Consider the following 57,671-nt stretch of genomic DNA (forward strand, 5'->3'; position numbering starts at 1 on the left):
TGCTCCGGTCTCCGTCGGCGACGTCGCACCCGTCGGACGAGCCGGTGCGCGTCCGGGTGGCGAATCGGTGCCCCCTCCACGCCCACGACCCGCCACATCCCTGAGGCGGCACAGGGACGGGTCCGGGTCCGACTCAGGGTGGTCACCGATGCGGCCCGGCCGGGTCGCGGGAGATCGTTGAGCCATGACGACGACACTGAACAGGCCGACACTGACCAGGCCCCGCGGCCGACGCGTGATCGCCGGGGTGTGCGGGGGGATCGCCGAGCGTTTCGGGATGCGACCCACCACGGTACGACTGCTGTTCCTGCTGTCCTGCCTGCTGCCCGGCCCCCAGGTGCTGATCTACCTCGCCCTGTGGATCATGATGCCCGACCGGGGGTACTAGCCGGCTCCCGTGCCGGCCGCGGCCCCGCCCGGCGCGGCCGGCACCCCGCTACCCCTCCCGCCGCAGGAGCACCGAGACCACCGCAGCCACGGCGCTGATCCCCGCCCCGGCCAGCAGCGCGGCCTGGAACCCGTGCAGCTGCGCGACCAGCGCCGAACCTCCGCCGTCGCCCCGCGCCACGGTGTCGGCCACCGCCGCCAGCGCCGCGACCCCGACCGCCCCGCCCACCTGGCGCGCCATGTTCAGCAGCCCGGCGGCCAGCCCGGCGTCGGCGGCCGGGATCCCGCTGGTGGCGGCACTGGTCGCCGACATGATCATGAAGCCGAGTCCGATGCCGATCAGCAGGCTCGGCCCGAGGACGTCCACGGTGAACTCCGCCCCGGCCGGGATCCGGCTCAGCCACGCCAGGCCCACCGCGCCGGTCAGCCCGCCGTACAGCGGCAGCCGGCGCACCCCGGCCGCGATCAGCCGGCGGGAACCGATGGCGGCGACCGCGATCGCGACGCCCATCGGGGCCATCGCCAGCCCGGTGCGCAGCGCGTCGTAGCCGACGACCTGCTGCAGGACGAGGGAGACGAAGTACAGCGAGGTGGTCAGGGCCGCGCCGAGGCATGCCACCACGACGTTGCCGATCGCGACATTGGGCAGCCGGAACACGCCCAGCCGCACCAGCGGGTGCGAGCCGCAGGCCTCGATGGCGAGGAACACGGCGATCAGTCCGACGCCCAGGGCGAGCGGCCAGCCGGGGTGCGCGATGCCGTACAGCAGGGCGCTGACGCCGAGGGTGACCGTGACTGCGCCGGGCACGTCGAGCCGCGCGCGGCCGGCCCGGGCGGTCGGCAGCAGGCAGACGCTGACGGCCACGATCAGTGCGATCCCCACGGGTGCGTTGACGAACATCACCCAGCGCCAGCCGGCCTGCTGGGTGAGTGCCCCGCCGATCAGGACGCCGAGCGCCGCCGCCGAGGAACTGGCCGCCGCCCACAGCGACAGGGCACGCTGCCGGGCCGGGGTGTTGCCGTGCGTGGCGGCCATGATGACCGAGAGGGTGGACGTGGCCAGGGCCGCGGCGCCGACGCCCTGCACGGCGCGGGCCGCGAGCAGCGCGGGCGCGCCGGTGGCGAGTCCGCCGGCGAGGCTGGACAGGGTGAACAGCACGAGTCCGGTCTGGAGGGTGAGCCGGCGGCCGTACAGGTCACCGGCGCGGGCCGCGAGCAGGATGAACCCGCCGAGGGTCAGCAGGTACGCGTCGACGACCCACTGCTGCTGCCCGGCGGACAGCCGCAGGTCGGCGCGCATCGCCGGCAGCGCGACGTTCACGATCGAACTGTCCATCACGACCATGAACGAGGAGACGCACGCGATCGCGACGACGACCCAGCGGGGCAGGTGCTGGCGGATCAGTGGTGGTGGGTTCATGGGAAAGCCTCTCTTGAACACTGTTCAGGTTGAACGGCGTTCAAGTTAGGCTAGGATGGGCCGGACGTCAAGCGAAGGGAGCGCCGGTGCAGCTCAACCGGTCCGACGTGCTGAACGGGGCGATCGCGCTCCTCGACCGCGACGGCCTCGACGGCCTGACGATGCGCAAACTGGCCGGCGAGCTCAAGGTCCAGCCCGGCGCGCTCTACTGGCACGTCCGGCACAAGCAGGCCCTGCTCGACGCGATCGCGGAGCGGCTGCTCGACGGCGTGGCCGACATCGACGAGTCCGCTCCCGGGGTCGACCGGCTCGCCGAGCTGGCCGGCCGCTTGCGTCGGGCGCTGTTGTCGCACCGCAACGGGGCCCGGGTGGTGGCCGGCACCTACGTCCGCCAGCCCAACACGCTGCGGTTCGGCGACGTCGCCGTCCGGGCCGCCGTCGCCGCCGGCATCCCGGTGGAGCACGCGGGCCTCGTGCACTTCGCGCTGCAGGACTACGTCCTCGGGCACACCATCGAGGAACAGTCCCGCGACGAGCTGACGGCGGCGGGGGAGTGGACCGAACGCCAGTCCCCGATCGACCCGGCCGAGTTCCCGGACATCAGCGCCGCCGTCGAGGCGGTTGGAAGGACCGACCCCGAGGACCTGTTCCGCTACGGCCTCGACCTGTTCCTCGACGGCGTCCGGGCCCGGGCGGCCGCCCGCCACGGCGGCTAGGCCTCAGGGGCCGGCGCTCCGGCACGCGTCCAGGCTCTGCCCGGCGGTCGTGAGCGCCGTGCCGTCGGGCAGCGTGGCCTCCACGGACCAGCGGGTCGGCAGGTAGCCCCACCCGGACACCGACCACCGCCCGTCGGCCCCGACCGCCATCGTGTCCGCGTACACGCCGGTCTCGTCGATGAACAGGAGCCTGACCCGGGTCGGGGTCGCGCCGGTCACCGAGGCCACCACCGTGAACCGTTGCCAGTCGCCCATGCACCGCGCCGCGCCCACGGCCGCGTCCAGCGCCGGCGGGACCGGACCCGACGGCGTCGGCGTCGGGCTCGGCCGCCGCGGACCGGGCGTCGTGGGGCGCGCGCTCGGCTTGGGCGAGGCGAGGCGGTTGACCTCGCGGTCCTCCCGGGGCAGCGGCCGGGGCGCGTCGACCGTCGGCCGGCTCTGCGGGACCGGGGCCGCCGGGCGCGACGTCGCCGCCGTACCGGCCAGGGCGAGGGCGAGAACGGCCCCGGCCGCCAGGGCCCAGCCGACCCGCCGGACGCCGCGCCGGTCGCGCTGGCGGGGGAAGCCGTCCCGGTCGAGCCGCCCGACCTGCCCCGCCACCTCGGTGAGCAGCCCCGGGGTCGTGGAGCCGAGGGTGCCCTGCAGCCGGGGCCACAGGTCGGGGCCGACGGTGGCCGGGGCGAGTCGGGCGTACCGGTCGAGGAGGTCCCGCGGGCCCGACCGGGACACCCGGGCCAGCGCCCGGGCGAGCCGGGCGGCGACCAGCCGGGGGGGCGCGCCGGTGACCGCGGCGATGTCGGCGACGGTCAGCGCGTGCCGGACGGACAGTTCGACCCGTTCGCGGTCGGTTCCGCTCAGTCGGCGGGCGGCGGCGGAGAAGTCCGCCAGGGTGCGCAGCTCGTCCCCGGTCGCGGGCAGCTCGAGGGTGTCGCCCGCCGGGCCGCCCGGTGCCGGGGACCGGCGGAGCGCCACCCACCGGACCAGCGCGAACAGCCACGCCGTGCTGCGGCCCGGGTCGGCCAGCCGGGGGTGCAGCTCGGCGGCGAGGACCAGCGCGTCGTGCACGACGTCCCCGGCGGCCGTCGCGTCCAGGCCGAGGGCCAGGCAGTACCCGACGAGGCTCGCGGCGTGGTCCCGCGCGACCCGCTCCGGCCATCCGGGGTCGGACCCGGTCATGCCCCGACGGTGGGGAACGGTACCCGGATGAGCGTGTTCCGCACGACGGCTCCTTGAGGGAAGGGGTTCGACGGGCCGGGGCCCTGGGGGGACCTCCCCAGGGCCCCGGAGTTCCGGAAGGCCGAGTTCCGTCGAAGGGTACGCATGGGACGCAACCCGGTCAATGCATGTTTATCTATTAATAACCTTGCCTGCGCGCCGCTCCGGTCAGGAGTGCTGCCAGGTGATCGGGAAGCCCCCACCGCTCAGCGACCCGGTCGTCGCGAGGACGGTCGTGCCCCGGGTGACCGACGAGCGGTGCGTGCTGTAGTCGCCGATCGGGTGACCGTCCACCGTGACGTCGCTGAACCGCAGCGCATCGAACCGCGCCAGCTTCGGCACGTTGCCGCCGCCGATCGGCTCCATGATGGCCTCGGCGTTCACGGACCCGGCGTTCGCCAGGTACTTGCGGAACGTCTTCGTCCACCCCTGGGTCGAGTCGGCGAGGGTCAGCGTGTACCAGTGCCCGCCGTCGTCGTGCACCGAACCGGTCATCGAGTCGCCGGCCCGCACCGTGTTGGTGAAGTAGATCGAGTCCTGCGGATACATCTCCACCCACGGCTTGTACTGCGCCCGCCCGCTGGTGCAGTCGAAGTCGATCCCGATCTGCTCGACCGTGCTGCTGTCCCAGCCGTCGAGGCCGACCCACGGCGAGGCGATGCCCCGATTGGCGGAGCAGTCCAGCGCCGGGATGTTCCAGGTGGCCGAGATCGAGGTGAAGGTCTGGCCGTAGGCGGTGTAGCCGCCCCAGATCTCGTCGGAGTGCAGGTGGTGGGTCTGGTGGGTGTGGTGCCGGGCGGGCGCCTGGCTCGCGGCGGCCGGGTGCGCGGCGGCGGTGGCCGCGGCGAGGCCGACCGCGAGCGCCGCGAACAGCGCCATGCGGCGGGTGGATGTGGTCATGAGGGGTCCTTCCCGGAGATGAGGGGTGCCGGGCCGGCGCGGGCGCCGGGCGTTACCGCAGTCTCGGGGGTCGCCGAGGTCCGGCATAGATGACAAGTGGTGATGCCCGGCGACACCGTCGGAGCAGATCGGGCAATCGGGGCATCGGGTCGGGGTGGACCTGGGCATCCCGGCGGCCGGGCGATAGGTTGACGCGATGGCCGTCGTACAGCTGGTGGAGGACGACCCGGTGATCCGCGGGGCGCTCGTCCGCGCCCTCACCGACGTCGGACACGAGGTCCGGCCCTTCGGCACGGCCATGGCCGGCCTGCGCGCGGTGACCGCCGACCCGCCGGACCTCGTCATCCTCGACCTGGGCCTGCCGGACCTCGACGGCGCGGACGCGCTGCGGATGCTGCGCGGCGTGTCCGACGTCCCGGTCATCGTGGCCACCGCCCGCACCGGTGAGCCCGACATGATCCGGCTCCTGGAGGCCGGGGCCGACGACTACATCACCAAGCCGTTCACCAGCAAGGCCCTGTCCGCCCGGATCAACGCCGTGCTGCGCCGGGCCCGCACCGCGCGGTTCCCCGACCGGATCGACGTGGGCCCGCTGAGCATCGACCCGTCCCGCCGCACCGCCACCCTCGACGGGACAGAACTGGAACTGACCCGCCGCGAGTACGACCTGCTCACCTATCTCGCGGCCCGGGTCGGCCGGGTGGTGACCCGCCAGGAGATCGTCACGGAGGTGTGGCGCCAGCCGTACTCCGGGACCGAACAGACCCTCGACGTGCACATCTCCTGGCTGCGCCGCAAACTCGGCGAGACGGCGGCCAAGCCCCGCCTGCTGCGCACCGTGCGCGGGGTCGGCCTGATGCTCGTGGACCCGTCGTGACGCCGGTGGACCGCCGGTGAGGCTCACCCTGGCCCGGCTGGCCCTCGCCACGACCTCGCTCGTCGCGCTCGCCTTCTGCCTGCCCCTGGCCGTACTGGCCCAGCAGATCGCCTACGACCGCGCCGTCAACGACGCCAAGCACGACGCGACGGCGCTCGTCGCCACCCTCGCCGCCACCGGCGACCGGGCCGCCATCGACCGCGCCGTCGCGTCCACCGGCGCGGGCGGCGCGGGCCGGATCACCGTGCACTTCCCCGGCGAGGAGCCGCTCGGCACCCCGCACGCGACCCCGGCGGAGGTGACCGCCGCGACGACCCGCCGCGAGTCGCGCACCGTGGAGGTGCACGGCGGCCTGGCGTACCTGCAGGCGGTGGCCCTGGACCCCGAGCGGACCGTCGTCGTCGAGGTGTACGTGCCCGACGCCGACCTGACCCGCGGCGTGCACCAGGACTGGCTCGTCCTGGTCGGTGTCGCCGCGGCCCTAGTCGCCGGGTCCGTGTTCGTCGCCGACCGGCTGGGTGCCCGCCTCGTCCGCGACGTCCGCGAACTCGCGCGGGCCGCCCGGGGCCTCGGCGACGGGGACCTCACCGCCCGGGCCAACCCGTCCGGGCCTCCTGAGCTGCGCGCGGTCGGCCGGACGTTCAACGTCGTCGCGGACCGGGTCACCGCGCTCGTGGAGTCCGAGCGGCGGCTGGCGGCGGACCTGTCCCACAGGCTGCGCACCCCGCTGACGGCGCTGCGGTTGGACGCCGAGGTGTTGCCGATGGATCCGGGCGGGGACCGGATCCGGCAGGCGGTGGACATCCTGGACGCGGAGATCGACGCGATCATCCGGGGCGTGACCGTGACGGACGGCCCGGTGGACCTGGTGGACGTCCTGGCCGACCGGCTGGCGTTCTGGTCGGTGCTGGCCGAGGACCACGGTCGGGCGTGGAGCGTGTTGGGCGGTGAGTCCCCGGTGCTGGTTGCGGCGCCCCGGGCGGAGCTGGTCGCGGCCGTGGACGCCCTGCTGGGCAACGTGTTCGCGCACACCCCGCAGGGCACCCCTTTCCGGGTACTCGTCGGGCCCGCCGGCCTCGTGGTGGAGGACGCCGGCCCGGGCATCGAGCGCCCCGAGGTGGCGTTGCGCCGGGGCAGCAGCGGGGCCGGTTCGACCGGTCTGGGACTGGACATCGTGCGCCGGGTCGCGGCGACGATGGGTGGCGCGGTGACGGTGGACCGGGGGGAGTGGGGCGGGGCCCGGGTCACGATGACGGTGGCGGACGTGCCGGCCTTCGCGTCGGGGCCGAGGGCGTGGCGCCGGTCAGAGGTGACGTCCCGCAGGAAGGACCGCCGCGTCACCTGAACGGGTCGGCGGCACCGGGTCCCGATGGTCAGACCGGGACCCGGCGCCCGTCCGGTCTAGCGGGGCGAGCTGTTCGTGCAGGTCACGTAGCGGGTCGCGCTGCCGCTCGCGGCGGGATCGGTGGACACCACGGTGATCTTGTACGTGGCGTGGATGTCGCACCGGAACTGGAAGTCGCTGACGCCGTTGTACCAGTTGCTGCCGTTGACGTACCACGAGTTGGTGGCAGCGTCACCGCCGCCCGAGCATTCCAGCTGGGAGAGCCAGGACTCGCAGTACAGCGACGGGCTGGCGCTGGCCGGGCTCGCGACGGCGAGCGCCGAGCCGACGGCGGCGAGGACGAGGCCGGCCTTCAGGATTCTCGACAACATGGTTCCTCCACAGTGGCGTGCTGGGAAAGTAGAGTTCGACGAATACCGTTCCCGCGCCCACGGCTGTCTATAGTGGATCTGGAAACCGGTACGCGCAGTCTAGGGTCCCGGAGCCTCCGATGGAACAATATTGAACGTTGAAAATTTTCTCCGCTGCGGACCCCGGGTCAGGCCATCCGCTGGCTGTCGATCAGCCACTGGCCGCCGGCCTTCACCAGCCCGTACACGTGGCGTTCCTGGGAGGTCTGGCCCGTGGCGGACGTGTACGTGATCAGCGCGGACACCGAACTGTCGCCGACGGCGGTCACCTCGGTGGCGGTCACGGTGCGCATCTGGCTCCAGAAGCCCTGATACTCGCCGAACGAGGGCGCCCGGTCCTGCTTGAACCGGTCCGACAACCGGGCGTAGCCGGCCTGGGAGTTGCCGGGCATCAGGGCGTAGTAGTCGGCGATCGCGCGGGCCGGGGTGACCGGCACCGACTCCGGTGACGCCGACGGGGTGGGGACCGTGGTCGGGGACGTCGTCGCCGACCGGCTGGGCGTGTCGGCCGAGCTGAAGAACGTCGGCTGGGAGTTGGGCGAACCGGGGGTGTCGTCGCGGTTGGCCAGGAAGGCGACCAGGCCCACGGCGGCGACCAGCGCGAGGCCGGCGGCGACGAGGATCCGGGTGCGACGGGGCGGCCGGGGCGTGCGCGGCACGGCGTTGCGGGCACCGACGTCCGCTGCCTTCGTCCTGGTGCCCGGCGGCGCGGCGACTAGTCGGCCGGCGGACGCGGACCCGGGAGGCGGCACCAGACGCTCCGCGTCGTCAGTGGGCGTCGACGTCATCGCGGGGGTCGAGCCTGACGGGCTGACGTCAGCGGGCGCGAGTGCGATCGACGGGTGGGGCGAGTCCAGGTCCGTCGGCGTCGGCACCGGGGCGTCCTCGGGACCGGAGGACTCCACCAGGTCACCGCTCGCGGGCGCGGTTACGGGGTCAAGGTCGCGGTTCGAGGCCGGGGCCGAGGTCGGGGCTAGGGTCGGGACGGAAAGAGGCGCCGCGGCTGGTGGCTGGGCGGCGAAATCGGGCGCCGACTCTGGGCCGGCCTGCACGGCTGGAGCTGGAGCGGTAGCGGCGGGCGGGGGCGGGGGCACCGGGGTCGCGAGCCTGGCCGTGGGCGCGAGCGGAGCCACCGGCACCGGTCGAGCCTTGGTGGTCAGCGGACGGTGGGTCGCCATCAGCACCGCGAGCCGGTCCCCGGTCCGGACCATCGTCGGCCGGGCGGCCGGATTCCGGTGCAGCATGTCAAGCAGCAGCGGGGTGAGGATCCCCGCCTGGGTCGGCGGCCGCATGACCCCACCGGCGACCCGGTGCAGGAGGGCGATCAGGTTGCCGTCGGTACCGAACGGCGGGATGCCCTCCACCGCGCTGTAGAGCGTCGCGCCGAGGGAGAACACGTCCGACGGGTGGTCGGCGTCGGCGCCCCGGGCGACCTCGGGCGCCAGGTACGCCGGGGTGCCGGAGATGATGCTCGCCGCGGTGATGGTCGCGTCGCCGACGGCCCGGGAGATGCCGAAGTCCGTGATCTTCACCGTGCCCTGCTCGGTGACCAGGACGTTGCCCGGCTTGATGTCGCGGTGCACGATCCCGGCGTCGTGCGCGGCCGCGAGCGCCGAGGCCAGTTGGCGGCCGATCGAGGCGACCTCGACAGGCGGCAGTGGACCGCGCTCGGCCAGGACGGCGGTGAGGTTCTGCGAGGGCACGTACTCCATGACTAGCCAGGGTTGGCCGGAGTCCTCCACCACGTCGAAGATGGTGACGGCGTTGGGGTGGTGCAGCCGGGCCGCGATCCGCGCCTCCCGGATCGCCCGGCGCTTGGCCTCCGACGTCGCGGCGTCGTCCAGGCCGCCGCGCAGCAGGAGCTCCTTGACGGCCACCACCCGGCCCAGCCGCAGGTCCTCGGCGCGCCACACCACGCCCATCCCGCCGGCGGCGATGTGCTCGCCCAGGCTGTAGCGCCCACCGACGATCCGGGCTCCCTCGACCACGACACGCTCCCAGAACTCGGTTGTCCCGGCTGGTCGGCGTCCTGACGGGTGGGTCGGGGCACGCGGCGGTCCCGGCGGGCCGGGCCGGCGGGCGCGGGGCCGAGCCTACCCGGACGCCCGTTGAACCCGTTCAGGTCGGTGGCGGGGGACCTCAGTGGAGGCCTACAGCGCCCGCAGCTCCATGTCCGTCCAGTAGGCGTGGACGGAATGCTGCTGCACGTTGCGCGTCACCTGCTCGACGGTCGGCTCGCCGGCCCGGTCGCGGATCCACTCCACTTCCCAGATGTCGCCGTCCGCGCGCCACAGCGCCCGGACCTCGACCCGGTAGTAGTCCTCGAGGTCGGCGCAGAACGCGTGGATCACCGCGGCCCGCTCGGCCGGGATCCGGGTCCACTCGGCCAGGGGCGAGACCGTGCCCGGCGGGGTGGTGCGGACCTGGGCCCAGTCGACGCCGTACACGTCGAGGAGCGCGTCCACGTCGGCCGTCCGGAACATCGGCACCGTGACGGTGGCGGCGCGGTGCCGGCCGGCGGCGGTCCGCCGGAGTTCGTGCGGGCTGAGCCAGCCGGCGGCCAGGCAGTAGTCGAGGTCCAGTCGGCGCACCCCGAGGTGGGTCGCGGCCTGGTCGAGCGTCAGCAGCCGGTCGGCGGCGAGTTGGGCGACGAGCAGCGGGTCCGCGGCGAGGGCCTCGATGTCCGACAGCGCGTACCGGCCGCCCGGGCCGGCGGTGATGCCCCGCTCGGCCGTGATCCGCTGGAAATCCTCCTTGTTCCAGCCGAGGGTCTCCAGCGCCCCGCTCGCCGACTTGCTGGCGGCCCGCCAGGACTGCCGCCTCTCGACGACGGCGGCGATCTCCTCCTTCGACACCCCGTCGAGGTCGTTGAGCCGGAAGATCGGGTTCCCCTTGAACTCCCCGGTCGGGACCAGGACGCCGGCCGCGGCGAGGTCGTCGATGTCGCTGGGCTTGACCCGCAGGCCGGTGCGCTCGGAGAGGCGTTCGGCGGAGCGGTGACTGCCGAGAGGGGCGGTCGAGGTGCGGGGCTGTTCCGGTTCGGGCATCACCTAAGGTATCGCGGCCCGCACGGACGGCCCGCGCCGACGCCCGGTCCCGGATCGTGGGTCACAGGATCCCGACCGCGCGCCGCACGTCGGTGACCGCCGCGCTCTCCCGGTCCGACACGCCGCCGACCGCTGCGGCCGCCGCGCCGCACGCGTGCGCGATGACCTCGCGGAACGCGTCGAGGTCCTCGGCCGAGCGGGCGGCGAGGATCTGGGCCGACTGTTCCAGCGACGCCAGGACCGCGGCCCGGTCGGTGCTGGTCGCGATGGGGATCCGGTCGACCATGAGCAGGCTGCGCAGGGAGGTCGGCACCACGGCCAGCACCCTGCTGGCCGCGAGGTGTTCGGAGTGGACGTCGAAGTGCCCGGGCTCGGCCGCCGACACGAGGCTGACCGCCCCGAACGCCGCGGCCCGGATGGTGTCCCGCTCCTGGTCCGTGTAGTACGCCATGCCCGAAAGTGTACCTATCTAGCTTTTATGGTCAAAACCATCACAAACACATTATGGGACTCATAGGGTACGGGGACAGGTCGACGATCTACGGAGGCAACATGCAGCAGCACCCGGCCCGTGCCCGCGCGACCGTGCTCCTCGGCGCGTCGCTGGCCTGCGCCGCCACGGCCCTCGTCGGCGCCCCGGCCGCCGCGTCCGCCGAACCGACCCCGACCCGCACCATCGTCGCGACGGTCACGCAGGGCACCCGGCCGACCGGCGCCCCGCACGCCGGGGACCACTGGGTCAACGGCTACGACCTCACGACGGACCAGGCCGCGGTCGGCACCGGATACTCGACCTGCGACGTGATCACCGTCCAGCCGAGGGTCGCCATCTCCTGCTCCTACACGCTGCGGTTCGCCGCCGGCGATCCCAACGCCGGTGACCTGCTGGTCGCCGAGACCCACACCACGGCGGCCAACGACTGGACGACCATGGGCGCCATGATCGGCGGCACCGGCAACGTGACCGGGCTGATCGGCCAGATCGAGGTGCACCGCGCCGGCGCCGCGATCAGCTTCGTCGGCATCCCGCACTGATCCGCGGGCCCCGCCCTGCCCAGGTCCGGAGCCGGAGCGGATCGCCCTGAGCCGGCTCGCGCCGGGCCGCTCCTCCCGGTCCACGGTCCGTGGATTGGCACTGGGAGGTGTGCCCGGTTCTTGGCAGTATCGATGCATGACCCAGATCAGACAGGCGTACCTCCAGGCCGCCGACATCGTCGCCCATCTGCTGACCGAGCCGGCCGTCGCGGCGGCCTGGGACAAGCCGAGCGCCCTGGCCGAGTTCACGGTCGGCTCGCTGTCCGGCCACCTGGCGGCGCAGATCTTCTTCGTCCCGGTCCTGCTGGCCGCGCCGCAGCCGACCGAGGAGGTCGTCGACCTGCGGGAGTTCTACGCCAGGGCCCCGTGGATCGACGCCCCGCCGGAGGACCCGTTCAACGCCGCGATCCTGCGCGGCGGTGCGGCCGACGCCGCCGCCGGCCCGGTGGCCCTCGCCGCGCGGGCCGCAGACGCGGTGCGGGTGCTGCGGACCACCCTCCCGGGCGAGCAGGACCGCCCCGTGCGCCGGGACGCGTGGGTGGGCTACGCGCTGTCCCTGGACGACTTCCTCCTCACCCGGCTGATGGAGCTCGTCGTGCACTCCGACGACCTGACCGCGAGCGTCGGGCTGCCGTTGCCGGAGTTCCCGCCGGCGGTCGCCGAGCCGGTGCTGCGCCTGCTCACCGGGATGGCGGTGCTCCGGCACGGGCTGTCGCCGGTGATCCGGGCGCTCAGCCGCGCCGAGCGCGCGCCGGAGACCATCACGGCGTTCTAGCCAGGACCCGGCGTCCCGGCCTCCCAGCCGGGGCCTGGCGTCACGGCCTTCCGGCCGGGGCCCGGCCGGAAGGCCGTGATGCTGAAAGCTTCGCGGCGAGTAGCTTGGTGCGGAGTTACTTGGCGTCAACCTAGACTGGGCGGATGACCGAGGACGCTGTGGACCGGATCGTGGCCCAGTGGCGGGCTGAGCGGCCGGACCTGGAGACGGGGGCGATGGCCGTCTTCGGCCGGATCTACCGGATCGCCCGCCTGATGGGCGACCGGATGGAGGCCGTCTACCAGGGGTACGGGATCGGCCGGGGCGACTTCGACGTGCTGAGCACGCTGCGCCGGTCCGGTGAGCCGTACACGCTGTCGCCGAAGGAGTTGACGGCGACGCTGATGCTAACGTCCGGCGGGATGACGGGCCGGCTCGACCGGCTGGAGCGGGCCGGGCTGGTCGGCAGGGCCCCGGATCCCGACGACCGGCGCGGGCTGCGGATCAGCCTGACCGCCGCGGGGCTCGGGGTGATCGAGGCGGCGGTCGGCGCGGGTCTCGACGCGCAGCGCGAGGTCCTCGCCGTGCTCGACACGAAGGACCAGGAGTACCTCGCGGACGTGCTCCGGACCCTGATGGAGCCGCTCGGCTGAGCCCGCGCCGGGATCCGGCGGGACGCGGGCCGCGCCGGGACCCGCCCGGAAGGCGCGCCCCGGCCGGGACCGCCCGGCACGTGTCACGTGCCGCGCGTCAGGCGTCGTTCACCGTCGCGTGGTCGAAGATCGCCGAGCGCGGCACGACCCCGGTGCCGATGGACACGCCCTGCGCGTGGGTGGTGCGCAGCAGCGCGTTGTTGGCCTCGCCGTGCGCGCCCCCGCTGCGGCCCGGCCCGCCCTGCACCGGCAGCCCGGGGACGAATCCGATGTGCGAGTCGTTCACCTTGAGCAGCCCGCCGCGCACCTCCGCGCAGAACCGCTCGACGACGTCGGGATCCTCGGCCCACAGTGAGTTGCGCAGTCCGTAGCCGCTGGTGTCGAGGAAGGCGAGCATCCGGTCGAGCAGGTCGTCGCCCGGCTCCGGCACCACGACGGTGAGCAGCGGGAAGAAGGTCTCGTCGCGGACGGCGGCCAGCCGGGCGGCGGTCGCCAGGCCGTCGACCCGCAGCACGGCCGGCTCGGCGAACGGGCCCTGCGCGGCCGGGGCGCCGTGCACGTCGAGGAGCCGGCCACCGGTGACCAGTACCGCCCCGGCGTCGGTCGCCTCCGCGATCACCCGGGTGAACTCCGCGCGCCGGATCACCGGCGTCAGCACGGTGTCCGGATCCTCGGGCAGCCCGGGTCGCAGGTCCCGGGCCCGGTCGGCGACGGCGGCGATCAGCGGCTCGGCGACATCGGGGTGCGCGAGCGCGTACCGGGGGAGCATGCAGATCTGGCCGGAGCCGGTGAAGCACTCGGCGAGGGCCGTCGCGGCGAGTGCGAGGTCGGCGTCCTTCCAGACCAGTACGCCGTCGTTGCCGGACAGTTCCAGGATCGGTTTCTTTCCGGCGGCCACGCACTGCTGCTCGAACCGCAGTCCGTGGTCGGACGGCCCGAACAGGCAGATGTCGTCCACGTCCGGACTGTCGAGCCAGGACCGCAGCGTCGGGCGTGCGTGCCCGCACAGGACGGCGAGGGTGCCGGGCGGGCCGCCGAACTCGGTGAGCAAGGGAGCCACGATCTCCTGGTAGGCGTACGCGACGCCCAGGGGGGAGGTGGGCGGGGCGTTGACCACCAGCGCGTTGCCGGCGGCGAGGGCGACGACGCCGTACATCGCGTTGCTGGCGGCGGCGTTGCGGGGCGGGCTGAGGCAGACCACCCCGTCGGGCCGGCGGCGGAGCCGGATCCGCCGGTCGCCGTACTCACCGGACCAGTCCAGCTGGGCGGAGATCCGCGCGATCATCGTCGGGTGGGTGGCGGCGAGCACACCGGACAGTTCCCACCGGGCGAGCTGGACCGGGTGGCCCTCGGCGACCAGTACCCCGATGAACTCGTCCTCGTTCTTGCGCAGATCGTGGTGGAACGCCGCGAGGAATGCCAGTCGGTCGGCGAGCGGCACCCGGGCCCAGGCCGGTTGGGCCGCGCGGGCCAGGCGCAGGGCCTCTGCGCCCTGTCCGGCCGTCGACAGGGCCACCCGGCCGGCGATCCTGGTCTCGCCGGGTGCCGCGTCGGCGCCCTCCTCCAGCCGGGCCTTGAGGGCGAGGGTGTCGAAGGTGTCCGTCATGAGCGCACTCATCCGCGGCGAGTAGATCCACCGTTCGCCGGCGTGTTGCGACCCACCAAGGAATGCTCCATATGTCCTCATTGGTGTAGTTTATCCACATGACTCAACTCATCGACCGCAAGCTCGACCGGGCGTTCCGGCAGATCGACTTCGACGGCAACGGCGTGATCGAGCGCGACGACCTCGTCGGCATGGGCTCCCGGCTGCTGTCCGCCTTCGGCGAGCCGGCGACCTCCCCGAAGGGCACCGCCGTGATGGCGGGTGTGGTGACGTTCTGGACGGAGCTGTCGGCCGCCGTCGACATCGACGGCGACGACCGGATCACCCCGGAGGAGTACCAGCGGGGGATGGTCTCCACCTTCGTGGACAATCCGACGGCCGTCGACCGGGCGTTCCGGCCGATGGTCGAGGCGATGGCCGGACTGCTGGACACCGACGCCGACGGCACCATCAGCATCTCGGAGTACGTGGCGGCGCTCGACGTGCTCGGCACTGCCGGCCCGGAGGCCAGGGAAGCGTTCTCGCGCCTCGACGTCGACGGTGACGGTGCGCTGACGGTGGATGAACTCGTCGCGGGCTCCGTGCAGTTCTACACCGGCACCGACCCGGACGCGCCCGGCAACCTGATGTTCGGCCAGGTCTGACCCTCGTCGGGGGCGGCCCGCGCCGCCCCCGACGGGTCGTGGGCGCCGAGCTGTGGCCTCGCTACTGGGACGGCCCTCCCCATCCTCGGCCGACGCGAGGGCAAGGGTCGGACAAGGGTGTCGACCCCGGGCATAACTATTAAGAAACCTTTGAGTTCTGTGCTACAAGAGACTTCGATATCTGTCGATAGAGGAGTCTTCCGTGAAACGTTCCCTCGCGTTAGCGCTCGCCCTGGGGGTGGTCCCGGTCGCGGCCTGGGCCACAGCCAGCTCGGCCGCCCCGACCCCCGCACCGGCCGCCCAGCCCAGTTCCCAGGTCCGGGCGGTGCAGGCCGCCGACCGGGCCGTCGCCAGCGGCCTGGACTCCCTCGCCAGCGGCGGCAAAGAGCACTACGACCGCCGGATCGTCACGCCCTGGGTCGACGACCTGTACTCCGTGGCCTACGAGCGCACCTACCGCGGCCTCCCGGTCGTCGGCGGCGACGCTGTCGTGCTCGCCGACGGCCAGGGCCGGGTCCGGGTCACCACCGCCGCGTCGCACACCCCGATCGGGGTGTCCACGATCCCGGCCGTGTCGGCGGGTGCCGCGGAGTCCACGTCCCGGGCGAAGCTCGCCGCGGTGGACAAGGTCGACTCGCACCGTCTGATCGTGCACACCGTCGGCGACACCGCGCCCCGGCTCGCGTGGGAGACCGTCCTGTCCGGACGGACCGCCACCGCGCCCAGCCACCTGCACGTCTATGTCGACGCCGCGGACGGCACGGTGCTCGGCCAGCGCGACGACGTGGTCGCCGGCACCGCCGTCAGTCAGTGGAACGGCCCGGCCCCGCTGACCATCGACACGACGCACTCCGGGTCGAGCTACACCACCGTCGACCCCGTCCGGCCGGGCGTGCAGTGCCAGGACTACGCCACCAAGCAGCCGTTCTCCAAGAGCACGGACTCCTTCGGCACCGGGCAGGCCTCCTCCAAGGAGACCGGCTGCGCCGACGTGCTGTGGTCCACCCAGCACGAGTGGGACATGCTGAAGAACTGGCTGGGCCGCAGCGGCATCGACGGCAACGGCCGGGGCGTGCCGGTGCAGGTCGGCCTCTCGGACGTCAACGCGTTCTGGACCGGCGACCACATCGAGATCGGCCACAACAACGCCAACCAGTGGATCGCGTCGATGGACGTCGTGGGCCACGAGCACGGCCACGCGATCGACCAGTACACGCCCGGCGGGGCGGGCCAGGAAGCCGGGCTCGGCGAGGCCACCGGGGACATCTTCGGGGCGCTGACCGAGGCGTACACCAATGAGCCCTCGAACTTCGACGGCCCGGACTACACCGTCGGCGAGACGATCAACCTGGTCGGCACCGGGCCGATCCGCAACATGTACAACCCCTCGCTGGTCAGCAACGACCCGAACTGCTACTCCTCGTCCATCCCGAACACCGAGGTGCACAAGGCGGCCGGCCCGCTGAACCACTGGTTCTACCTGCTGGCCGAAGGGTCCAACCCGGGCGGCGGCAAGCCGAGCAGCCCGATCTGCTCCGGCGGCCCCGCCTCGGTCACCGGCGCCGGCATCCAGACCGCCGGCAAGGTGTTCTACGGCGCCATGCTGCTCAAGACCTCGGGCATGACCTACAAGAAGTACCGGGTCGCCACGCTCCAGGCCGCCAAGGCGCTCGACGCCACCTGCGTGCTCTTCAACAAGACCAAGGCCGCCTGGGACGCGATCACCGTGCCGACCCAGTCCGGTGAGGCCACCTGCACCGCCCAGCCGAGCAACGACTTCTCGATGGCGCTCAGCCCGGCCAGCGGCAGCGTCGCCCCCGGCGGCACACTGACCAGCACCCTGAGCACCGTGACCACGGCCGGCAGCCCGCACACCGTGAACCTGACGGTGTCCGGCGCGCCGGCGAACACCACCGTGACGGTCAACCCGACGTCGGTCACGTCCGGCGGTTCGGCCACCCTGAGCGTCGTGACCACGGCCCGGACCACGCCGGGCACGTACCCGATCACGGTCACCGGGGTGGGCAGCGTGACGCACACCGTGCAGTACCAGCTGACCGTGCTCACCGCGCCCAACGACGACTTCCTGGTGTCGGTCAGCCCGAACTCGGGCACCGTGCAGGCCGGCGGCACCCTCACCTCGACCGTGCGCACCACCACCACGACCGGTAGCCCGCAGACCGTGACCCTGTCGGCCAAGGGCCTGCCGGACGGCGTGTCGGTGGCCTTCGACCCGCCGACCGTCACCTCCGGCGGCACGTCGACGATGACGGTCAGCACCGCCGCGAACGCCGCGGCCGGGTCCAGCACGTTCGCCGTGGTCGGGGTGGCCAACTCCGGCACCCGCACCGACGGGTACACGCTGACCGTCACCACCGGCCCGACGACCGACGACTTCCTGGTGTCGGTCAACCCGAACTCCGGCACCACCCAGGCCGGCGGGAAGCTCACCACCACGGTCACCACGACCACCACCTCCGGTAGCCCGCAGACCGTGACCCTGTCGGCCAAGGGCCTGCCGGACGGGGTGGTCGCCGTGTTCGACCCGCCGACCGTCACATCCGGCGGGACGTCGACGCTGACCCTGATCACCACCACCGACACCCCGCCGGGCTCGGCGACGTTCGCCGTCGCCGGGGTGGCCAACTCGGGGACCCGCACCGACGGGTACACGATCACGGTCACCGGCACCACCCCGACAAACGACTTCTCCGTCGCGCTCAACCCGAACAGCGGTTCGGTGCAGGCCGGCCAGTCGACGACGTCCACGGTGGTCACGGCGACCACCTCGGGCAACCCGCAGATGCTGACCCTGAGCGTGGCCGGGGCGCCGACCGGCGTGTCGGCGACGGTCGCCCCGTCGTCGGTGACGTCGGGCGGCTCGGCGACGCTGACCGTCACGACGACCTCGGCCGCCCTGGCCGGGACCTACACCCTGACCGTGACGGGTACCGGCCCGAGTGGCGCGCACTCGGCCGACTACACCCTGACCGTGACCCGCCCCGACCCGGGCGGCTGCTCCGGCGTGCAGGAATGGAGCGCCGGTTCGTCCTATGTGCCCGGTGACCGGGTGGCGCACAACGGCCACCTGTGGAACTCCGTCTGGTGGTCGACGGGCGCCGAGCCCGGCGCGCCGCAGTCCTGGGCGGTGTGGAACGACGGGGGTCCCTGCTGACCGTCGCGTCCCCTGAAGGGAAGGTGCCCGTGCGCTCCCGCGCGGGCACCTTCCGCTGTGGTCATCCGGTGCGCGGTCGACCGGCCAACGAGCACCGTCTGCGTGATGCGTGCTCGATCCCTGAGCGTTTCCCGGCCGTCCCGGCGGCCCGTGGCCCCGGAGTCGGGCCCGTCGCGTCCGTTCTGCCGTGAATCGACGCGGAAACCAGCCCGCAACAAACCCTTCATATGCTACCAAGCCGGGCAGCTTTCGTCGGACTGAGCGAAACTTCTGCTCAAACGAGCAGATCGATGGACACCGTTGCCGGAAGTCACTACTGTCGCTCCGCACAGGACCTGACAGGAGTCGAGATGAGTCCACTGCGTTACCGGTTGCTCCAGCGGCTCCGCGACGACGGGCCAGTATCCCGCGCGGAGCTGGCCGCCCGCCTCGACGTGCCCCGGTCCCGGCTGGCCGCCGAGCTGGACACGCTCACCGACGACGGACTGGTCCGCGAGGCCGGGCTGGCCGCCTCCCGCGGCGGACGCCGGTCCCCGCTGATCGAGCTCGACCCGGGGCTGCGGCTCGCCGCCGTGGACCTCGGGGCCACGTCCCTCGACGTGGAGATCACCAACGGGAGCCTGGAGACCGTCGCCGCCTACAGCGAACAGGTCGACATCGGCGAGGGCCCCAGGGTCCTGCTCCGCCGGGTCAACGACCTCCTCGCCAAGGCGAGAGCCGACGGGGCGTACGACCGCCTGCTGTCCATCGGCATCGGCATCCCCGGCCCGGTGAGCTTCCGTGACGGGGTGCCCATCTCGCCGCCGATCATGCCCGGCTGGGACCACTTCCCGCTCCGCGAACTCCTCGGCCGCGACCACAGCTGCCCGGTGGCCGTCGACAACGACGTCAACATCATGGCCATCGGCGAACGGCACGGCGGCGTCGCCCGGTCGGTCGACACCGTCCTGTTCGTCAAGATAGGCACCGGGATCGGCTGCGGCATCCACATCGACGGCGCCATGTTCCGGGGCCCCGACGGCTGCGCCGGCGACATCGGCCACATCCAGGTCGACCCCGACGGCTGGCCCTGCTCGTGCGGCAACACCGGCTGCCTGGAGGCCCACTTCGGCGGCGCGGCCCTGACCCGCGACGCCCTCGCCGCCGCCCGCGACCACTCCTCGCCGGCCCTGGCAGCCCGCCTCGCCGAACACGGCACGGTCACCCCCCTCGACGTGGCCGAGGGCGCCGCGGCCGGCGACCTGGCCTGCATCGCGCTGATCCGCGACGGCGGCAACCGGCTCGGCGTCGTCCTCGCCGGCCTGGTCAGCTTCATCAACCCGTCGATGATCGTGATCGGCGGCGGGCTCGCCGGGCTGGGCCACGTCCTGCTCGCCGAGATCCGCAGCGTCGTGTACCGGCGCTCCCTGCCGATGGCCACCGGCAACCTCCCGGTGGTGCTGTCCGAGCTGGGCCCGCGCGCCGGGGTGATCGGCGCGGCCGTCCTGGCCAGCGACCTCGCCTACGGACAACCGCTGTGAGCGCGGCGCAGCACGGACCCGGTGACCGGAGTGCGCTCCCGCTCCCGCCCGACGGGCCGGGCGACCCGGACGGGCTCCTGCTCCGGCTCGACGGGATCGTCAAGACGTTCCCTGGCGTGCGGGCCCTCGACGGCGTGTCCCTGGACGTCCGGCCCGGGGAGGTGCACTGCCTGCTTGGGCAGAATGGCGCCGGCAAGTCCACCCTGATCAAGGTCCTGTCCGGAGCGCACCGCCCCGACGCCGGCCGGATCGAGTGGCACGGCCGACCGGTGACCCTGCCCGACCCGAAGGCCGCCACCCGGCTCGGCATCGCCACCATCTACCAGGAGCTCGACCTCGTCGCGGACCTGTCCGTCGCCGAGAACGTGTTCCTCGGCCACGAGCCGGCCCGGTTCGGACTGGTCGGCAGGGGAGCGATGGCGCGGCGTACCCGGGAGATCCTCGACCGGCTCGGCCACGGCGACATCCCGGCCCGCCGCCCGGTGCGCCGGCTCCCGGCGGCCGGCCAGCAGATCGTCAGCATGGCCCGCGCGCTGTCGCACGACGCCCGGCTGCTCGTGATGGACGAACCCAGCGCCGTCCTCGCCCACGACGAGGTGGCCAACCTGTTCCGGGTCATCCGCGACCTCACCGGCCAGGGCATCGCCGTCGTCTACATCTCCCACCGCCTCGACGAGATCCGCGAGATCGGCGACCGGGTGACCGTCCTCAAGGACGGCCGGACCACGGCGGCGAACCTGCCGGCCCGGACCGTGCCGGTCGGCGACCTCGTCAACCGGATGACGGGCCGCACCATCGAGTACGTGTTCCCGCCGCGCCCGGCCGGCCCGCCGGACGCCGGGGCCGAACTGCTCGAGGTGCGCGGACTCGGTCGCGCCGGCGAGTTCGCCGACGTGTCGCTGACCGTGCGGGCCGGTGAGATCGTCGGCATCACCGGCCTCGTCGGCTCCGGACGCTCGGAGGTACTGGAGACCATCTTCGGGGCACGTCGGGCCGACGCCGGGCAGATCACGATGGCCGGCCGCGCGCTGCGCCCCGGCAGCGTGCCGGCGGCCGTGCGCGCCGGCCTCGGCCTCGCCCCGGAGGAACGCAAGAGCCAGGCGCTGCTGCTGTCCGAGCCCGTCGACCGGAACATGACCCTCGCGACGTTCGCCCGGTTCGCCAGCTACGGGGTCACCCGGTCAGGGCGGGAACGGGCCGCGGCCGAAGCCGTCGCCGGCCGCCTCGGCCTGCGTCCGCCGGGCGTGCGCCGCATGGTGCGCACCCTGTCCGGCGGCAACCAGCAGAAGGTCGTCGTCGGCCGGTGGCTGCTCGGCGGCACCCGGGTGCTGCTCCTCGACGAGCCGACCCGGGGGGTGGACGTGGGCGCGCGGGCCGAGCTGTACCGGGCGATCCGCCGGCTCGCCGACGACGGCGTCGGCATTCTGCTGGTGTCCAGCGAGGTGCCGGAGGTGCTGGGGCTCGCCGACCGGGTGCTGCTGATGCGGGAGGGCCGGGTCGTACACGAGGGCCCGGCCGATCAGCTCGACGAGTCGGCTGTCCTCAGCCTCGTGATGTCCGGCTCCCTGCACACCGTCCACCCCACCACCGAAAGGAGGCCGGCATGAACTCCCCGGCTCTCGGCGCGACCCCCCTCGACCAGACCGCCGTGCGCAGGGTGACCGGTCTCACGGACTGGTGGCGCGACGACCGGGGCGAGCCGGTGCGCCGCAACCTCGGACTCGTCGTCGTCCTGATCGCCCTGCTGGGCATCGGGGCCTGGACCCGGCCGGACATCTTCCTCGACGGCGACCGGCTCGGCCCCAACCTGTTCAGCATCCTCAAGCAGGCGTCCGCCATCGGCGTCGTCACCGTCGGCATGACCTTCGTGATCATCGGCGGCGGGATCGACCTGTCCGTCGGCGGCCTGATCGCGCTCGCCGGCGTGTGGTCGACCACCCTGGCCACCCAGGGCTTCGGCGCCGGCGGGATCGTGTTCACCGCGCTCGTCGTCGGCCTCGGCGCCGGCCTCGTCAACGGGGTACTCGTCGCCTACGGCCGGCTCGTCCCCTTCATCGCCACCCTCGCGACGTTCGTCGCCGCCCGGGGACTGGCCGCCCGGATCTCCGGGAAGCAGACCCAGACCGTGGACGTGGCGGCGATCAACGACCTGGCCACCGCCCGGTACCTCGGAATCCCGCTGTTGATCTGGATCCTCGCGGCCGTGGTGCTCCTCGGCTGGGGCCTGCTCAACCGCACCACCTTCGGCCGGCGCACCGTCGCGCTCGGCGGCAACGCGGAGGCGGCCCGGCTCGCCGGCATCCGGATCCGCCCGCACACCGTGCTCCTGTACGGCGTGTCCGGCCTGTGCTGCGGCATCGCCGCCCTGATGCTCACCGCCCAGGCCACCTCCGCCCAGGCTGCCATGGCCGACATGTACGAACTCGACGCCATCGCCGCGGCCATCATCGGCGGCACCCTGCTCACCGGTGGCCGGGGCACCATCGTCGGCTCGCTGCTCGGCGTGCTGGTGTTCTCGACCATCACCAACCTGTTCGCCGTCAACAACCTGCCCACCGAGGTGCAGAACATGGTCAAGGGCGGCATCATCGTGGCCGCCGTCCTGGTCCAGCAGTTCCCCTTCGGCCGCCTCCGCCGCCGAAAGCCCACCAGCTAGGCCCGTCCGCCCCCGGAATCCCACCAGCTACGCCCCCTCCGCCCCGCCCCGGGCGACCGTCGCCGCGACGGTCGCCGGGACCCCCGTACCCCGAAGAGGTTGTCATGTCCCCCTCACGCCGCACGTTCCTCGTCTCCGCCACCGCGCTCGGCGCCGGCACCGCCCTCGCCGCGTGCACGTCCAACACCCCGGCCGGCAACACCAGCGTCAAGGCCAACGCCGCCGACAACGCCGCCGCCGGCAAGCCGGTCACGATCGGCTTCTCCGCCCCGGCCGCCGACCACGGCTGGATCGCCGCGATCACCGCCAACGCCGAGGCGCAGGCGAAGCTGTACCCGGAGGTCACCCTGAGGAAGGTCGAGGCGGGCAAGGACGCCGCGGCCCAGGCTGCGGCCCTCGACACGTTGATCGCCGCGAAGCCCGACGTGATCGTGATGCTGCCGCACGACGGCAAGGAGCTCAACTCCGTCGGCAGGAAGGCGATGGCCGCCGGCATCCCGGTGGTGAACCTCGACCGGGCGTTCCCGGAGGACCTGGCCTACCGGTTGCAGATCAAGGGCGACAACTACGGCATGGGGGTCGCGGCCGGGCAGTACGTCGGGGCCCAGCTCAAGGCAACCGGGAAGACCGCCCCGGTGATCGGCGAGATCGCCGGCATGGACGAGTTGGAGCTGACCCAGCAGCGCAGCAAGGGGTTCGCCGACGCGCTGGCCACGTTCGGGTTCAAGGTGGCCAACCGGCGGGCGGCCCGGTTCACGGCCGACTCCGGCCAGAAGGAGGCCGACAACCTGTTGCAGGCCCTGCCGAAGCTCGACGCGGTGTGGAACCACGACGACGACCAGGGCATCGGGGTACTCGCCGCGATCGCCCAGTCCGGGCGCAAGGACTTCCTCCTGGTCGGCGGGGCGGGTTCCCGCAAGGCCATGGAGACCATCAAGGCCGACAACTCGGTCCTGAAGGCCACGGTCACCTACAGCCCGTCGATGGCGTCCTCGGCGATCTCCCTGGCCCGGCTCCTCGCCCAGGGCCGGGGCATGGGCGACCTCGTCGAACTCCAGGTCCCCAAGGAGATCATCCTCGCGGCCGAGACGGTCACGAAGGCGAACGTGGACCGCTACCTGACCCTCGGTTTCTGACCATGGGGTCCACCCTCCGCGTCGGCATGGTCGGGTACGCCTTCATGGGCACCGCCCACTCCCAGGCCTGGCGCACGGTCAACCGGGTCTTCGACCTGCCGCTGCGGGCCGAGATGACGGCCGTCTGCGGCACGGACCGGGCCGGGGTCGCGGCGGCGGCGCACCGCCTCGGCTGGGCCGGGCACTGCACCGACTGGCGTGAACTCGTCGCCCGCGACGACATCGACGTGATCGACATCTGCACGCCGGGAGACAGCCACGCCGAGATCGCCATCGCCGCCCTGGAGGCCGGCAAGCACGTGCTGTGCGAGAAGCCGCTGGCCAACACGCTCGCGGAGGCGGAGGCCATGGTCGAGGCCGCGGCCCGCGCCCACCCGGGAGGCGTCCGGGCGATGTGCGGGTTCAACTACCGCAGGGTGCCCGCGATCGCGCTGATGCGGGACCTGGCGGCGGCCGGGCGGCTGGGGACGGTCCGGCACGTGCGGGCCGCGTACCTGCAGGACTGGATCACCGATCCCGGGTACCCGCTGGTATGGCGGCTGCGCCGGGACCGGGCCGGATCCGGGGCGCTCGGTGACCTCGGCGCGCACGTCGTGGACCTGGCCCAGCACGTCACGGGGCAGCGGATCACCGGGGTGAGCGCCGTGACGGAGACTTTCGTCAAGGAACGTCCGCTGACCTGGGGGAGCACCCGGCGCGGTCGGGTCACGGTCGACGACGCCGCGCTCGTGGTCGGCAGGCTCGACGGCGGAGCGTTGGCCAGTTTCGAGGCCAGCCGGTTCGCGACCGGGCGGAAGAACTCCCTGCGGATCGAGATCAACGGCGATCGCGGTTCCCTGTCCTTCGACCTGGAACGGCTCAACGAGCTGGCCTACTACGACGCCGACCGGCCGGCGGCCGAGCAGGGCTTCACCACGATCCTCGTGACGGAGCCGCACCACCCGTACCTGTCGGCCTGGTGGCCGCCCGGGCACGCCCTCGGCTACGAGCACACCTTCACCCACCAGCTCCGCGACCTGATCGACGCGATCGGGACCGGGGCCGACCCGCAGCCCTCGTTCGCCGAGGCCCTCACCGTGCAACTCGTCCTGGACGCCGCCGAACGCAGCGTGGCCAACGGCGCCGGCTGGACGCAGGTGCAACCTCCCCTCCCCTCACTCCTCTAAGGACCGCCATGACACCGTCCCTCCGGTGGCGCGCCCGGCTGCTCGTCGCCGCGCTGCTGTCCGCACCGCTCCTCGCGGTGACCCTGCCAGCCCAGGCCCACGACGTGATCAACCCGGCAGACTTCCAGCAGGTGACCCTCGCCAAGGGGGTCGCCGAGATGGGCGAGCCGATCACGATGGCCGTGCTGCCCGACCGCTCGGTCCTGCACACCTCCCGCGACGGCACGCTGCGCCTCACCGACGCGGCCGGCGGCACGAAGGTCGCCGGCAAGCTGACCGTCTACTCCCACGACGAGGAGGGGTTGCAGGGCGTCGGCGTGGACCCCAACTTCACCACCAACCGCTTCATCTTCCTGTACTACGCGCCGCCGCTGTCCACCCCCGCCGGTGACGCCCCGGCCACCGGCACCGACTTCTCGGCGTGGAAGGGCGTCAACCGGCTGTCGCGCTTCGTCCTGAAGACCGACGGCACCCTCGACCTGGCCAGCGAGAAGAAGGTCCTCGACGTCGACGCCGACCGGGGGATGTGCTGCCACGTCGGCGGGGACATCGACTTCGACGCCGCCGGCGACCTGTACCTGAGCACCGGGGACGACACCAACCCGTTCAACTCCAACGGGTACAGCCCGCTGGACGAGCGCACCGACCGCAACCCGGCCATGGACGCGCAGCGCTCGGCGGCCAACACCAACGACCTGCGGGGCAAGGTCCTGCGGATCAAGGTGAACGCCGACGCGTCCTACTCGATCCCGGCCGGCAACCTGTTCGCCCCGGGCACGGCGAAGACCCGGCCGGAGATCTATGCGATGGGCTTCCGCAACCCGTACCGGATGAGCGTCGACAAGGCCACCGGCGTCGTCTACCTCGGCGACTACGGGCCCGACGCCGGGGCCGCAGACGCCAACCGGGGGCCGGGCGGGCAGGTAGAGTTCGACCGGATCACCGGGCCGGGCAACTACGGCTGGCCCTACTGCACCGGCACGAACACCGCCGCCGAGACGTACAACGAGTGGAACTTCGCCACGGACAGCACGGGGCCGAAGTACGACTGCTCGGGGCCGACGAACAACTCGTTCCGCAACACCGGCCTGGCCACGCTGCCGGCCGCCCGGTCCGCGTGGATCCGCTACGGCGGCGACGCCGGCTCCCCGCCGGAGTTCGGCTCGGGGAGCGAGTCCCCGATGGGCGGCGCCGTCTACCACTACGACGCGGCCTCGACCTCCCCGGTGAAGTTCCCGGCCAGCCTGGACGGGCACTACCTCGCCGCCGAGTTCGGCCGCCAGTGGCTCAAGGCGATCGACGTCAACGCCGACGGCACCCCGGGGGCGATCGCGGCCTTCCCGTGGGCCGGCACCCAGATCATCGACACGGCGTTCGGCCCGGACGGCGCGCTGTACGTCCTGGACTACGGCACCGGCTACTTCAGCGGCGACGCCAACTCGGCCCTGTACCGGATCGACTACATCGGCGGGGCCAACCGCGCCCCGTCGGCGGTGGCGAAGGCCGACCGGACGTCGGGCACCGCGCCACTGGCCGTCGCGTTCTCCTCGGCCGGCAGCTCCGACCCCGAGGGCGGCGCGCTGACCTACTCCTGGGCGTTCGGCGACGGCGGGACGTCGACGGCAGCCAACCCGGGGCACACGTACGCGGCGAACGGGCAGTACACGGCCACGCTGACGGTGCGCGACCCGGACGGGAACACGGCCACGGCCAACGTGACCGTCACGGTCGGCAACACCGCGCCGACGGTCACCCTGTCGCTGCCCGGGGACGGGCAGCTGTTCTCCTTCGGGGACACCGTGCCGTTCCAGGTCACGGTGACCGACCCCGAGGACGGGCCGATCGACTGCTCGAAGGTGACCGTGACCTACATCCTCGGCCACGACAGCCACGGGCACGCCATCACCTCGGCGACCGGGTGCTCCGGGTCGATCAATGTGCCCGTGGACGGGGAACACGACGCGTCGGCGAACATCTACGGGGTCTTCGACGCCCAGTACACCGACAAGGGCGCCAACGGGCAGCCGGCGCTGACCACCCACGACCAGCACGTCACCCAGCCCCGGCACCGGCAGGCCGAGCACTTCGGCACCTCGTCGGGGATCAACAAGTTCACCAAGGCGACCGCCGAGGGCGGGGCGACCGTCGGGGACATCAACAACGGGGACTGGATCGGCTTCGCCCGGTACCAGGTCGGCAACGCCGTGTCCTTCGACGCCCGGGTGTCCTCCGCCGGGGTCGGCGGCACCCTGACCCTGCGGACCGGCTCGCCCACCGGCCCGGCCATCGGTTCGGCGACCGTGCCGGTCACCGGCGGCTGGGAGACCTTCGCGACCGTCACCGGGGCGATCACGGCGGCCCCGACGGGGACCACGAGCCTGTACCTGGTGTTCACCGGCGGCGCGGGCGCGCTGTTCGACGTGGACGCGTTCACCCTCAACACCGGCACGTCCCGGGTCGGCCCGGTCAAGGGCGTCGGCGGCAAGTGCGTCGACGTGGCCAACGCCGGCACGGCCGACGGCACGAAGATCCAGCTCTACACGTGCAACGGGACCGGCGCGCAGTCCTGGACCGTGAACGGGTCGACGCTGCGGGCGCTCAACAAGTGCCTGGACGTGGCCGGCGGCGCGACGGCGGCCGGCACGAAGGTGCAGCTGTGGACCTGCAACGGCACGGGAGCCCAGAACTGGGCCGCCCAGGCTGACGGGACGCTGCGCAACCCCGTCTCCGGCCGGTGCCTGGACGCCTCCGGCGGCAGCTCCGCCGACGGCACCCAACTGATCATCTGGGACTGCCACGCCGGCCCGAACCAGAAGTGGACCCTGCCCTAGCCGGCACCGGGCGGGCGGCCCCGCGCCGCCCGCCCGGCCCGGCTCCGGTCCGGTCCCGCGAGGCCGGCCGTCCCCACGATCCGAGAGGCACCGCCATGAGAGCCCTGCTCCCCAGACTGCTGGCCGTGACCGCCCTGGCACTGGCCATGGTCACCGGCCCGACCGCGCACGCCGCCGACAGCCCCTACCAGGTCCTCGTGTTCTCCAAGACCACGGTGTTCCGGCACGACTCGATCCCCGCCGGCATCCAGGCCATCCGAGACCTGGGCGCCGCCAACAACTTCACCGTCACGGCCACCGAGGACGCGACGACCTTCAACCCCACCACCCTCTCCCAGTACCAGGCCGTCGTGTTCCTCAGCACCACCGGCGACGTGCTCGACGCCACCCAGCAGTCCGCCTTCGAGTCCTACATCCGGGCCGGCGGCGGGTACGTCGGCATCCACGCCGCCGCCGACACCGAGTACGACTGGCCGTTCTACGGCGAACTCGTCGGTGCGTACTTCGCCTCGCACCCCGCCCAGGCCCAGGCGACGGCCACCGTCGAGGACCGCGCGCACGCCGCCACCGCGCACCTCGGCACCACCTGGTCCCGCTACGACGAGTGGTACAACTACCGGCTCAACCCGCGCGGCGACGCCCACGTGCTGGCCACCCTGAACGAGTCCAGCTACGCCGGCGGGGCGATGGGCGCCGACCACCCGCACGTGTGGTGCAAGTCGTTCCAGGGCGGCCGGTCCTTCTACACCGGGCAGGGCCACACGATCGCCTCGTACGCCGAACCGGCGTTCCGCGCCGAACTGCTCGGCGGCATCCGGTACGCGGCGGGCAGGACGAAGGCCGACTGCCGGCCCGAGGTCAACTACACGAGCCTGTTCAACGGTTCGACCACCGGCTGGTCGCAGGCCGGGCCGGGCGGGTTCACCAACACCGACGCGACCCTTACCTCCCACGACGGCCTGGGCCTGCTGTGGTACTCGGCGAAGGAGCTGCACTCCTACTCCCTCAAACTCGACTGGAAGCTCGCCGGCGACGACAACTCCGGCGTGTTCGTCGGCTTCCCGGCCAGCACCGACCCGTGGTCGGCCGTCAACAACGGCTACGAGATCCAGATCGACGCCACCGACACCCCCGACCACACCACGGGGGCGGTCTACGGCTTCCAGTCCGCCGACCTGGCCGCCCGCGACGCCGCGCTCAATCCGCCGGGGGAGTGGAACACCTACGAGATCCTCGTCGAGGGCGAAAGGCTCCGGGTGTTCCTCAACGGCGCGCTGATCAACGACTTCACCAACACCGACCCGGTCCGGTCGCTGCAACAGGGCTACATCGGGATCCAGAACCACGGCACCGGCGACGACGCCTCCTTCCGCAACATCCGGATCCGGGAGACCGGGACGTACGCGGTGCAGGCCGAGTACGCCTCCGCCGTCAACGCCGACGGGCCCCGGCTCTACCCGCACGCCGCGCACGGGGGCGCCGTCCTCGGCGACGTGCAGCCGGGGGACTGGGCCGCCTACAACGACACCGACCTGACCGGGGCGACGGCGTTCACCGCCCGGGTCGCCGGGGTCGGCTCCACCGGCGGGCTCCAGATCCGGGCCGACTCCCCGACCGGGGCGCTCCTCGGCTCGGTGGCCGTGCCCGCCACCGGCGGCTGGGAGACCTACGCCAATGTCAGCACCACCCTGACGGGTGTCCCCGCCGGACGGCACCGGCTGTATCTGGTGTCCACCGGCTCCTCCTTCGACGTGGACGACTTCACCCTCGCGGCGACCACCCCGCCGGGCGGGGTCGGTCCGATCAGGGGAGTGGCCGGCAAGTGCGTGGACGTGGCCGGCGGCGGGTCGGCGGACGGGACGAAGGTCCAGCTGTACACCTGCAACGGGTCGGCGGCGCAGACCTGGACCGTGACCGGTACGACGCTGCGGTCGCTCGGTAAGTGCCTCGACGTGGCCGGTGGCGCGACCGCCGCCGGGACGAAGGCGCAGCTGTGGACCTGCAACGGCACGGGGGCGCAGAACTGGGCGGCGCAGGCCGACGGTTCGCTGCGCAACCCGCAGTCGGGGCGGTGCCTGGACGCGTCGGGCGGCGGCACGGCCGACGGCACCCAGTTGATCATCTGGGACTGCCACGGTGGGGCCAACCAGAAGTGGACTCTGCCCTAGCGCGCACGGTGGGGACCGACGCTGTCGGGTCGGTCCCCACCGTAACCCTGAAAAGATCTTGATCTGGAGTGTGACGCATGACCCGACCGATCACCCTGTTCACCGGCCAGTGGGCCGACCTGCCGTTCGAGGAGGTCTGCCGGCTCGCCGCCGGCTGGGGCTACGACGGGCTGGAGATCGCCTGCTGGGGCGACCACTTCGACGTCGCCCGGGCCCTCGCCGACGACGACTACGTCGCCGACCGGCGGCGGATCCTCAAAGCCCACGGCCTGCGGGTGTGGACCCTGTCCAACCACCTCGTCGGCCAGGCCGTCTGCGACCACCCCATCGACGACCGGCACCGGTCCATCCTGCCGGCCGCCGTCTGGGGCGACGGCAACCCCGAGGGCGTGCGCCGCCGGGCCGCCGACCGGATGAAGGACACCGCCCGCGCGGCGGCCCGGCTCGGCGTCGACACCGTCGTCGGCTTCACCGGCTCGTCGATCTGGCACACCCTGGCCATGTTCCCCCCGGTCCCCGAGAAGACCATCGAAGACGGGTACGCCGACTTCGCCGCCCGCTGGCACCCGATCCTCGACGTCTTCGACGAGGTCGGCGTCCGCTTCGCCCACGAGGTACACCCGGCCGAGATCGCCTACGACTACTGGACCACCCGGCGCGCCCTCGACGCGATCGGCCACCGACCCGCGTTCGGCCTCAACTGGGACCCGTCCCACATGGTCTGGCAGGACCTGGACCCGGTCGCCTTCCTCCTCGACTTCGCCGACCGGATCTACCACGTGGACTGCAAGGACACCCGGATCCGGGTCGGCGACGGCCGCCGGGGCCGGCTGTCGTCCCACCTCGGCTGGGCCGACCCCCGACGCGGCTGGGACTTCGTGTCCACCGGCCGCGGCGACGTGCCCTGGGAGGACTGCTTCCGGGCCCTCAACCACATCGGATACGCCGGCCCGATCTCGATCGAGTGGGAGGACGCGGGGATGGACCGGCTCGTCGGTGCCCCCGAGGCGCTCGCGTTCGTCCGCACGATGACCTTCGACCCGCCCACGGCCGCGTTCGACGCGGCGTTCACATAGGCATCTCGACGCGTCGATCCCTGGACACGGCCGCGCCCGCGTGATCACCTGAACGGTGCGAGGAGGACTGCCATGACCCCGGACCGCCTGCGCGCGGCGCTCGTCGCGGTGCCCGACCGCGACTGGCTGGTGCGCGCGCTCATCCGCGTCGCGGCGGAACCCGGAACCGTCGTCGGCTACTACTCCGTGGCCCGGCGGCGCTGCGGCCACGTGGACCTACCCGACGCCCCCGGCTGGACGGCCGACACGGCCGCCCGGGTGCTGCTGCTGACCGTCCTGCCGGCCCGGGGCCGCAAACTCGCCGAGGTCGTCGAGCAGCTCTACCAGTTCGGCGACGCCACGGAGAAGCACGCCGTGCTGCGCGCGCTGCCCATGCTGGACCTCGGGCCGGCGGCCGTCCCGGTGCTGCACGAGGCGGTCGGCAGCCACGACCCACGCCTGCTGGCCGCCGCGATGGGCCCCTACTCCGAGCACCTCGACGACACGGCCTGGCGGGAGGCGGTGCTGACCTGCGTGCTGGAGGGGGTGCCGCTGGCCGCGATCCACCACCTGGACCGGCGGGCCGACGACGCGCTCGCCGACGCGCTCGCCGGGTACGCGGCGAAGTGCCGGGCGGCGGGGCATCCGGTGTCCCCGGACGTGACGGCGCTCCTGCACCGGCGGGGCCGCTGAGCACCGGTGTGGCCTGGGTCCCGGTCGCGCCCGCCTGGAGCGACCGGGACCCAGGTGGTCAGCGGCTGAACAACGACCGGGCGAAGAAGGCCAGGTTGGCCGGGCGCTCGGCGAGCCGGCGCATGAAGTAGCCGTACCAGTCCTCGCCGTAGGGCAGGTACACCCGGACCAGGTGGTCGCGGGCGGCGAGGTCGCGCTGCTCGGCGGCCCGGATGCCGTAGAGCATCTGGAACTCGTAGCTGCCCGGCTCACGGCCGAGCTCGGTGCCGAGGCTCTCGGCGATCTCGACCATCCGCAGGTCGTGCGTGGCGATCATCGGGTACGCCTTCGACGCCATCAACGTCCGCATGCACCGCACGTACGCGAGGTCCACGTCCCGCTTGGCGGGGTGGGCGACCGACGCCGGCTCGGCGTACGCGCCCTTGACCAGGCGGACCCGGGAACCGGCGGTGGACAGGTCGGCACAGTCGGCCTCGGTGCGCCGCAGGCACGACTGCAGCACCGCCCCGACCCACGGGTACTCCCCGCGCAGGTCGCGCACCGTGCCCAGCGTCGCGTCGACCGTGGTGTGGTCCTCCATGTCCACGGTGACCGTGGTGCCGGCGACCCGCGCCGCCTCGCAGATCGCGACGGCGTTGGCCAGGGTCACCTGCTCGGCGTCCGTGGCGAGCTTCTGCCCGAGGGCCGACAACTTGACGGACACCTCGACCTGACCCGACAGCCCGAGGTCGGTGAGCTGGCCGAGCAGCGCCAGGTACGCGTCCCGGGTGGCAGCGGCGTCCGCGGCGTCGAGGGTGTCCTCGCCCAGGTGGTCGATTGTGACGTGCAGGCCCCGGTCGACGAGCCCGGTGGTGGAGGCGACGGCCTGGTCCAGGGTCTCGCCGGCCACGAACCGGTCCGCCAGCCGGCGCAGCGCCGGGGTGCCGGTGACGGCGCGGCGCATCCGCGCACTGCGGGACGCGATCAACAAGGGTTGCGAGAACAACGGACAGACCTCCTGAGGGGGCCGCGACGCGGCGGTGACCGAGAACGTATGCCTGACGGGCCACCCCGTTCAACAGACAGACGTCACAGTCGGGTGACCTATTTCTCAGACATATGCTCAACGAACCTGTGCGAGAATCGCGGCATGCGACCCGAGCTGCAGGACATCGTCGACCGGGTGTCGCGGCTGCTGGCCACCCCGGTGACGCTGGAGGACCGCGACTTCAACCTGGTGGCGTTCGGCTCCCAGTCCGGCGGGATCGACCACGTCCGCCAGCGGTCGATCCTCGACCGGGGCTCCTCGCCCGAGGTCCGGGAGTGGTTCGAACGGTTCGGGATCGCCACCAGCGACCGGCCGGTGCGCACCCCGGCCGACCCGGACCGCGACGTGCTGGCCCGGGTATGCCTGCCCGCCCGGTTCAACGGCGTCACCTACGGCTACCTGTGGCTCCTCGACGAGCGGCACGACCTCGACGACGCCCTGCTCGGGGCGGCCCTGCACGACGCGGCCCGGGCCGGCGCGGTCCTGGCCCAGCAGGCCCGGGCCAAGGAACGCCTGGAGGACAGGGTGCAGAGCCTGCTGTCCCCCGACCCGGGCACCGTGGAGGCCGCCGCCGAGGAGATCGCCGAACTGGGGCTGGTGGGGCGGGACGTACCCGTCGTCGCGGTCGTGCTGCGGACGGTGCCAGAGTCGGTGAACCAGGCCGTACCCATGAATCTGTGGCGGCTGCCCCGGTCGGTGATGGCCGCGACCGGCGGTGACCACAGCACCCTCCTGATGCCCCTCGACGACGCCGCCGACCTGCGGCCCGCCCGCGCACTGGCCCACCAGGCCCTTGCCCTGTACGCCGAACAGCTCCCGCCCGACCTGCGCCGGCACGCGGTCGCCGGGATCGGCGGGCCCCGCCCCGACCTGGCCCACGCGCGGGAGAGCTGGCGGGAGGCCCGGCTCGCGATCCGGGTCAGCGCGGAGGTGCCGGGGCTGCGCCCGGTCGCCAGCTGGCCGGACCTGGGCATCTACCGGCTGCTGGCCTGCGGCCCGCCGGCCGAGCTGCGCGACGCCGTCCTCGACGACGCGGCGCGCCGACTCCTCGACCACGGGGACCCGGTGCTGCTGGCCACGGCGACCACGTTCCTCGACGAGGCCGGCAACGTGCAACGCAGCGCGGCGGCGCTCGGCATCCACCGGCAGACGCTCTACCACCGCCTCGGCCGGATCCGGCAGGTCACGGGCGCCGACCTGGACCGGGGACCCGACCGGCTGCGGCTGCACCTCGCCCTGACCCTGGCCCCACTGCTCCAGACCCGCACGGCCGCCGGGTAGGCCGGGCCTCAGGACGACGCGCGGACCGTGAGCCGGGTCGGCAGGGTGAGCTGCCGCGACCCGGACACCACCCCGTCGATCCGCCGCACCAGCAACGCCACCATCTCCCGCCCCATCGCCTCCACCGGCTGGTGCACGCTCGACAGCGCCGGATCCGTGTGCCGGGCGATGTCGGAGTCGTCGAAGCCCACGACCGCCACGTCGTCGGGCACCCGGCGGCCGGACTCCTTGAGCACCCGCAACGCGCCGGCCGCCATCGGGTCCGACGCCGCGAACACCGCGTCGAGGTCGGGCGCCCGGTCGAGCAGCCGGCGCATCGCCGCCGCGCCGCTGTCCTCGGAGAAGTCGCCGTACTCGACCAGGTCGCCCCCGGCCACCTCCCGAAACCCCTCGACGCGGGCGACACCCACCGCCATGTCCTGCGGCCCGCCGATCGTGGCCATCCGGCCCCGGCCCCGGCCGGCGAGGTGCTCGGCGGCCAGCCGCGCGCCGCCCAGGTTGTCCGCGTCCACCCAGTAGTCGGCCTCGCCCCGGGTCGGCCGGCCGGCGCGGACCGTGGGCACGCCCCGACCCTCCAACTGCGCCGGCAGCGGATCGTCGCCGTGCAGGGAGAGCAGGAGCGCGCCGTCGACGTGCTGTCGGGTCAGGTAGTGGTCGAGCCGGCCGCGTTCCTCCGCGGACTGCGCGATGGTGAGCAGCAGCTGGAACCGGGTGCCGGCGAGCGCGGCGCTGACCCCGTGCACGATCCGGCCGAAGAACGGCTCGGCGAAGAACCGTTCGCCCGACTCGGACACCACGAGAGCTATCGAGTCGGTGCGCCGGGTGACCAGGGAGCGGGCGGCGCGGTTGGGCACGTAGCCCAGCTCGGCGATGGCCCGCTCCACGGCCTCCCTGGCCTGGGGGCTGACGTGCGCCTCGCCGTTGACGACCCGCGACACCGTGCCCCGGCCCACCCCGGCCAGCGCCGCCACCTGGTCCAGCGTCGGCCGGCCGATCTGGTTGTCTCCCATCGCGCACCCCCTCGCGCACAGTCTGCCTGGCCCACGCCGCCGCCGGTCACCGTGGGTCGCCGGCTCCCGGAGCCCGCCGGGTCGCGGCGATCGTCGTCCGGTACCAGTCGCCGCTGTCCTTCACCGTCCGCCGCTGGGTGGCGTAGTCGACGTGCACCAGGCCGAAGCGGCGCGAGTAGCCCCAGGACCACTCGAAGTTGTCGAACAGCGACCAGGCGAAGTACCCCCGCAGCGGCACCCCCTTCCCCACGGCCTCCGCGCAGGCCCGCAGGTGCGCGTCGAGGTAGGCCACCCGCTCCGGGTCGCGCACGCCACCGTCGGCCGCCACGGTGTCGTGGAACGCCGCCCCGTTCTCCGTGACGTACAGCGGGAGCGCCGGATATTCCGTGTGCACCCGGTGCAGCACCTCCACCAGGCCGGGCGCGTCGATCTCCCAGCCCATGGCCGTCGTCGGCAGCCCGCGCCGCACGAACCGGACGTGCTCGCTGCCCGGCCAGGGCGAGCCGACGTCCAGCCCCGGCGCGCCGTGCCCGGCGCCGTCACCGGGACCGTCGGTCGTGACCACGTTGCGGGTGTAGTAGTTGACGCCGAGGAAGTCCAGGGGCGCGGCGATCGTCGCCAGGTCCCCGTCGCGGACGTGCCCGAAGTCGGTGACCCCGGCCAGATCGGCGACCACGTCGGCCGGGTACCTGCCGAGCAGCACCGGGTCGAGGAAGAACCGGTTCTGCAACCCGTCGATCCGCCGGACCGCGTCGTCGTCGGCCGGCCCGGCCGGACTGGTCGCGTACAGGTTCAGCGTGACGCCCACCTCCGACCCGGGCAGCCGGCGCGCGGCGAGCCCGTGGCCGAGCATCAGGTGGTGCGCGGCCCGCACGGCGTCGGCCCCGTCGCGGCGGCCCGGGGCGTGCACGCCGGAGCCGTAGCCGAGGAACGCCGAGCACCACGGCTCGTTGAGGGTGGTCCACGTGCGGACCCGGTCACCGAGCGCCGCGTGCATCGTCTCGGCGTAGTCGGCGAACCGGTGCGCCGTGTCCCGCGACGGCCAGCCGCCGGCGTCCTCCAGGGCCTGGGGGAGGTCCCAGTGGTACAGCGTCAGCCACGGCGCGATCCCGTTGTCGAGGAGCGCGTCCACGAGCCGGCGGTAGAAGTCCAGCCCGGCCTGGTTGACGGCCCCCCGGCCGTCGGGCTGGACCCGGCTCCAGGACACGGAGAACCGGTAGGCGTCCAGGCCCAGCGCGGCCATCGTCGCGACATCGGCGGCCATGCGACGGTAGTGCTCGATGGCCGTGTCTCCGGTGTCCCCGCCGAGGATCCGACCGGGGGTGTGCGAGAACGTGTCCCAGATGGACGGTCCCCGGCCGTCGGCGGCTACGGCGCCCTCGATCTGGTAGGCGGCGGTGGCGGCGCCGAGGACGAAGTCGGCGGGCAGGCCCAGGGGCTCGGTCATTGCTTCACGGCACCTTCCATGATTCCGCCGATGATCTGGCGGCCGAACACGACGAAGACGAGGAGCAGCGGGACGGTCGCGATGGCGGTACCGGCGAACACCTGGGAGTAGTCGGTGTAGTACGCGGTGGCCAGCGCCTTGAGGGACATCTGCACGGTGGGCGTGTCCGGGTCGAGCACGACGAAGGACCACAGGAACTCGTTCCACGTCTGCATGAACTGGAGCAGGAACAGCACGGCCGCGGCGGGGCGCAGTGCCGGCAGCACCACGTTCCAGTAGATCCGCAGCGTGGAGCAGCCGTCGACCCGGGCGGCCTCGATCAGCTGGTCGGGGACGGCCGCGTCGGCGTACTGGCGCATCATGAACACGCCGAACCCGGTGACCAGGAACGGCACGATCACCGCCTGCAACGTGCCCTGCCAGCCGAGTTCCACCATCAGCATGTACAGCGGGATCAGCCCGAGCTGGGTCGGCACCATCATCGTGGCGACGATGACCAGCAGCAGCGCGTTGCGGCCCCGGAACCGCAGCTTGGCGAACGCGAACCCGGCCAGGGTGGAGAACAGCACGACGGAGAACGCCACGACGAGCGACACGATCAGGGAGTTGGCCAGGCCGTAGAGGAACAGGGCGTCGTCGTTGGCCAGCAACCGGGACGTGTTCTCCGCGAGGTGCGAGCCGGGCAGCAGCGGCGGGGGGACGTCGTTGATGGCGTCGTTGCTGCGGCTGGCGACGATGAAGGTCCAGTAGATCGGGAACGCGCTGAGCACCACGGCGAGGATCAACCCCAGATACGTCAGGGGGCTCGCGTGCCACAACCGGCTACCGGCCCTCATCGGGCACCCCGACGCACCAGCGCGAAGTTGATCAGCGACGCGACGAGAATGAGCAGGAACAACACCCAGGCCATCGCCGAGCCGTACCCGTAGTCGAAGTCCCGGCCGAAGGCCCGCTCATAGATGTACATCGACAGGGTCTGGAACTGCCGCAGACTGCCGCCCTCGATCCGCCCCGACGCCAGCAGCAGCGGCTCGGCGAACAGCTGCATGCCCCCGATGGTGGCGATGATGGCCGTGAACAGGATCGTGGGCCGCAGCAGCGGGACCGTGATCCGCCAGAACTGCTTCCACGCCGACGCGCCCTCGATGGCCGCCGCCTCGTACAGGTCCGCCGGGATGGTCTGCATCGCCGCCAGGTAGATCAGCGCGTTCCAGCCGGTCCAGCGCCAGTCGACCATGACGGCGATCGCCGACCACGACGACCACTTCTCGGCGGTCCAGTTGACCGGGTCGACGCCGGCCAGGCCGAGTACCCAGTTGGCGAGGCCGAAGTTGTTCGCGAACAGCAGCGAGAACACGATGCCGACGGCCGCGACGGAGGTGATGTTGGGCAGCAGGATGCCGAGCCGGACGGCCGTGCGGGCCCGCATCCGCTTGTGCAGGGCGTTCGCGATGGCCAGAGCCAGCAGGAGCTGCGGCACCGTGGACAGCACGAACATGCCGACGGTGTTGCCGGTCGCGTTCCAGAAGTGCTCGTCGTCGAGCAGCGCCGTGTAGTTGTCCAGCCCGACGAAGGTGTGGCCGCCGAGCAGGTTCCAGTCGTGCAGCGACACCCACAGGGTGTAGAGCAGCGGGAACAGGCCGAAGACCGCGAAGAGCACGAAGAACGGGGCGACGTACAGGTAGGGCGACAGGGTCGTGTCGAGTCGGGAGAGGCGGTGCCTCATGGTCAGGTCCATTCGCTCGCAGGAACCGGGTCGGGCGGCCCGCCGCGCGAGGCGGCGGGCTGGGGAGTCGGGTGGGTGGCACCCCCTCGGATGCCACCCGGTCCGACTCAGCCCACGCGCTTGCGCGCCTCGGCGTTCGCCGCCTTCCAGGCCTCCTCCGACGAGGCCTTGCCCTGCTCCACGGCCTGCAACTGGGGCATGAACACGCTCTCCCAGATCTCCTGGTGCTTGGCCCCGAGGAACACCGGCCGCATCGTCCGCACGCTGTCGGCGAAGATCTTCCCGGTGGGCGCGTTGTTGAAGTAGTCGTTGCGCGAGTCCCGGAACGCCGGGTCCTCCAGGGCCTGCGGGGACGACGGCATCGCGCCGACCTCCTTGTACACAGCCAGCTGCCCGTCCTTGCCGGTCAGGTACTTCGCCAGCTCGTAGGCCTCCTTCGGGTGCTTCGACTGCTTCGGGACGGCGAAGTAGGAGCCGCCCCAGTTGCCGGTGCCGCCGGGGATCGTGGCCACGTCCCACTTGCCGGCGCCCTCGTCGCCGGCGTTGGCCTTGATCACGCCGGTCATCCACGCCGGACAGGGCATGGTGGCGAACGCCGCCTTCTTGAACCCGGCCTCCCAGTCCTTGCTCCACGTGGTCAGCTTGGCGGTCAGGCCGTCGCTGATCAGGGAGTTCGCGTAGTCCCAGGTATGGCGGACCGACGGGTTGCTGTCCGCGATCAGCGTGTTGTCCGGGCTGAAGAAGATCCTGTCGCTGGCCTGCATCGCGTACGGCTGAACGACGCCCGTCGCGCTGTCCGTCCAGGCCGCGCCGGTGTTCTTCGCCTTGAACGCCACGCCCGACGCCCGGTACGCCTCCCACGTCGGCCACAGCTTGGCCACCTCGGCCCGGTCGGTGGGCATGCCCGCCTTGGCGAGCAGGTCGGTGCGGTAGCACATGGCCAGGCCGCCGACGTCGGTGCCGAGCCCGACGAGCTTCTTGCCGTCGGAGGTCATGCCGCGCTGGTACTTCCAGGACAGGAAGCTGTCCTTGAGGCCCGCGCCGCCGTAGTCGAGCAGGTTGGCGAAGTTGTCGGGCTGCTGCAGGTAGCCGAGCAGCACGCCCTCCTCGAGCATCACGACGTCACCGGCGCCCTTGCCGGCCCCGAGCCACTGCACGAGTTTGGGCTGGAAGTCGCGCAGCTCGCCGAGCTTCTGGTGGTCGACGACGATGTTCGGGTGCGCGGCCTGGAACGCCGCGACAGCCTGGTCGATGCCGGGCTTGCCGAAGGTCTGGATGACGAGCTTGGTCTTGCCGGTGGCGCCTGTGTCGTCCTTCCTGCTGCACGCCGCGGTCATGCCCAGGGCGGTGACCGCCGCGAGCGCGAGCACGGCGGCCCTGCGCAGCGGCCCGGTGCTGAGGCTCATGGAAACCCTCGTTTCGATGGTGCGGGGAGTGGTCGGGGGGATGTCGCCCACATTTCTGGGAGCGCTCCCAAGATGGTGCGCCGACGATGCACCCTTGTCAATCACCCCCTTGTCAAACCCCTGGATACCACCATTTTTGTACCTGTCGGCACGCGATGGGCATCGATGCCTTCTTGTTCTGGGAGCGCTCCCATGCAATGATGGCGATCACTTCCCGCAATCTCCCGGAAACACTCCCGCCGCCCCAATTGGGAGCGCTCCCAACCCCTCAGGAGTATCTGATGAGACCACGAAGGACCCTCGTCGTCGCCGCGGCCCTGGCACTGGCCACCGCCGGTGCCGTCGCGACCCTGACCACCCCCTCCCATGCCGCGTCCGCCGGCTGCGCCGTGACGTACACGGTCACGAACCAGTGGCCCGGCGGCTTCGGCGCGAACGTCGCGGTCACCAACCTCGGCGACCCCCTCGCCACCTGGCGGCTGGAGTTCGACTTCCCTGTCGCCGGACAGACCGTCACCCAGCTGTGGAACGGCGTCGCGACCCAGGCCGGCCGGCACGTGACCGTCACCAACGCCGGCTGGAACGGCCCACTCGGCACGAACGCCACGGTCACCCCGGGCTTCAACGGCGCGTGGACCACGACGAACCCGGCCCCGACGGCGTTCAGCCTCAACGGCGTCCCCTGCGACGGCGGCACCCCGACCCCCGGGCCGTCCCCGAGCACCTCCCCGACGGCCACCCCGACCGTCTCGCCGACCGCCTCCCCGTCCCCGGGTCCCACCACAGGCCCAGCCCCCGGGCACGTCGACAACGCCTTCGCCGGCGCCACCGGCTACGTCAACCCCGACTGGCGCGCCAAGGCCCTCGCCGAACCCGGCGGCGACCGGATCGCGAACACCTCCACCGGCATCTGGCTGGACCGGATCGCCGCCATCGCCGGCACCCCGTCAGCGATGGGCCTGCGCGCCCACCTCGAGGCGGCCCTCACCCAGGACGCCGCGAACGGGACGGCCCCGCTGACCATCGAGTTCGTCATCTACAACCTGCCGAACCGGGACTGCTCGGCGCTGGCCTCCAACGGCGAGCTGCTGATCGGTCAGGACGGGCTGCGCCGGTACCAGACCGAGTACATCGACCCGATCGCCGCGATCATGGCCGAGCCGAGGTACCGGAACCTGCGGATCGTCACCGTCGTGGAGATCGACTCGTTGCCGAACCTGATCACCAACACGAACGTGCCGGCGTGCGCGGAGGCCCAGTCCACCGGCGCGTACGTCCAGGGGGTCCGCTACGCCCTGAACAAACTGCACGCGATCTCCAACGTCTACACCTACGTCGACGCCGCCCACCACGGCTGGCTGGGCTGGGACTCCAACTTCGGCCCGGCCGCGAACCTGTTCGCGTCCACCGTGGCCGGGACGACGGCCGGGTTCGCGAGCGTCGACGGCTTCATCACCAACACAGCCAACTACTCGGCCCTGACCGAGCCGCACTTCTCCATCACCACCACGGTCAACGGCACCTCGGTGCGTCAGTCGCACTGGGTGGACTGGAACTACTACGTGGACGAGGGGACCTACGCCACCGCGTTCCGCGCGAAGCTGGTCTCCCTCGGCTTCGCCCCGACCCTCGGCATGCTGATCGACACGTCCCGCAACGGCTGGGGCGGGGCCGCGCGACCGACCGGGCCCAGCACCTCGACGGTCGTGGACACGTTCGTCAACGACTCCCGGGTCGACCGGCGCATCCACGCCGGCAACTGGTGCAACCAGTCCGGCGCCGGCCTGGGCGAGCGGCCGAGGGCCAACCCGGCCCCGGGCGTCGACGCCTACGTGTGGATCAAGCCGCCGGGGGAGTCCGACGGGTCGAGCACCGCGATCCCGAACGACGAGGGCAAGGGCTTCGACCGGATGTGCGACCCGACGTACACCGGCAACGAGCGCAACGGGCACAGCATGTCCGGCGCGCTGCCGAACTCCCCGCTGGCGGGCGCGTGGTTCTCCGCCCAGTTCCAGCAGCTGATGGCCAACGCCTACCCGGCGTTGCCGTAGCGGAAGGACACCCCGTCATGTGGTACGCACTCTCCCGCCTGCTGACCGGCGCGCTCGCCGGCGCCCTTCTCGCCGTCCCCGCCCCGGCGCACGCCGCCGAGGCCCCGTCCACCACCCGGGCCGCCGTCTCGGCCCCCGGCTACTGGCACACCTCCGGCCGGACCATCCTGGACTCCGCGGACCAGCCGGTCCGGATCGCAGGGGTCAACTGGTTCGGGTTCGAGACCACCAACCGGGTCCCGCACGGCCTGTGGATCCGCGACTACCGGTCCATGATCGACCAGATCGGGGCCACCGGCTACACCACGATCCGGCTGCCGTTCAGCGACGACGTGTTCACCGGCACCCCGAATGGCATCGACTTCGGCAACGGCCGCAATGCCGACCTCGCCGGGCTCACCTCGCTCGGCGTCATGGACAAGCTCGTCGGCTACGCCGGCTCCGTCGGCCTGCGGGTCATCCTCGACCGGCACCGGCCGGACTCCACCGGCCAGTCGGCGCTCTGGTACACCCCGCAGGTGCCCGAGTCGACCTGGCTCGCGCACCTGCGGGCCCTGGCCACCCGCTACCGGGGAGACCCGACCGTCGTCGGGATCGACCTGCACAACGAGCCGCACGACCCGGCGTGCTGGGGCTGCGGCGACCTGGCGACCGACTGGCGGCTGGCCGCCGAGCGGGGCGGCGAGGCGGTGCTCGCCGGCAATCCCGAGCTGCTGGTCTTCGTGGAGGGGGTCCAGTCCTACCACGGCGACACGTACTGGTGGGGCGGCAACCTCCAGGGCGCCGGCGCGTACCCGGTCCGACTGTCCGTCCCGCACCGTCTCGTGTACTCCGCCCACGACTACGCCACCAGCGTGTACGCCCAGCCGTGGTTCAGCGACCCGTCCTACCCGGCCAACCTGCCCGGGGTCTGGACGAAGAACTGGGGCTACCTGTTCCAGCAGGGCACGGCCCCGGTCTGGCTGGGGGAGTTCGGCACCACGCTGGCCTCGACCACCGACCAGACCTGGCTGCGCACCCTGGTCGGCTACCTGCGCCCCACCGCGCCGTACGGCGGGGACAGCTTCGGCTGGACCTTCTGGTCGTGGAACCCGAACTCCGGCGACACCGGCGGGATCCTCACCGACGACTGGACGACGGTGAACACCACGAAGGACGCGTACCTGGCGACCATCAAGACGGGCGGCACCGGTGGGCCCGACCCGGCCGGGTGCTCGGCCGCCTATCGGATCGACAACCAGTGGGGCACCGGCTTCACCGCCACGGTCACGGTGACCAACACCGGGGCCGCGCCGGCCGCCGGCTGGCGGGTCACCTGGACCTGGCCCGGTGACCAGCGGATCGTCAACGTCTGGAACGCCGCCGAGACCCGCACCGGCCAGGCCGAGTCGGTGACCAACGCGGCCTGGAACGGTGCCCTCGGCCTCGGGGCGGCGGCCAGTTTCGGCTTCCAGGCCAGCTACACCGGCCCGAACGGCGTGCCGACGCCGAGCTGCACGGCGACCTGAGTCCCGACCGGCCAGTCCACAGCGGGTCCCCGGACTGGCCGGTCGCCCCGGGCCGCTACCTCCGCGACCAGCCCCGGTTCGCGGCGTTCCACCCGCAGGTCCAGCGGTCCCCGCCAGCCGATGGGTTGGGCCGCCGCTGCCCGGGAGGGTCGGGCGGCGGCGGGGGTGCTGTTCCGCCGCCGCCCGGCGTCGACCGGCCGTCGGGGGCAGGGTCGGGAACCTCCGTAACCGTCTGATCGGTTTTCTAGGCGAGCGGTTCGGCGCTGACCCGGAAGTCGCGGGCCGTCGCGGTGATCGCCGCGGCCACCTCCGCCGAGGTCGCGCCCCGGAACCGGAACCGGCCGCCGACGTGCTCGTAGTACGCGTCGGCCGCCGGCAGGATCTCGCCCGGGGCCAGCAACGCCTCGGCGTAGGGGCCGGGGGTGCCGCCGAGCATCGAGGTCACCTCGGCGATCCGGCACGGCCGGGCCGCGGGCGCCGGCACGAGCAGGAAGCCGCCGACCTCCCCGCCCGGCCGGTCCAGCGCCGCGGGCCACGGCCGGGGCTCCTCGCCCATCGCGAGGCGGAACGCCGCCTCCATCAGGTCCCAGCCGTGCACCTCGCGCCAGACGAACGGGATCTCCCCGCCGCCGACCCGCGCGCCGACCTCCAGGAACGCGCAGTCGCCGGTGTCGAGGTCCACGAAGACCTCCAAGTGGAACATCGACGGCCCGTCCGACATGGCCGCCATCACCCGGGTGCCGAACGCGCGGATCGCCGCCACGATCCGGGGGTCGTCCTCCTCGACGGAACCCAGCGCCGTGCCGTGCCGGAAGTCCAGACAGTTGGTCATGTACCGCGAGGCCCGCAACGGCCCCACGGCCGTGCCGTCGAAGTACCCGTCGACGTGGAAGATCTGCCGGGGGTCGAAGGACTGGACCATCATGGGGCCGTCCTCGTCGAAGGCGAGCGCCGCGCACTCCCCGGGGCCGTCCACCCGCGACACGCCCACGCTGGAGCTGCCCATCCGGGGTTTGACGATCACCGGCCAGCCGTGCCGGTCGGCGAAGTCCTGCACGGCGGCGGCGTCCGGCGCGGCGGCGAAGTACGGGGCGGCGAGCCCGGCGTCGGCGATCACCTCGGCCATCACCAGCTTGTCCCGGAACCGGAGCAGGTCCGCCGGGGTCAGGCCCGGGCAGCCCCACTCGGCGCGCAGCTGGGCGGCGACCAGCAGGTCGTCCTCCTTCAGCGCGATGATGGCCACCGGGTGGCCGTGGTTCTCGGCGAGCTGCTTGACCCGGTCGGTCACGGCCGACAGGTCGTCGGTGGCGGCCACCAGGGCGATCTCCGCCGCGTACGGGGTCACGGAGGGCGCGGCGACCTCGGTGGTGACGTAGCTGACCGCGTACCGGTCGTGGTCTATGTAGCGTTCGTACTCGGCGTAGCGGGCCCGCCAGCGGTGGATGAGGACGACGTGCGGCCGGTCCGCCATCAGGACTCCCCGGCCAGCGCGTAGAACCCGGGGCCGTCGAGGTAGCGCAGCGTGCCGAAGTCGCGGACGACGACCTCCTCCACCGGGTGCGACAGGTTCACGATCATCGGGCAGGTCAGGTCGTCGACGGTGCGCTTGAGCCGGCCGCCGGGGGCGACCAGCGGGCGCACATCGTGCAGGCTCTCCAGCTTCTCCACCTCCGGGAGCAGCGGGTACGAGCCCAGCTCGGCGTCGACCGTCGACACCTGCATCGCGGTGACGAAGTGTCGGCGCAGCTGGTAGTCGTCCTTCCACCGGGCGGCGAAGCGCTCCGGGTGCACGTACGCGTCGACCATCCACTCCAGCTGCGCCTCGCCGATGGCCTGCTGGGAGTAGAACGGGATGTCCAGCCCCGCCATCCGGGCCGCGGCCTCCACCAGGCACGGGCCGTCCGGGGTCAGCTTGATCTCCAGGTGCGACGCGCCGTGCGCTATGCCGAGGGCGTCGAGGACCTCGAAGGCGTAGGGCACGACCTGGGCCTGCACGTCGCCGTGCCGGGGGAGGAGCCGGATGCCGCAGGTCAGGTCGGTGATCCCGTTGGCGGTGAGCTTCTCGTACTTCCAGATGTCCGTGACGTGGTGCTGGCCGTCGCGGCTGACGGTGTCGACGATGTACTCGCCGCCCACCAGGTACTCCTGGGCGATCACGCCCTCGTTGCGGATCGAGAAGACGTTGTCCGCCGCGACGATGGCCTCGTAGCCGGCCACGGCCTGCTCGGGGGTGTCGCAGAAGGACACCCCGTCGCCGGCGCCGCTGCGGATCGGCTTGACCACGATCCGGCCGCCGAGCTCACCGTGCCAGTCGGCGAGCTGCTCGGGGCCGGTGACCAGGAGCTGGCGGGTCGCCCGCAGCCCGGCCGCGCGGATCGTCTCGATCTGGATGTACTTGTCCCGCCGGGCCGCGCTCAGCGCCGTGCCGTTGGTGACCAGCCCCAGCGCCTCGCTGAGCTGGTCGGCCAGCTCCACCCCGATCTCGCCCCCGGCGATCACGGCCTCCGGCGCGTGCGCGGCGACCGCCCGGACCGTCGCGTCGAGGTCCCCGGCGTGGATGATGTTCGCGGCGTACGGCGACAGGTCGAAGTTGGTCCGGTACGCCGACGGCGGCTCGAGCGTGGACTGCACCCGGACCACCTGGTAGCCGGCCTTGTGGAACTCCGGCGCGAGCCGCCGGGTCGGTGAGTAGGCGTCGACGATGACGACGTTCTTCTGCACGCTCATGAACAACCCTTCTTGGCCCAGCCACGCTGACGGCGGGACGACCGGATGGTCGGGCCCGAGTGTGCCCACCGGCCCCACAGATCCGCTGTGGATCCGCTGCCCGGCCCGTGGACCCGATTCACAGCGGATCTGTGGCGGGCGTTGCCACACTCGGGGCCGTCTTCCGCCGTCGGGCGGCGATCGAGCCCCACATCCCGGGAACTGGTGAACCATGACTGAGGCGACAAGCACGTTACGACGCATGTGCTGGGTCTTCCCCGACCGCGAGTCGAGCCGCACCTCCGCGAAATGGAACGCGTCCTTCTGGAGCGCGTACGTCGACGTCGCCCGTGAGCTGGGCCTGAGCTGGGACCGCACGACGCCGGAGTCGGTGACCGTGGACGCCCTGGACCTGCGGTCGCCGAAGGTGTACATCGACGGCGAGCGGGTCACGCCGCAGGACACCCTGTTCGTGACGTCGCCGTACACGCTGCCGTACCAGATGCCCGACGCGTTCAACCAGTTCACGCTGTACTCGGTGCTGGAGCAGGCCGGCTTCTACCTGCCGCACCCGACGAGCTTCGCCGCGGTCGGCAACGACAAGCTCGCCACCCTGCTGTTCTTCAAGGACTCCCCGGTCCCGCCGATCCCGACGGTGCGGATCACGGCCGGCCGCGACCTGCTGTTCGACGACTACGTGCCCACGATCGCCGACCTGCCCTACCCGGCGTTCGTCAAGCCGGCCGGCTGGATGGCGTCGCGGGGCATCAACCAGGCCCGCGACTCCCACGACGTGCGCGGCCTGCTCAGCCTCGCGCAGGGCGGCGACACCACCCTGGTGTTCCAGCCGGACCTGGGCCGGCGCACCGTCGACTTCCGGGTGTACGTCGTCGACGGCCGCCCGCACACCACCATGGTCCGCACGACGGGCGAGGGCGCGATCTTCCCGCAGTACAGCACCGGGGGAGCCGCCCAGTACGTCGACATGCCCGCCGAGCTCGCCGACGCCGTGGCGTACTGCGCCGAGCGGCTGCCCGTGCCCTACTTCTGCGCGGACTTCCTGCACGACGGCGAGCGGTTCTGGCTGTCGGAGATCGAGCCGGACGGCGGCATCTTCTGCCCGGACTCCGGCGACCCCGACATCGTCAAGACCCAGCGTGACCTGATCGCGGCCCGGTTCGACGCCTACCGCGCCGGCCACGCGCGCATGCTGGGCGGTGCCCGGTGACCGGCTTCCAGTCCACCACGCCCGGCGCGCTCGACACCGTCCGCGCCACCCTCGCGAAGCTGCGGTCGGTGCCGGAGCTGGCCGACCGGTACGCCGACATCGTCGCCCTCGACAGCCTCGAGGACCTCGTGCACGCCCCGGTCATGGTCAAGGACGACCTCAACGTCGCCCTCGAACACCTCAAGCCGAAGGCGCACCAGGGCGCGACGTGGACGTTCCAGAGCGGCGGCAGCACCGGCTCCCCGAAGCTCGGCTACGCCCCGACCGGCCTGTACATGGACGAGGTCTACGCCCAGTGGAAGCCGCTCGGCCCCGACGACGTGTTCGTCAACGGCTGGGGCGCCGGCAAGCTGTGGGGCGCGCACTACCTGTTCGGCGCGTACGCCGACCTGACCGGCTGCACCGGGATCGGGCTGGGCGCGATCAACCGCGCCGAGTACGACGTGTGGCTGGAGTTCTTCGCCGCCCGGGGCGTCACGGCGCTCGGCGGCACGCCCAGCGTGCTGCGGCCCATCCTCGGCCACGCCCGCGAGACCGGCGTGAAGCTGCCGGACCTGCGCACCGTGCTGTGGCTCGGCGAGGCGTGGAACCCGGGCCTGGACGAGGACATCCCGGCCGTCGCGCCGAACGCGCGCCGCTGGGGCCTGTACGGCAGCACCGAGACCTGGGTCGCCGGCACCAACACCCCCGACTGCCCCGCCGACACCTGGCACCTGCTGCCCTCGCAGCTCGTGCACGTCGGGGAGAACCAGCTGCTCGACTTCACCTCGCTCAAGCCGCACGGGCTGAACCCGGTGCTGCGGTACCGGACCGGCGACGCCGGCGAGTGGGTCACCTGCACCTGTGGCGAGCCGGGCCGCGCGCTGCGGATCCTGGGCCGCCGCGACGGCGAGGTGAAGTTCCGCGGGCTGCTGCTCAACGTGGACGCGATGCTGGGGGCGGTCTCCGGGCAGCCCGGGGTGTCGCGCGCCCAGATCCTGATCACGGAGTACCCGACCAGGGGCGCGACGCTGGAGGTGCTGGTCGTGCCGGCCCGCGACGCCGCGCCCGGCCTGGCCGAGCGGGTCCGCGAGCACATCCTGCAGTCGGCGTTCGGCGGGCCGAGCACGTCGTTCCACCGCGACCCGGAGTCCCTCGGGGTCCGGCTCGTCGAGGACCTGATCAGCAACGACCGGACCGGCAAGACGTCCGGGCTCGTCCAGCGGCAGGCGCAGTGAGCCGGCCGGGGGACGTCGTGCGGCTCGGGCGGGACTTCAACCTGCTCTGGGCCGGCCAGACGGTCAGCAACATCGGTGACAAGGTCAACCTGTTCGTCGTGCCGACAGTCATGATCCTGCTGCTGCACGCCTCGCCGTTCCAGGTCGGGCTCGTCAGCATGGCGCAGTGGCTGGCGATCCCGCTGCTCAGCCTCGTCGCCGGCGTCCTCGTCGACCGGTGGGACCTGCGCGCGACCCTGGTCTGGTGCGACCTGGTCCGGTTCGCCGTGATCGCGCTGATCCCGGTCGCGTGGTGGCTGGACTTCCTGTCCGTGCCGCTGCTGTTCGCCAGCGTGGCCGTGGTCAGCGCCGCCTCGGTGTTCTTCAACATCGGGTACACCGCGACCATCTCCGCCGTGGTGCCCGTGGACGGCCGGGTCAAGGCCTACTCCCGGCTGGAGACCAGCCGGACCTCCGCCGAGGTCGTCGGCCCGGCGGTCGCCAGCGCCCTGTACCAGCTGCTCGGCGTCGCGGCCCTCGTGGTGGACGCCGCGAGCTTCCTGGCCTCGGCGGTCGGCATCCGGGCGATGCGCCCGCACGGCGGCGGGGCGGGCCGCAAGCTCCCGATGTGGTCGCGGCTCAAGCGCGGCGTCCAGTTGAACTGGGACGACCGGGTGCTGCGCGGCACGCTGCTCGGCGCGCTCCTGCTCAACTGCGGCGGCCCGATCTACGTGACCGTGATGCCGATGCTCGCCTACCGGGGCCTGGGCCTGTCCGTGGGGACCTTCGGCACCGTGATGTCGGTGGCCGCCGTGGCCGCCGTCCTCGGCGCACTGATCGCGCAGCGGGTCAGCCGGCTGATCGGCCCGGCGCGGATGTCGCCCTGGTCGGTGTTCCTGCACTGCGCGGTGGGCCTGGGCATCCTGGCGGCCCCGATGCTGCCGCCGGCCCTCGTGCTCGGGGTCACGCTGTCGGGCTACGGGCTGTTCATGGTGTGGTTCAACATCAGCACGGCGGCGATCCGCCAGGCCAGGGTGCCCGCGGAGGACCAGGCCGTCTCGCAGGCGGCGTTCCGCACCGTGACCTGGGGCGTCATCCCGCTCGCCGCGCTGCTCGGCGGCGCGATGGTCGAGGCGCTGACCGGCCACTTCGGGATCCTCAACGCAGCCAAGATCACGATGGTGATCGGTACGGCGGTCCCGGCGCTCGTCGCCTGGATCCCGCTCGCCCCGACCCAGGCCCGGCTCGACCGCGAGCTGGCCGAGACCCAGGGAGAGGCACTGGTGAGCACCCCATGAGCCCGACCGTCCTGATCACCGGCACCTCGTCCGGGATCGGCCTGGAGACGGCGATCGGGGCCGCACGTGCCGGCCACACCACGATCGCGACGATGCGCGACCTCGACCGGTCGGCCGACCTGCGCGCGGCGGCCGACAGCGCGGGCGTCACCGTCGACGTCCGCCGGCTCGACGTGACCGAGGACAAGTCGATCGACGAGTGCCTCGACGGCGTCATCGAGACGTACGGCCGGCTCGACGTGCTCGTCAACAACGCCGGCCGGGCCAACAACTTCCCGACCGTCGAGATGTGCGACATGGACACCTACCGGGCGAACCTGGAGGTGAACTTCTTCGGCGTCGTGGCCACGACCAGGGCCGCGATGCCGCACCTGCGGGCCAGCGGCGGCCGGGTCGTCACCGTCGGCAGCACCCGGGGCCTGATCGGGCAGCCGTTCAACGAGGCGTACTCGGCGGCCAAGTTCGCCGTCGAGGGCTTCCTGGAGAGCCTGGCCCCCACGGCCGCCGCGATGGGCGTGACCGTGGTGATCGTCGAGCCCGGACCGGTGCTGGGCAGCGCGTTCGCCGCCAACCAGGGCGTCACCCGCGAGTCGTTTCTCGCCGCCGCCGGCCCGTACGCCACAGTGCTGGAGCGGTACCTGGACTGGAACGTGCGGACCGGCTTCCCCGGCGCGCAGTCCCCGGCGGACGTCGCAGAGGTGCTCGTGCGGGCGCTGACGGAACCCGAGCCGGCGTTCCGGATCCCGACGAGCGACTGGGCGCGCGACTACGCCGCGATCAAGCTCGCCGACCCCGACGGCGCGGTCGTGCGGGCGATGACCCGCTCGTGGCTCGCCCCGGTCGAGGGCTGAGCATGACGCCGACCACCGTGGGCGTGCGCGACCTGGCGGAGGACTTCGCGCACGCCGTCCGGACCCACCCGGGGCGCGCGGCAATCATCCACAACGGACGGTCGATGCGCTACGCCGAGTTGCACGAGCGGGTCCGGGCCGTCGCCGGCGCGCTCGGCCCGGACCCGGGGACGGTCGCGGTGTTCACCGCCCGCACCCCGGAGACCGTGGCCGGACTGCTCGGGGTGCACGCCGCCGGCGGAGCCTACTGTCCTGTCGACCCTGGCTACCCGGTCGAGCGGCAGCGGGCGATGCTGGCCGCCGTCGGCTGCCGGACGGTCCTGCTCACCGGGCCGGGGCAGGTAGCCCCGGACGGCGTGCGGGTCGTGGACCTGACGGAGGACCGGCCGCCCGCAGGGACGCGGCCGGCGGACCCGGCACCGGGCCAGGCCGAGGCCCCGGCACCCGCAGGGACGCAGCCGGCGCCCGATCCCGAAGCCCCCGCCTACCTGCTGTTCACCTCCGGATCCACCGGCGCACCCAAGCCGGTGATCACCCCGCGTCGGGCGATCGCCACCACCGTGGCGGCCCTGCGGACCCTGTTCGGGATCACCCCCACCGACCGGGTGCTCCAGTTCGCCTCGCTGAGCTGGGACACCTGCTTCGAGGAGATCTGGCCGACCCTGACCGCCGGGGCCGCCCTCGTGCTCGACGACGAGGCGCACACCGGCTCGTTCCCCCGGTTCCTGCGGATGGTCGCCGAGCGGGGCGTCACGGTGCTGGACCTGCCGACAGCGTACTGGCACGAGCTGGTCCGCCACCTCGCCGAGGACGGGGCCGCGCTGCCCAACGGGGTGCGCCTCCTGGTGATCGGCGGCGAGGCGTGCAGCCCGGCCCGGCTGGCGGACTGGCACGACCTGGACACCGCCGACGTCCGGCTGCTCAACACGTACGGCTGCACCGAGACCACGCTGATCACGCACGCCGCCGGCCTGGACCTGCCGGTCGGGGGCGCGGTGCCGATCGGCCGGGCGCTGCCGCACGTCGTGGAGCGGATCGGCCCGGACGGCGAGCTGCTGATCGGCGGCCCGGCCCTCGCCACCGGCTACCTCGGGCTGCCCGGTGCGACCGCCGAGCGGTTCGTCACCGGACCCGAGGGGCGGTTCTTCCGGACCGGTGACCGGGTGGCCCGTACCCCCGAAGGGTCGTTGTTGCACCTGGGCCGGCTCGACGGCGTGGTGAAGATCCGGGGCGTGCGCGTCGACCCGGCCGAGGTCGAGGCCCTGGTCGGCGCGCACCCCGGCGTGGGCGCCGTCGCAGTGGCCGGGGCCGAGGTGGCCGGCCGGACGATCCTGGCCTGCTACGTGGTCGCCGCCCCGGGCGTCGACCCGGCCGGCCTGCGCGCCGCGCTGTCCGGCGACCTGCGGACCCGGCTCCCGGGTCACCTGGTGCCGGGTCGGATCACCGTGGTTGCGCGGCTCGCGCACACCGCGAGCGGAAAAGTCGACCGGGCGGCGACGCACCGGCGGTATTCGCCCGACAGGGCAGGGGAGGACGAACAATGAACGTTGACGGGGTGATCGACATCTTCCGTCGGGTACTGGAGACCCCGGAGGTGCACGCCGACTCCGACTTCTTCGAGCTGGGCGGCGACTCGCTGCTGGCGACCCGGATCCTGAGCGGGGTCGCGCGGGCCACCGGGGTGGAGCTGTCCTTCGACGACTTCCTGCTCGCGCCCACCCCGGACGCGCTCGCCAAGCGGATCGGGAGCCTGGTCGCATGAGGGTCGTCGTCGTGGGCGCCGGGCTGGCCGGTCTGACCGCCGCCCGGCAGCTCGTCGCCGGCGGGGCCGACGTGACGGTCCTGGAGGCCCGGGACCGGGTCGGCGGCCGCACGCACGGCATCGAGGTCGCGCCGGGCGGCTGGGTGGACGCCGGGGCCGCGTACCTCGGGGACCGGCACACCGCGCTGACCGCGCTGATGGCGGAGCTGGACGTCAAGACGACCCCGACCGGCATGGTCGGGGACAGCCGCTTCGAGCTGGGCGACGGTGACGCCACCCGGCCCGGACGTTTCCCCCCGCTGAGCGCCGTGGCCCTCGGCGAGCTGTTCGACCTGCTCGCGGACCTGACCGCGAGCGTTCGGGTCGACGCGCCGTGGCTGACCCCGGACGCGGCGGTGCTCGACGCCACGACGGTCGCCGAGTGGGTGCGGCACAACGTCACCCACCCGGACGCGCGGCTGTTCTTCCCACTGTTCCTCGGCGAGATGATGGCCGCGGACCCCGCGGACGTCTCGGTGCTGCACATGGCGTTCTACCTGCGTTCGGGCGGCGGGATCCGCTACCTGAACGCGTTCGAGGGCGGCGCGCAGGCCGACAGGGTCGACGGCGGCGCGCACCAGCTGTGCGAGCGGCTCGCCGCGGGCCTGGACGTCAGGCTGTCCGCTCCGGTCCGCGCGATCGACTCCGACGACACCGGGGTCACGGTGCGCGCCGCCGGCGGGGAGTGGCGCGCCGACGCCGTCGTGGTCGCGGTCCCGCCGCGCCTCGCCGACGCGATCGCCATCACCCCCGCTCTGGGGGTACGCCGCGCCACGCCCGCCACCGCCCCCGGCTGCGCCGTCAAGGTGCACCTCGTCTACCCGGCGCCGGTGTGGCGCGAACACGGCCTGTCCGGCTGGTCCGTCAACGCGCACGGACCGCTGCTGTCCACTGTGGATGACTCGCCGGCCGACGGCTCGGTGGGCGTGCTGACCGGGTTCGTCACGGGCGCCGAGGCGCACGAGTACGCGGCCCTGTCGCCGGCCGAGCGGCGCGCGTCGGCCGTCGCCCAGGCGGCCAGGCTGTTCCCGATGCTCCCGCCGCCGATCGGCTTCCACGTCACCGACTGGGTGAACGAGGAGTACAGCCGGGGCTGCTACGCGGCCCTGTTCGGACCCGGCGACTGGATCACCCTCGGCCCGCACCTGACCACCCCGCACCACCGGGTGCACTGGGCGGGCACCGAGACGAGCACCGAGTTCTTCGGGCTCATGGAAGGCGCCATCCGATCCGGCCAGCGCGTGGCCGCCGACATTCTCACCCTCTCCTAAGGAGGAACGATGACCACCTCGATCGCCCCGCTGGCGGCCCGGCAGCAGCTGATGACGGAGCCGGAACTGGGGGCAGGCAACTTCCTGGACCACGCCCTGGCCGTGAACCCGAACCGGTCGGTGCCCTACGCGTACAGCCACAGCGTCGACCACCGCGGCCAGGTGGTGATGCGCGGCCACAGCCTGCTGGACCTGGCGGCCCTGCGCGACCGCTACGCCCGCTGGTACCACACGGCCGGCGTCCGCGCGGGCGACCCGGTCGGCATCGTCGTCGCCGAGGGCCTCGAACCGCTGATCCACTTCCTGGCGCTGTCGGCCCTGGGCGCGATCCCGGCCATGGTCAACGACGCGATGCGCGCCGACGTGATGGTGCGCTACCTCAACCACGTGGGCGTGGTCGGCATCGTGGCCGACGACACGACCCGGCTGGCCTCGGCGTACCGGGCCGATCCGCAGCACCGGCCCCGGTTCCTGGCCCTGGCCGCCGAGGTGCAGGCCTTCGACGCGGAGTCCGCCGCGCTGCCCGAGGTCTACCCGTACCGGCACAAGGCCGACGACGTGGTGGCGCTCATCCACTCGTCGGGCACCACCGGCACGCCCAAGTCGACGATCCTGGCGCACCGGCAGTTCTGGGACGGCAAGCAGCCCCGGATGGTCCGGTTCCCGGCCGAGTCGTACGACAAGCTGATGTGCCTGATGCCGCACACCCACGCCGGCGGCCTGAGCTACTTCATGACCACCACCCTGCTCGGCGTGCCGACCATGGTGATGGGGGACTGGCGGCGCGAGGTCGTCGAGCCGGTGATGGAGGCCTTCCAGCCGACCATGATCGCGTCGTTCCCCCGGTCGTTCGTGGAGCTGGCGACCGGTGAGCTGCCGGTCAAGGGCGCCGCGAAGGTGCACTCCTGGTTCAACACCGGCGACTCGGCGCACTACGGCCACATCCGCCGCCTGGCGAGCCTCGGCGAGCGGCCGGCCGGCCTGATCAAGCCGTGGCTGCTGCCGTCGGACCTCGCCGACGAGGAGGCCCTGGCCGGTTCCCAGTTCATCGACGGCCTCGGCTCCTCCGAGATGGGCATGGCGCTGTTCGGCCAGGTCACCACGCCCGAGTCCGTGCGCGACGACCGGTGCGTGGGCAAGCCCACCGAGGTCGTGATCGCCGCGGCCGTCCTCGACGACGACGGCAACGAGGTGCCCGACGGCACCGTCGGCATGCTGGCGGTCAAGAGCCCCTCGCTCACCCCCGGCTACTGGAACAACGCCCGACTGACCGCGTCCTTCCACCTCAACGGGTACTGGCTGACCGGCGACGTGGCCCGCAGGACCCCCGACGGCCGGTTCTACCACCTCGACCGCACCGTCGACGTGATCGACACCGCCGCCGGCCCGGTGTACAGCCTGCCGCTCGAGGAGATCCTGCTCGCCGACTGCGCCGAGCTGGTCCGGGACTGCTCCGTGATCGGCGTGCCCTCGGCCGACGGCACCGGGCAGGCCCCGGTCGCAGTCGTCCAGCTGCAGGCCGACGCCGCCGACGCCACGGAGGAGCTGGTCCGCGACCAGGCCAACAAGGCGCTCGCCGACGCCGGTCTGGCGACCCTGGCCGCGGTCCGGATCGCCCGCTCCCCGGAGGACTTCCCGCTCGGCCCGACGGGCAAGGTGCTCAAGCGCGAGCTGCGCACCCGGCTCGCCACGCTGCTGGACACCGCCGGCCGATGACCGACGACGCCACCCGGCAGCCCTACCAGTACGTCCGGAGCACCCTGACCGAGCCGGACTGGCGACGGCTGCCGGGTTGGCGCGACGTCACCGAGGCCGAATGGCGCGACGCCCAGTGGCAGCGCGCGCACTGCGTGAAGAACCCCGGCCAGCTCCGCGCCGTGCTCGGCGACCTGCTCTCCGACGCGTTCTACACCGACCTCGCCGCCGACATGGCCCGGTACGCGACCATGTCCATGCTCCTCCCGCCGCAGATGCTCAACACGATGGTCCCCGGCGCGCCGCCCGATGACGCGGCGTTCCTGGCCGACCCCGTCCGCCGGTACATGCTGCCGGTGGCCTCCGACCGCGACCCCGACTGGCCGAGCCACCCGCTCGCCGAGCGCGACTCGCTGCACGAGGCCGAGATGTGGGTGGTGGAGGGGCTGACCCACCGGTACCCGACGAAGGTCCTGGCCGAGCTGGTGTCCACCTGCCCCCAGTACTGCGGGCACTGCACCCGGATGGACCTCGTCGGCAACTCCACCCCCCAGGTCGCCAAGGCGAGGCTGACGCTGCGCCCGCGCGACCGCCAGGAACAGATGCTCGACTACCTCAAGCGCACGCCCGGCGTCCGCGACGTGGTGGTCTCCGGCGGCGACGTGGCCAACGTGCCGTGGCGGCAGCTGGAGTCCTTCCTGCTCCGCCTCCTGGACCTCGACTCGGTCCGCGACATCCGGCTGGCCACCAAGGCCCTCGTCGGCCTGCCGCAGCACTGGCTGCAACCGGAGGTCGTCGAGGGCATGGCCCGCGTCGCCCGGATCGCGTCGGCCCGGGCGGTGAACCTGGCCGTGCACACCCACGCCAACCACCGCAACTCGGTGACCCCCCTGGTCGCGCAGGCCGCCAGGACCCTGCTCGACGCCGGGGTCCGCGACGTGCGCAACCAGGGCGTCCTGATGCGCGGGGTGAACGCGACCCCGGCGGACCTGCTGGACCTGTGCTTCGCGTTGCAGGGCGAGGCGAACATCCTGCCGTACTACTTCTACCTGTGCGACATGATCCCGAACGCCGAGCACTGGCGGGTGTCGGTGGCCGAGGCCCAGCGCGTCCAGGAGGCCATCATGGGCTACCTGCCGGGCTACGCCACCCCGCGGATCGTCTGCGACGTGCCCTACGTGGGCAAGCGCTGGGTCCACCAGCTGGTCGACTACGACCGCGACCGCGGCGTCTCGTACTGGACGCGCGACTATCAGGTCACCGGCGGCGATCCGGCCGGGCGGCACCCGTACCACGATCCGATCTCCACCCTGCCCGAGTCCGGTCGCCGCTGGTGGACCGACCGGCACGGCCGAAAGGCGACCTGAGCATGCTCGACCTGCACCGCCGGACCCTGGAACACGGCGCGGCCGTCGTCGCCGGCATCGGCGACGACCAGTGGGAGGCGGCGACCCCGTGCGCCGGGTGGACGCTGCGCGACCTGCTCACCCACATGATCCGGGAGAACCGGGGCTTCGCCGCCGCCGCCGACGGCGAGACCTGCGACCGGTCAGTGTGGACCTCGCCGGTCGGCCCGGACCTGCGCGCCGACTACCTGGCCTCCGCCGCGCGGGTCGTCGTCGCGTTCGGGACCCCCGGCGTGCTGGAGCGCCGGTTCTGGCTGCCGCTGATCGACGCGGACCTGCTGTACCCGGCCCGGCAGGCGGTCGGCTTCCACCTGCTCGACTACCTGGTGCACGGCTGGGATGTGGCCGTGTCCGTGGGGCGGACCGTGGACTTCGACCCGGACCTGGTGGCGGCGGTCACCGAGATCGGCTACCGGGAGGTGCCGGACGGCCCGCGCCGCCGCCGCACCGGGGCGAGTTTCCGGCCGGCGTTGCCGGTGCCGCCGGACGCCCCCGCGCTGGACCGGATACTCGCCCACCTCGGCCGCGATCCGCACTGGACACGGTGACGGGCGGGGGCGTCACTCCTGGACGGTCGGGGCCGGGAACGGATTTCCGGCCAGGGACACGCTCTGCCCCCGGAACTCGGCGACCACCCCGCCCGGACCGGTGACCGTCACGTCGTACACCCCGCTGCGGCCCTGCCGGACCCGCTCCACGGCCTCCGCGGTGAGCCGGTCGCCCACCTGGGCCGGCTGGAGGAACGTCACCTGCGCGGCCTGGGCCACGGTGACCGGGCCGTGCGAGTTGCACGCGTACGCGAACGCGGCGTCGGCCAGCAGGAACACGTACCCGCCGTGGGTGATGCCGTGGCCGTTGACCATGTCCCCGGTCACCAGCATGCCCAGCACCGCCCGGCCGGGGGCCACCTCGTCGAGGGTGACGCCCAGCGTCTGGCAGGTCAGGTCCCGGGCGTACATCGCCTCGGCACGCGCGCGGACCATCGTTCCTCCTGGGGCCGGTTGTGTCCCCGAGCGTGCCAACCGGCCCCACAGATCCACTTCAGATCCGGTACGAGTCCGCCGCGTCCACCCTGGGCAGCGACATGTAGCGCTCGTCCAGCCAGCGCTTCTGCCGCTGCTGGGGGAACACCACGTCCCGGTTGACCGGCTCCCGCGACCGCAGCGCGAGGCTGATGTCGACCAGGGTCCTGGCCAGCCGGCGGTCCGGCCCGGTGACCCGGGGCGCGTCGAGCGAACGGCCCAGGAAGTCCAGGTACGCGTCGGCGAGCTGCTGGTTGAGGTACACCCGCCCCCGGTCGAACTGCCCGAACCGGTCACCCTGGCTGCCCAGGGTCGCCTGGCACAGGATCATC

49 protein-coding genes (1 of these 49 only partly in view) are annotated in these 57,671 nt (G+C 72.7%); 31 read left to right on the forward strand and 18 right to left on the reverse strand.

Features of this window, described 5'->3' with window-relative positions:
- Nucleotides 1–184: 184 nt before the first annotated feature.
- Nucleotides 185–388: a PspC domain-containing protein gene (locus tag IW245_RS04560; RefSeq protein WP_197001939.1), complete on the forward strand. Its 204-nt coding sequence runs from the start codon at nt 185–187 to the stop codon at nt 386–388.
- A gap of 48 nt (nt 389–436) precedes the next feature.
- Here the strand turns inward: IW245_RS04560 and IW245_RS04565 are convergent, their stop codons facing one another.
- Nucleotides 437–1,807, reverse strand: coding sequence for an MFS transporter (locus IW245_RS04565; protein ID WP_197001940.1), 1,371 nt, complete (start codon nt 1,805–1,807; stop codon nt 437–439).
- A gap of 86 nt (nt 1,808–1,893) precedes the next feature.
- Here IW245_RS04565 and IW245_RS04570 point away from each other — a divergent pair, with 86 nt between their 5' ends.
- Nucleotides 1,894–2,523, forward strand: coding sequence for a TetR/AcrR family transcriptional regulator C-terminal domain-containing protein (locus tag IW245_RS04570; RefSeq protein ID WP_197001941.1), 630 nt, complete (start codon nt 1,894–1,896; stop codon nt 2,521–2,523).
- A gap of 3 nt (nt 2,524–2,526) precedes the next feature.
- Here IW245_RS04570 and IW245_RS04575 read toward each other — a convergent pair whose 3' ends face one another.
- Nucleotides 2,527–3,699: an RNA polymerase sigma factor gene (locus IW245_RS04575; protein WP_197001942.1), complete on the reverse strand. Its 1,173-nt coding sequence runs from the start codon at nt 3,697–3,699 to the stop codon at nt 2,527–2,529.
- Between the two features lie 207 nt (nt 3,700–3,906).
- Complete coding sequence (locus tag IW245_RS04580) at nt 3,907–4,638, reverse strand: G1 family glutamic endopeptidase (protein ID WP_197001943.1); 732 nt, start codon at nt 4,636–4,638, stop codon at nt 3,907–3,909.
- Nucleotides 4,639–4,834: 196 nt separating this feature from the next.
- Between IW245_RS04580 and IW245_RS04585 the strand changes: the two genes are divergently transcribed.
- Both IW245_RS04585 and IW245_RS04590 read left to right on the forward strand, forming a co-directional pair.
- Nucleotides 4,835–5,515, forward strand: coding sequence for a response regulator transcription factor (locus tag IW245_RS04585; RefSeq protein WP_197001944.1), 681 nt, complete (start codon nt 4,835–4,837; stop codon nt 5,513–5,515).
- A gap of 16 nt (nt 5,516–5,531) precedes the next feature.
- On the forward strand, nt 5,532–6,860 hold the full coding sequence (locus tag IW245_RS04590; RefSeq protein ID WP_197001945.1) for a sensor histidine kinase: 1,329 nt from the start codon (nt 5,532–5,534) through the stop codon (nt 6,858–6,860).
- Between the two features lie 56 nt (nt 6,861–6,916).
- Here the strand turns inward: IW245_RS04590 and IW245_RS04595 are convergent, their stop codons facing one another.
- From IW245_RS04595 to IW245_RS04610, 4 genes are all read right to left on the reverse strand, one after another.
- Nucleotides 6,917–7,231, reverse strand: a complete 315-nt coding sequence (locus IW245_RS04595) for a hypothetical protein (protein ID WP_197001946.1) — start codon at nt 7,229–7,231, stop codon at nt 6,917–6,919.
- Between the two features lie 167 nt (nt 7,232–7,398).
- Nucleotides 7,399–9,258, reverse strand: a complete 1,860-nt coding sequence (locus IW245_RS04600; protein WP_197001947.1) for a serine/threonine-protein kinase — start codon at nt 9,256–9,258, stop codon at nt 7,399–7,401.
- Between the two features lie 162 nt (nt 9,259–9,420).
- A complete protein-coding gene (locus IW245_RS04605) occupies nt 9,421–10,317 on the reverse strand; it encodes a hypothetical protein (RefSeq protein WP_197001948.1) in 897 nt (298 codons plus the stop codon).
- A 61-nt stretch (nt 10,318–10,378) separates the two neighbouring features.
- Nucleotides 10,379–10,768, reverse strand: coding sequence for a hypothetical protein (locus IW245_RS04610; protein WP_197001949.1), 390 nt, complete (start codon nt 10,766–10,768; stop codon nt 10,379–10,381).
- A gap of 101 nt (nt 10,769–10,869) precedes the next feature.
- Here IW245_RS04610 and IW245_RS04615 point away from each other — a divergent pair, with 101 nt between their 5' ends.
- The 3 genes from IW245_RS04615 to IW245_RS04625 all read left to right on the forward strand — a co-directional run bounded on the left by IW245_RS04615 (nt 10,870) and on the right by IW245_RS04625 (nt 12,759).
- The gene (locus IW245_RS04615; protein WP_197001950.1) at nt 10,870–11,352 is read left to right on the forward strand and encodes a hypothetical protein; all 483 of its coding nucleotides are present in this window, start codon (nt 10,870–10,872) and stop codon (nt 11,350–11,352) included.
- Between the two features lie 136 nt (nt 11,353–11,488).
- Nucleotides 11,489–12,127: a maleylpyruvate isomerase N-terminal domain-containing protein gene (locus IW245_RS04620; protein ID WP_197001951.1), complete on the forward strand. Its 639-nt coding sequence runs from the start codon at nt 11,489–11,491 to the stop codon at nt 12,125–12,127.
- 143 nt (nt 12,128–12,270) lie between these two features.
- Nucleotides 12,271–12,759, forward strand: a complete 489-nt coding sequence (locus IW245_RS04625) for a MarR family winged helix-turn-helix transcriptional regulator (protein ID WP_197001952.1) — start codon at nt 12,271–12,273, stop codon at nt 12,757–12,759.
- A gap of 97 nt (nt 12,760–12,856) precedes the next feature.
- Here IW245_RS04625 and IW245_RS04630 read toward each other — a convergent pair whose 3' ends face one another.
- Nucleotides 12,857–14,365, reverse strand: a complete 1,509-nt coding sequence (locus IW245_RS04630) for an aldehyde dehydrogenase family protein (RefSeq protein ID WP_231398657.1) — start codon at nt 14,363–14,365, stop codon at nt 12,857–12,859.
- 98 nt (nt 14,366–14,463) lie between these two features.
- Between IW245_RS04630 and IW245_RS04635 the strand changes: the two genes are divergently transcribed.
- The 11 genes from IW245_RS04635 (at nt 14,464) to IW245_RS04685 (ending at nt 31,409) form a co-directional block, all read left to right on the forward strand.
- A complete protein-coding gene (locus tag IW245_RS04635) occupies nt 14,464–15,009 on the forward strand; it encodes an EF-hand domain-containing protein (protein ID WP_197001954.1) in 546 nt (181 codons plus the stop codon).
- 202 nt (nt 15,010–15,211) lie between these two features.
- A complete protein-coding gene (locus tag IW245_RS40285; RefSeq protein WP_233473127.1) occupies nt 15,212–18,184 on the forward strand; it encodes a M4 family metallopeptidase in 2,973 nt (990 codons plus the stop codon).
- A gap of 350 nt (nt 18,185–18,534) precedes the next feature.
- Complete coding sequence (locus IW245_RS04645) at nt 18,535–19,704, forward strand: ROK family protein (protein WP_197001955.1); 1,170 nt, start codon at nt 18,535–18,537, stop codon at nt 19,702–19,704.
- 77 nt (nt 19,705–19,781) lie between these two features.
- Nucleotides 19,782–21,311, forward strand: a complete 1,530-nt coding sequence (locus IW245_RS04650) for a sugar ABC transporter ATP-binding protein (protein ID WP_231399287.1) — start codon at nt 19,782–19,784, stop codon at nt 21,309–21,311.
- Nucleotides 21,308–22,360, forward strand: a complete 1,053-nt coding sequence (locus tag IW245_RS04655) for an ABC transporter permease (RefSeq protein ID WP_197001957.1) — start codon at nt 21,308–21,310, stop codon at nt 22,358–22,360. Before IW245_RS04650 ends, IW245_RS04655 begins: the two co-directional genes overlap by 4 nt.
- A gap of 104 nt (nt 22,361–22,464) precedes the next feature.
- Nucleotides 22,465–23,496 carry a substrate-binding domain-containing protein gene (locus tag IW245_RS04660; RefSeq protein ID WP_197001958.1) on the forward strand — a complete coding sequence of 344 codons (1,032 nt, stop codon included), beginning with the start codon at nt 22,465–22,467 and terminating at the stop codon, nt 23,494–23,496.
- Between the two features lie 2 nt (nt 23,497–23,498).
- The gene (locus IW245_RS04665; RefSeq protein WP_197001959.1) at nt 23,499–24,662 is read left to right on the forward strand and encodes a Gfo/Idh/MocA family protein; all 1,164 of its coding nucleotides are present in this window, start codon (nt 23,499–23,501) and stop codon (nt 24,660–24,662) included.
- An 8-nt stretch (nt 24,663–24,670) separates the two neighbouring features.
- Nucleotides 24,671–27,493 (forward strand): PQQ-dependent sugar dehydrogenase, encoded by a 2,823-nt coding sequence (locus IW245_RS04670; protein WP_197001960.1) that lies wholly within the window; start codon nt 24,671–24,673, stop codon nt 27,491–27,493.
- 95 nt (nt 27,494–27,588) lie between these two features.
- A complete protein-coding gene (locus tag IW245_RS04675; protein ID WP_197001961.1) occupies nt 27,589–29,661 on the forward strand; it encodes a ThuA domain-containing protein in 2,073 nt (690 codons plus the stop codon).
- A 77-nt stretch (nt 29,662–29,738) separates the two neighbouring features.
- Nucleotides 29,739–30,737 carry a sugar phosphate isomerase/epimerase family protein gene (locus IW245_RS04680; RefSeq protein WP_197001962.1) on the forward strand — a complete coding sequence of 333 codons (999 nt, stop codon included), beginning with the start codon at nt 29,739–29,741 and terminating at the stop codon, nt 30,735–30,737.
- 72 nt (nt 30,738–30,809) lie between these two features.
- A complete protein-coding gene (locus IW245_RS04685; RefSeq protein ID WP_197001963.1) occupies nt 30,810–31,409 on the forward strand; it encodes an EboA domain-containing protein in 600 nt (199 codons plus the stop codon).
- Between the two features lie 58 nt (nt 31,410–31,467).
- Here the strand turns inward: IW245_RS04685 and IW245_RS04690 are convergent, their stop codons facing one another.
- A complete protein-coding gene (locus tag IW245_RS04690) occupies nt 31,468–32,394 on the reverse strand; it encodes a proline dehydrogenase family protein (RefSeq protein ID WP_372445084.1) in 927 nt (308 codons plus the stop codon).
- A gap of 144 nt (nt 32,395–32,538) precedes the next feature.
- Here IW245_RS04690 and IW245_RS04695 point away from each other — a divergent pair, with 144 nt between their 5' ends.
- A complete protein-coding gene (locus IW245_RS04695) occupies nt 32,539–33,717 on the forward strand; it encodes a PucR family transcriptional regulator (RefSeq protein ID WP_197001965.1) in 1,179 nt (392 codons plus the stop codon).
- An 8-nt stretch (nt 33,718–33,725) separates the two neighbouring features.
- Here the strand turns inward: IW245_RS04695 and IW245_RS04700 are convergent, their stop codons facing one another.
- The 5 genes from IW245_RS04700 to IW245_RS04720 form a co-directional block, all read right to left on the reverse strand.
- The gene (locus IW245_RS04700) at nt 33,726–34,727 is read right to left on the reverse strand and encodes a LacI family DNA-binding transcriptional regulator (protein ID WP_197001966.1); all 1,002 of its coding nucleotides are present in this window, start codon (nt 34,725–34,727) and stop codon (nt 33,726–33,728) included.
- Between the two features lie 46 nt (nt 34,728–34,773).
- A complete protein-coding gene (locus tag IW245_RS04705) occupies nt 34,774–36,174 on the reverse strand; it encodes a GH1 family beta-glucosidase (RefSeq protein ID WP_197001967.1) in 1,401 nt (466 codons plus the stop codon).
- Nucleotides 36,171–37,010, reverse strand: coding sequence for a carbohydrate ABC transporter permease (locus IW245_RS04710; protein ID WP_197001968.1), 840 nt, complete (start codon nt 37,008–37,010; stop codon nt 36,171–36,173). Before IW245_RS04710 ends, IW245_RS04705 begins: the two co-directional genes overlap by 4 nt.
- Nucleotides 37,007–37,900, reverse strand: a complete 894-nt coding sequence (locus IW245_RS04715) for a carbohydrate ABC transporter permease (protein WP_231398659.1) — start codon at nt 37,898–37,900, stop codon at nt 37,007–37,009. Before IW245_RS04715 ends, IW245_RS04710 begins: the two co-directional genes overlap by 4 nt.
- Nucleotides 37,901–38,007: 107 nt before the next feature.
- Nucleotides 38,008–39,306 (reverse strand): ABC transporter substrate-binding protein, encoded by a 1,299-nt coding sequence (locus IW245_RS04720; protein WP_197001970.1) that lies wholly within the window; start codon nt 39,304–39,306, stop codon nt 38,008–38,010.
- A gap of 281 nt (nt 39,307–39,587) precedes the next feature.
- On the opposite strand from IW245_RS04720, the gene IW245_RS04725 reads away from it, so the two are divergent.
- Both IW245_RS04725 and IW245_RS04730 read left to right on the forward strand, forming a co-directional pair.
- A complete protein-coding gene (locus IW245_RS04725) occupies nt 39,588–41,357 on the forward strand; it encodes a glycoside hydrolase family 6 protein (RefSeq protein WP_197001971.1) in 1,770 nt (589 codons plus the stop codon).
- A 17-nt stretch (nt 41,358–41,374) separates the two neighbouring features.
- Entirely contained in the window at nt 41,375–42,865 is a 1,491-nt protein-coding gene (locus IW245_RS04730) for a cellulase family glycosylhydrolase (protein WP_197001972.1), read from the forward strand.
- Nucleotides 42,866–43,109: 244 nt separating this feature from the next.
- On the opposite strand, the gene IW245_RS04735 is transcribed toward IW245_RS04730, so the two are convergent.
- Together IW245_RS04735 and IW245_RS04740 are read right to left on the reverse strand one after the other, a co-directional pair.
- Complete coding sequence (locus IW245_RS04735) at nt 43,110–44,336, reverse strand: ATP-grasp domain-containing protein (protein ID WP_197001973.1); 1,227 nt, start codon at nt 44,334–44,336, stop codon at nt 43,110–43,112.
- Entirely contained in the window at nt 44,336–45,592 is a 1,257-nt protein-coding gene (locus IW245_RS04740; RefSeq protein ID WP_231398661.1) for an ATP-grasp domain-containing protein, read from the reverse strand. The genes IW245_RS04735 and IW245_RS04740 overlap by 1 nt, the downstream gene beginning before the upstream one ends.
- Before the next feature lie 241 nt (nt 45,593–45,833).
- On the opposite strand from IW245_RS04740, the gene IW245_RS04745 reads away from it, so the two are divergent.
- The 10 genes from IW245_RS04745 to IW245_RS04790 are packed head-to-tail and all read left to right on the forward strand — an operon-like array spanning nt 45,834 to nt 56,865.
- Entirely contained in the window at nt 45,834–46,799 is a 966-nt protein-coding gene (locus IW245_RS04745; protein WP_197001974.1) for an ATP-grasp domain-containing protein, read from the forward strand.
- Complete coding sequence (locus tag IW245_RS04750) at nt 46,796–48,016, forward strand: AMP-binding protein (protein ID WP_197001975.1); 1,221 nt, start codon at nt 46,796–46,798, stop codon at nt 48,014–48,016. Before IW245_RS04745 ends, IW245_RS04750 begins: the two co-directional genes overlap by 4 nt.
- Nucleotides 48,013–49,293, forward strand: a complete 1,281-nt coding sequence (locus IW245_RS04755) for an MFS transporter (RefSeq protein WP_197001976.1) — start codon at nt 48,013–48,015, stop codon at nt 49,291–49,293. The genes IW245_RS04750 and IW245_RS04755 overlap by 4 nt, the downstream gene beginning before the upstream one ends.
- Nucleotides 49,290–50,144: an SDR family oxidoreductase gene (locus IW245_RS04760; protein WP_197001977.1), complete on the forward strand. Its 855-nt coding sequence runs from the start codon at nt 49,290–49,292 to the stop codon at nt 50,142–50,144. Before IW245_RS04755 ends, IW245_RS04760 begins: the two co-directional genes overlap by 4 nt.
- Nucleotides 50,145–50,146: 2 nt before the next feature.
- Entirely contained in the window at nt 50,147–51,688 is a 1,542-nt protein-coding gene (locus IW245_RS04765; RefSeq protein ID WP_197001978.1) for an amino acid adenylation domain-containing protein, read from the forward strand.
- Nucleotides 51,685–51,906: a phosphopantetheine-binding protein gene (locus IW245_RS04770; protein ID WP_197001979.1), complete on the forward strand. Its 222-nt coding sequence runs from the start codon at nt 51,685–51,687 to the stop codon at nt 51,904–51,906. Before IW245_RS04765 ends, IW245_RS04770 begins: the two co-directional genes overlap by 4 nt.
- On the forward strand, nt 51,903–53,216 hold the full coding sequence (locus IW245_RS04775) for a flavin monoamine oxidase family protein (RefSeq protein WP_197001980.1): 1,314 nt from the start codon (nt 51,903–51,905) through the stop codon (nt 53,214–53,216). Before IW245_RS04770 ends, IW245_RS04775 begins: the two co-directional genes overlap by 4 nt.
- Before the next feature lie 9 nt (nt 53,217–53,225).
- Entirely contained in the window at nt 53,226–54,932 is a 1,707-nt protein-coding gene (locus IW245_RS04780) for a class I adenylate-forming enzyme family protein (protein WP_197001981.1), read from the forward strand.
- Nucleotides 54,929–56,278, forward strand: a complete 1,350-nt coding sequence (locus IW245_RS04785) for a KamA family radical SAM protein (protein ID WP_197001982.1) — start codon at nt 54,929–54,931, stop codon at nt 56,276–56,278. The genes IW245_RS04780 and IW245_RS04785 overlap by 4 nt, the downstream gene beginning before the upstream one ends.
- 2 nt (nt 56,279–56,280) lie before the next feature.
- Complete coding sequence (locus tag IW245_RS04790; RefSeq protein ID WP_197001983.1) at nt 56,281–56,865, forward strand: TIGR03086 family metal-binding protein; 585 nt, start codon at nt 56,281–56,283, stop codon at nt 56,863–56,865.
- A gap of 12 nt (nt 56,866–56,877) precedes the next feature.
- Here IW245_RS04790 and paaI read toward each other — a convergent pair whose 3' ends face one another.
- Entirely contained in the window at nt 56,878–57,300 is a 423-nt protein-coding gene (paaI, locus tag IW245_RS04795) for a hydroxyphenylacetyl-CoA thioesterase PaaI (RefSeq protein WP_231398663.1), read from the reverse strand.
- A 58-nt stretch (nt 57,301–57,358) separates the two neighbouring features.
- Nucleotides 57,359–57,671, reverse strand: the end of a protein-coding gene (locus IW245_RS04800) for an AfsR/SARP family transcriptional regulator (RefSeq protein ID WP_197001984.1). Its footprint extends 2,408 nt past the window's final position; the window shows 313 of its 2,721 coding nt (coding positions 2,409–2,721); the start codon falls outside the window, past its right edge; its stop codon occupies nt 57,359–57,361.

The sequence above is a fragment of the Longispora fulva genome (assembly GCF_015751905.1).
GTDB classification, from domain to species: domain Bacteria; phylum Actinomycetota; class Actinomycetes; order Mycobacteriales; family Micromonosporaceae; genus Longispora; species Longispora fulva.

Excerpts from the sequence above, each read along its gene's own strand:
- IW245_RS04765 (WP_197001978.1), top strand. The coding sequence starts at position 50,147 with ATGACGCCGACCACCGTGGGCGTGCGCGACCTGGCGGAGGACTTCGCG.
- IW245_RS04645 (WP_197001955.1), top strand. The coding sequence starts at position 18,535 with ATGAGTCCACTGCGTTACCGGTTGCTCCAGCGGCTCCGCGACGACGGG.
- IW245_RS04740 (WP_231398661.1), bottom strand. The coding sequence starts at position 45,592 with ATGAGCGTGCAGAAGAACGTCGTCATCGTCGACGCCTACTCACCGACC.
- IW245_RS04585 (WP_197001944.1), top strand. The coding sequence starts at position 4,835 with ATGGCCGTCGTACAGCTGGTGGAGGACGACCCGGTGATCCGCGGGGCG.
- IW245_RS04760 (WP_197001977.1), top strand. The coding sequence starts at position 49,290 with ATGAGCCCGACCGTCCTGATCACCGGCACCTCGTCCGGGATCGGCCTG.
- IW245_RS04635 (WP_197001954.1), top strand. The coding sequence starts at position 14,464 with ATGACTCAACTCATCGACCGCAAGCTCGACCGGGCGTTCCGGCAGATC.
- IW245_RS04780 (WP_197001981.1), top strand. The coding sequence starts at position 53,226 with ATGACCACCTCGATCGCCCCGCTGGCGGCCCGGCAGCAGCTGATGACG.
- IW245_RS04770 (WP_197001979.1), top strand. The coding sequence starts at position 51,685 with ATGAACGTTGACGGGGTGATCGACATCTTCCGTCGGGTACTGGAGACC.
- IW245_RS04700 (WP_197001966.1), bottom strand. The coding sequence starts at position 34,727 with ATGGGAGACAACCAGATCGGCCGGCCGACGCTGGACCAGGTGGCGGCG.
- IW245_RS04595 (WP_197001946.1), bottom strand. The coding sequence starts at position 7,231 with ATGTTGTCGAGAATCCTGAAGGCCGGCCTCGTCCTCGCCGCCGTCGGC.
- IW245_RS04615 (WP_197001950.1), top strand. The coding sequence starts at position 10,870 with ATGCAGCAGCACCCGGCCCGTGCCCGCGCGACCGTGCTCCTCGGCGCG.
- IW245_RS04575 (WP_197001942.1), bottom strand. The coding sequence starts at position 3,699 with ATGACCGGGTCCGACCCCGGATGGCCGGAGCGGGTCGCGCGGGACCAC.
- IW245_RS04620 (WP_197001951.1), top strand. The coding sequence starts at position 11,489 with ATGACCCAGATCAGACAGGCGTACCTCCAGGCCGCCGACATCGTCGCC.
- IW245_RS04790 (WP_197001983.1), top strand. The coding sequence starts at position 56,281 with ATGCTCGACCTGCACCGCCGGACCCTGGAACACGGCGCGGCCGTCGTC.
- IW245_RS04675 (WP_197001961.1), top strand. The coding sequence starts at position 27,589 with ATGAGAGCCCTGCTCCCCAGACTGCTGGCCGTGACCGCCCTGGCACTG.
- IW245_RS04660 (WP_197001958.1), top strand. The coding sequence starts at position 22,465 with ATGTCCCCCTCACGCCGCACGTTCCTCGTCTCCGCCACCGCGCTCGGC.
- IW245_RS04670 (WP_197001960.1), top strand. The coding sequence starts at position 24,671 with ATGACACCGTCCCTCCGGTGGCGCGCCCGGCTGCTCGTCGCCGCGCTG.
- IW245_RS04665 (WP_197001959.1), top strand. The coding sequence starts at position 23,499 with ATGGGGTCCACCCTCCGCGTCGGCATGGTCGGGTACGCCTTCATGGGC.
- IW245_RS04785 (WP_197001982.1), top strand. The coding sequence starts at position 54,929 with ATGACCGACGACGCCACCCGGCAGCCCTACCAGTACGTCCGGAGCACC.
- IW245_RS04605 (WP_197001948.1), bottom strand. The coding sequence starts at position 10,317 with ATGCCCGAACCGGAACAGCCCCGCACCTCGACCGCCCCTCTCGGCAGT.
- paaI (WP_231398663.1), bottom strand. The coding sequence starts at position 57,300 with ATGGTCCGCGCGCGTGCCGAGGCGATGTACGCCCGGGACCTGACCTGC.
- IW245_RS04560 (WP_197001939.1), top strand. The coding sequence starts at position 185 with ATGACGACGACACTGAACAGGCCGACACTGACCAGGCCCCGCGGCCGA.
- IW245_RS04725 (WP_197001971.1), top strand. The coding sequence starts at position 39,588 with ATGAGACCACGAAGGACCCTCGTCGTCGCCGCGGCCCTGGCACTGGCC.
- IW245_RS04710 (WP_197001968.1), bottom strand. The coding sequence starts at position 37,010 with ATGAGGGCCGGTAGCCGGTTGTGGCACGCGAGCCCCCTGACGTATCTG.
- IW245_RS04580 (WP_197001943.1), bottom strand. The coding sequence starts at position 4,638 with ATGACCACATCCACCCGCCGCATGGCGCTGTTCGCGGCGCTCGCGGTC.
- IW245_RS04705 (WP_197001967.1), bottom strand. The coding sequence starts at position 36,174 with ATGACCGAGCCCCTGGGCCTGCCCGCCGACTTCGTCCTCGGCGCCGCC.
- IW245_RS04625 (WP_197001952.1), top strand. The coding sequence starts at position 12,271 with ATGACCGAGGACGCTGTGGACCGGATCGTGGCCCAGTGGCGGGCTGAG.
- IW245_RS04720 (WP_197001970.1), bottom strand. The coding sequence starts at position 39,306 with ATGAGCCTCAGCACCGGGCCGCTGCGCAGGGCCGCCGTGCTCGCGCTC.
- IW245_RS04610 (WP_197001949.1), bottom strand. The coding sequence starts at position 10,768 with ATGGCGTACTACACGGACCAGGAGCGGGACACCATCCGGGCCGCGGCG.
- IW245_RS04685 (WP_197001963.1), top strand. The coding sequence starts at position 30,810 with ATGACCCCGGACCGCCTGCGCGCGGCGCTCGTCGCGGTGCCCGACCGC.
- IW245_RS04630 (WP_231398657.1), bottom strand. The coding sequence starts at position 14,365 with ATGACGGACACCTTCGACACCCTCGCCCTCAAGGCCCGGCTGGAGGAG.
- IW245_RS04735 (WP_197001973.1), bottom strand. The coding sequence starts at position 44,336 with ATGGCGGACCGGCCGCACGTCGTCCTCATCCACCGCTGGCGGGCCCGC.
- IW245_RS04715 (WP_231398659.1), bottom strand. The coding sequence starts at position 37,900 with ATGAGGCACCGCCTCTCCCGACTCGACACGACCCTGTCGCCCTACCTG.
- IW245_RS04565 (WP_197001940.1), bottom strand. The coding sequence starts at position 1,807 with ATGAACCCACCACCACTGATCCGCCAGCACCTGCCCCGCTGGGTCGTC.
- IW245_RS04695 (WP_197001965.1), top strand. The coding sequence starts at position 32,539 with ATGCGACCCGAGCTGCAGGACATCGTCGACCGGGTGTCGCGGCTGCTG.
- IW245_RS04655 (WP_197001957.1), top strand. The coding sequence starts at position 21,308 with ATGAACTCCCCGGCTCTCGGCGCGACCCCCCTCGACCAGACCGCCGTG.
- IW245_RS04745 (WP_197001974.1), top strand. The coding sequence starts at position 45,834 with ATGTGCTGGGTCTTCCCCGACCGCGAGTCGAGCCGCACCTCCGCGAAA.
- IW245_RS04680 (WP_197001962.1), top strand. The coding sequence starts at position 29,739 with ATGACCCGACCGATCACCCTGTTCACCGGCCAGTGGGCCGACCTGCCG.
- IW245_RS04775 (WP_197001980.1), top strand. The coding sequence starts at position 51,903 with ATGAGGGTCGTCGTCGTGGGCGCCGGGCTGGCCGGTCTGACCGCCGCC.
- IW245_RS04730 (WP_197001972.1), top strand. The coding sequence starts at position 41,375 with ATGTGGTACGCACTCTCCCGCCTGCTGACCGGCGCGCTCGCCGGCGCC.